This window comes from Galactobacter caseinivorans, assembly GCF_003640665.1.
Classification (GTDB): domain Bacteria; phylum Actinomycetota; class Actinomycetes; order Actinomycetales; family Micrococcaceae; genus Galactobacter; species Galactobacter caseinivorans.
Genome location: NZ_QQXL01000008.1, coordinates 113,184 through 154,027 on the forward strand (window position 1 = coordinate 113,184; position 40,844 = coordinate 154,027).

General features: G+C 67.5%; 37 protein-coding genes, 1 tRNA gene and 1 rRNA gene (1 of these 39 only partly in view). 21 read left to right on the forward strand and 18 right to left on the reverse strand.

The genetic code is table 11. The features are described from left to right. On the forward strand, positions 1 to 534 hold the 3' portion of the coding sequence (locus tag DWQ67_RS12525) for a polysaccharide deacetylase family protein (RefSeq protein WP_121485939.1). It extends 396 nt beyond the left edge of the window; 534 of the gene's 930 nt are visible here — the last part of the coding sequence; its start codon lies off the left edge, out of view; it ends in the stop codon at positions 532 to 534. A 166-nt stretch (positions 535 to 700) separates the two neighbouring features. On the opposite strand, the gene DWQ67_RS12530 is transcribed toward DWQ67_RS12525, so the two are convergent. Continuing rightward, a tRNA-Lys gene (locus tag DWQ67_RS12530) sits at positions 701 to 776 on the reverse strand. A gap of 647 nt (positions 777 to 1,423) precedes the next feature. On the opposite strand from DWQ67_RS12530, the gene DWQ67_RS12535 reads away from it, so the two are divergent. From DWQ67_RS12535 to DWQ67_RS12545, 3 genes are all read left to right on the forward strand, one after another. Continuing rightward, positions 1,424 to 2,062, forward strand: coding sequence for a hypothetical protein (locus tag DWQ67_RS12535; protein ID WP_121485940.1), 639 nt, complete (start codon positions 1,424 to 1,426; stop codon positions 2,060 to 2,062). Positions 2,063 to 2,323: 261 nt separating this feature from the next. After that, complete coding sequence (locus DWQ67_RS12540; protein ID WP_121485941.1) at positions 2,324 to 2,938, forward strand: hypothetical protein; 615 nt, start codon at positions 2,324 to 2,326, stop codon at positions 2,936 to 2,938. A gap of 4 nt (positions 2,939 to 2,942) precedes the next feature. Beyond that, positions 2,943 to 3,959 carry an inorganic phosphate transporter gene (locus tag DWQ67_RS12545; RefSeq protein ID WP_121485942.1) on the forward strand — a complete coding sequence of 339 codons (1,017 nt, stop codon included), beginning with the start codon at positions 2,943 to 2,945 and terminating at the stop codon, positions 3,957 to 3,959. Between the two features lie 225 nt (positions 3,960 to 4,184). On the opposite strand, the gene pstB is transcribed toward DWQ67_RS12545, so the two are convergent. From pstB to DWQ67_RS12565, 4 genes are all read right to left on the reverse strand, one after another. After that, on the reverse strand, positions 4,185 to 4,964 hold the full coding sequence (gene pstB / locus DWQ67_RS12550; RefSeq protein WP_121485943.1) for a phosphate ABC transporter ATP-binding protein PstB: 780 nt from the start codon (positions 4,962 to 4,964) through the stop codon (positions 4,185 to 4,187). A gap of 33 nt (positions 4,965 to 4,997) precedes the next feature. After that, positions 4,998 to 6,212, reverse strand: coding sequence for a phosphate ABC transporter permease PstA (pstA, locus tag DWQ67_RS12555; RefSeq protein WP_121485944.1), 1,215 nt, complete (start codon positions 6,210 to 6,212; stop codon positions 4,998 to 5,000). After that, positions 6,212 to 7,150, reverse strand: a complete 939-nt coding sequence (gene pstC / locus DWQ67_RS12560) for a phosphate ABC transporter permease subunit PstC (protein WP_199712719.1) — start codon at positions 7,148 to 7,150, stop codon at positions 6,212 to 6,214. The genes pstA and pstC overlap by 1 nt, the downstream gene beginning before the upstream one ends. A gap of 107 nt (positions 7,151 to 7,257) precedes the next feature. Continuing rightward, positions 7,258 to 8,382: a phosphate ABC transporter substrate-binding protein PstS gene (locus DWQ67_RS12565; RefSeq protein ID WP_121485945.1), complete on the reverse strand. Its 1,125-nt coding sequence runs from the start codon at positions 8,380 to 8,382 to the stop codon at positions 7,258 to 7,260. 319 nt (positions 8,383 to 8,701) lie between these two features. On the opposite strand from DWQ67_RS12565, the gene DWQ67_RS12570 reads away from it, so the two are divergent. From DWQ67_RS12570 to disA, 4 genes are all read left to right on the forward strand, one after another. Continuing rightward, a complete protein-coding gene (locus DWQ67_RS12570; protein WP_121485946.1) occupies positions 8,702 to 9,826 on the forward strand; it encodes an FUSC family protein in 1,125 nt (374 codons plus the stop codon). A gap of 110 nt (positions 9,827 to 9,936) precedes the next feature. Then, positions 9,937 to 11,022, forward strand: coding sequence for an alpha/beta hydrolase (locus DWQ67_RS12575; protein WP_233556087.1), 1,086 nt, complete (start codon positions 9,937 to 9,939; stop codon positions 11,020 to 11,022). A 15-nt stretch (positions 11,023 to 11,037) separates the two neighbouring features. Further along, positions 11,038 to 12,471, forward strand: coding sequence for a DNA repair protein RadA (gene radA / locus DWQ67_RS12580; protein WP_121485947.1), 1,434 nt, complete (start codon positions 11,038 to 11,040; stop codon positions 12,469 to 12,471). A gap of 129 nt (positions 12,472 to 12,600) precedes the next feature. After that, positions 12,601 to 13,695 (forward strand): DNA integrity scanning diadenylate cyclase DisA, encoded by a 1,095-nt coding sequence (gene disA / locus DWQ67_RS12585; protein ID WP_121485948.1) that lies wholly within the window; start codon positions 12,601 to 12,603, stop codon positions 13,693 to 13,695. Between the two features lie 22 nt (positions 13,696 to 13,717). On the opposite strand, the gene DWQ67_RS12590 is transcribed toward disA, so the two are convergent. Beyond that, the gene (locus DWQ67_RS12590; RefSeq protein WP_121485949.1) at positions 13,718 to 14,341 is read right to left on the reverse strand and encodes a hypothetical protein; all 624 of its coding nucleotides are present in this window, start codon (positions 14,339 to 14,341) and stop codon (positions 13,718 to 13,720) included. 217 nt (positions 14,342 to 14,558) lie between these two features. On the opposite strand from DWQ67_RS12590, the gene DWQ67_RS12595 reads away from it, so the two are divergent. Then, positions 14,559 to 15,572 (forward strand): HhH-GPD family protein, encoded by a 1,014-nt coding sequence (locus tag DWQ67_RS12595; protein ID WP_407645823.1) that lies wholly within the window; start codon positions 14,559 to 14,561, stop codon positions 15,570 to 15,572. Positions 15,573 to 15,594: 22 nt separating this feature from the next. Here the strand turns inward: DWQ67_RS12595 and DWQ67_RS14290 are convergent, their stop codons facing one another. The 3 genes from DWQ67_RS14290 to DWQ67_RS12610 all read right to left on the reverse strand — a co-directional run bounded on the left by DWQ67_RS14290 (position 15,595) and on the right by DWQ67_RS12610 (position 18,182). Beyond that, positions 15,595 to 16,518: an HNH endonuclease family protein gene (locus tag DWQ67_RS14290; protein ID WP_325049634.1), complete on the reverse strand. Its 924-nt coding sequence runs from the start codon at positions 16,516 to 16,518 to the stop codon at positions 15,595 to 15,597. A 61-nt stretch (positions 16,519 to 16,579) separates the two neighbouring features. Further along, the gene (locus DWQ67_RS14155) at positions 16,580 to 17,554 is read right to left on the reverse strand and encodes an excalibur calcium-binding domain-containing protein (protein ID WP_233556088.1); all 975 of its coding nucleotides are present in this window, start codon (positions 17,552 to 17,554) and stop codon (positions 16,580 to 16,582) included. Positions 17,555 to 17,651: 97 nt separating this feature from the next. After that, positions 17,652 to 18,182, reverse strand: a complete 531-nt coding sequence (locus DWQ67_RS12610; RefSeq protein ID WP_121485951.1) for an amino-acid N-acetyltransferase — start codon at positions 18,180 to 18,182, stop codon at positions 17,652 to 17,654. 152 nt (positions 18,183 to 18,334) lie between these two features. Here DWQ67_RS12610 and DWQ67_RS12615 point away from each other — a divergent pair, with 152 nt between their 5' ends. The 10 genes from DWQ67_RS12615 (at position 18,335) to DWQ67_RS12660 (ending at position 27,153) form a co-directional block, all read left to right on the forward strand. Then, on the forward strand, positions 18,335 to 19,549 hold the full coding sequence (locus DWQ67_RS12615; RefSeq protein WP_121485952.1) for a toxic anion resistance protein: 1,215 nt from the start codon (positions 18,335 to 18,337) through the stop codon (positions 19,547 to 19,549). Between the two features lie 114 nt (positions 19,550 to 19,663). Next, positions 19,664 to 20,122: a hypothetical protein gene (locus tag DWQ67_RS12620; protein WP_121485953.1), complete on the forward strand. Its 459-nt coding sequence runs from the start codon at positions 19,664 to 19,666 to the stop codon at positions 20,120 to 20,122. After that, complete coding sequence (locus DWQ67_RS12625) at positions 20,119 to 20,673, forward strand: TerD family protein (protein ID WP_121485954.1); 555 nt, start codon at positions 20,119 to 20,121, stop codon at positions 20,671 to 20,673. The genes DWQ67_RS12620 and DWQ67_RS12625 overlap by 4 nt, the downstream gene beginning before the upstream one ends. Next, positions 20,670 to 22,109, forward strand: a complete 1,440-nt coding sequence (locus DWQ67_RS12630) for a hypothetical protein (protein ID WP_121485955.1) — start codon at positions 20,670 to 20,672, stop codon at positions 22,107 to 22,109. The genes DWQ67_RS12625 and DWQ67_RS12630 overlap by 4 nt, the downstream gene beginning before the upstream one ends. 72 nt (positions 22,110 to 22,181) lie before the next feature. Continuing rightward, positions 22,182 to 22,772: a TerD family protein gene (locus tag DWQ67_RS12635; protein WP_121485956.1), complete on the forward strand. Its 591-nt coding sequence runs from the start codon at positions 22,182 to 22,184 to the stop codon at positions 22,770 to 22,772. A 64-nt stretch (positions 22,773 to 22,836) separates the two neighbouring features. Further along, positions 22,837 to 23,931 (forward strand): DUF475 domain-containing protein, encoded by a 1,095-nt coding sequence (locus DWQ67_RS12640; protein ID WP_121485957.1) that lies wholly within the window; start codon positions 22,837 to 22,839, stop codon positions 23,929 to 23,931. Between the two features lie 25 nt (positions 23,932 to 23,956). After that, entirely contained in the window at positions 23,957 to 24,559 is a 603-nt protein-coding gene (locus tag DWQ67_RS12645) for a TerD family protein (RefSeq protein ID WP_121485958.1), read from the forward strand. A gap of 34 nt (positions 24,560 to 24,593) precedes the next feature. Beyond that, entirely contained in the window at positions 24,594 to 25,385 is a 792-nt protein-coding gene (locus tag DWQ67_RS12650) for an HAD family hydrolase (protein WP_121485959.1), read from the forward strand. Beyond that, complete coding sequence (locus DWQ67_RS12655; protein WP_121485960.1) at positions 25,382 to 26,317, forward strand: phosphoribosyltransferase family protein; 936 nt, start codon at positions 25,382 to 25,384, stop codon at positions 26,315 to 26,317. The genes DWQ67_RS12650 and DWQ67_RS12655 overlap by 4 nt, the downstream gene beginning before the upstream one ends. Beyond that, the gene (locus tag DWQ67_RS12660) at positions 26,314 to 27,153 is read left to right on the forward strand and encodes a phosphoribosyltransferase family protein (RefSeq protein ID WP_158595452.1); all 840 of its coding nucleotides are present in this window, start codon (positions 26,314 to 26,316) and stop codon (positions 27,151 to 27,153) included. Before DWQ67_RS12655 ends, DWQ67_RS12660 begins: the two co-directional genes overlap by 4 nt. Positions 27,154 to 27,196: 43 nt before the next feature. Here DWQ67_RS12660 and DWQ67_RS12665 read toward each other — a convergent pair whose 3' ends face one another. From DWQ67_RS12665 to lysS, 6 genes are all read right to left on the reverse strand, one after another. After that, positions 27,197 to 29,035, reverse strand: a complete 1,839-nt coding sequence (locus DWQ67_RS12665) for an AMP-dependent synthetase/ligase (protein ID WP_121485962.1) — start codon at positions 29,033 to 29,035, stop codon at positions 27,197 to 27,199. Next, positions 29,032 to 29,967: a DUF1295 domain-containing protein gene (locus tag DWQ67_RS12670; RefSeq protein WP_121485963.1), complete on the reverse strand. Its 936-nt coding sequence runs from the start codon at positions 29,965 to 29,967 to the stop codon at positions 29,032 to 29,034. Before DWQ67_RS12670 ends, DWQ67_RS12665 begins: the two co-directional genes overlap by 4 nt. A 244-nt stretch (positions 29,968 to 30,211) precedes the next feature. Beyond that, the gene (locus DWQ67_RS12675) at positions 30,212 to 32,776 is read right to left on the reverse strand and encodes an ATP-dependent Clp protease ATP-binding subunit (RefSeq protein ID WP_121485964.1); all 2,565 of its coding nucleotides are present in this window, start codon (positions 32,774 to 32,776) and stop codon (positions 30,212 to 30,214) included. Between the two features lie 119 nt (positions 32,777 to 32,895). Further along, complete coding sequence (locus DWQ67_RS12680) at positions 32,896 to 33,198, reverse strand: histone-like nucleoid-structuring protein Lsr2 (RefSeq protein ID WP_121485965.1); 303 nt, start codon at positions 33,196 to 33,198, stop codon at positions 32,896 to 32,898. 247 nt (positions 33,199 to 33,445) lie between these two features. Continuing rightward, entirely contained in the window at positions 33,446 to 33,688 is a 243-nt protein-coding gene (locus tag DWQ67_RS12685; RefSeq protein WP_147433699.1) for a hypothetical protein, read from the reverse strand. A 26-nt stretch (positions 33,689 to 33,714) separates the two neighbouring features. Beyond that, positions 33,715 to 35,232, reverse strand: coding sequence for a lysine--tRNA ligase (lysS, locus tag DWQ67_RS12690; RefSeq protein ID WP_407645822.1), 1,518 nt, complete (start codon positions 35,230 to 35,232; stop codon positions 33,715 to 33,717). A 56-nt stretch (positions 35,233 to 35,288) separates the two neighbouring features. On the opposite strand from lysS, the gene DWQ67_RS12695 reads away from it, so the two are divergent. Both DWQ67_RS12695 and DWQ67_RS12700 read left to right on the forward strand, forming a co-directional pair. Next, a complete protein-coding gene (locus DWQ67_RS12695) occupies positions 35,289 to 36,179 on the forward strand; it encodes an alpha/beta fold hydrolase (protein WP_121485967.1) in 891 nt (296 codons plus the stop codon). After that, complete coding sequence (locus DWQ67_RS12700; protein ID WP_121485968.1) at positions 36,176 to 37,102, forward strand: alpha/beta fold hydrolase; 927 nt, start codon at positions 36,176 to 36,178, stop codon at positions 37,100 to 37,102. The genes DWQ67_RS12695 and DWQ67_RS12700 overlap by 4 nt, the downstream gene beginning before the upstream one ends. On the opposite strand, the gene DWQ67_RS12705 is transcribed toward DWQ67_RS12700, so the two are convergent. The 3 genes from DWQ67_RS12705 to rrf form a co-directional block, all read right to left on the reverse strand. Further along, complete coding sequence (locus DWQ67_RS12705) at positions 37,099 to 37,665, reverse strand: S24/S26 family peptidase (protein ID WP_121485969.1); 567 nt, start codon at positions 37,663 to 37,665, stop codon at positions 37,099 to 37,101. The two genes, DWQ67_RS12700 and DWQ67_RS12705, sit on opposite strands and share 4 nt — an antisense overlap. 790 nt (positions 37,666 to 38,455) lie before the next feature. Continuing rightward, a complete protein-coding gene (locus tag DWQ67_RS12710) occupies positions 38,456 to 40,402 on the reverse strand; it encodes a M13 family metallopeptidase (protein ID WP_121485970.1) in 1,947 nt (648 codons plus the stop codon). A 207-nt stretch (positions 40,403 to 40,609) separates the two neighbouring features. Then, a 5S ribosomal RNA gene (gene rrf, locus DWQ67_RS12715) occupies positions 40,610 to 40,726 on the reverse strand. Between the last annotated feature and the right edge of the window lie 118 nt (positions 40,727 to 40,844).

Here is a 40,844-nt window from a genome sequence, read left to right on the forward strand (position 1 = left end):
CTGGAGGCGGGCCAGGCCAAGGCCACGTTCTTCCTCCTTGGCCAGCAGGTGAAGCAGTACCCGGAGCTGGTCAAGGCCCAGGCCACCGCGGGTATGGAGTTGGGCAATCACAGCTGGGATCACCCGCAGCTGAGCCGGTTGAAGAAGAAGGTCGTGGACTCCCAGGTCGGGCGCACCAACCGGGTCATCACCAAGGCCTCGGGCGGGACCAAGGCCGTGTTCCTGCGCCCACCGTACGGGGATCTGCTGCGCTCCCAGCGAGGCCAGGTGAGCATGCCGCTGGCGCTGTGGGACGTGGACACACTGGATTGGAAGACGCGCAGCACCAAGGCCACCATCACGTCCGCCGCCGCGGCCAAGCCCGGCGACATTGTGCTGATGCACGACATCCACGAATCCACGGTCCGCGCGGTGCCGCAGATCGTGAAGAAGCTCAAGGCCAAGGGCATTCACCTGGTCACGCTGAGCACGCTGATGGGCGGCAAGGTCAAGGAGCACATTGAGTACGGGTCGGGGCTGCGGCCACGGAGGTAGGTCCCAGGCGGTAGGCCCGCAGCGGTAGGTCCAGGCGGTTGGCCCCGACGGTAGGTCCCAGGCGGTAGGCCCGGGCGCTCATTCCCGACGCCCTCACACCCTGACGCGAAGCGGGCCAGACAGAGCTACCGCCCCCGCGCAGGTGGCGGGTGCGGCAGCCGTGAAGTGGTGGGCCCAGCGGGGTTCGAACCCGCGACCAGCGGATTAAAAGTCCGATGCTCTACCAGCTGAGCTATAGGCCCTGGTCTGCGATTTTCCCTGCGAGAGCGGGGATCTTCACTGTAAGTCATCCGTACTCGGACTCAGAATCGAGTGCCTGAGCGGCCACATCGTGGCCCACGGCCACCTCTCCCTCGGGGAGGGTGTCCGCACGAACGCCCGCCGACAATTCTTCCACATCCACGCGCCAGCCCCTGCCGCCGCATCACCCCGCCGCTTTATGTAATGAGTTTTATACCTGTATTTCTACGATTCTTTTACCCGCCGCGCTAATAAGATTAGCGCGACTATCCTCCGCCCCGAACCCCCCACGCCGAAAAAAATTCATGCACGGATTACCGCCTCAGATGCCCGCCTCCAGCCTCAGGAATCCGCGGAACGGCAGGGGATTTTTGGCCCATGAATATAAGCCCATGCGAACGAAAAAATAACAATGTATTGAATCTGCGAAAAAAGTCCCCACCCGCCGCCATTTCAAGATATTCTACAAACCGGTGCCGTAGGACCCCCATCTACCGGCACCCTGGCCGTCCAACCCCCAATGTGGCGGCCCACCGTGCCGAAGCTCCTCCCAAGGTCTCGGCACAGGAGGTCCCCGGGGACCTTCCCTTTTCTGGGCCACACCTGCATCACAGCGCCTAGACGCCTGGCAGGAGTACTCTTCGAGACGATGACATCCGGGACCCCGCGCCAGTACCACCGCCCCACCCTCTTCACGAGCGAGATGCTCGATAGCTACGAGGGTGGCACCGACCCTGCCCGCCTCTCCGAGGCAGCACACATGACCGCCGCCGCCCTGGTGCTGCGCGGCCGCGCCAACTCCGACCCCGCCATCTTGGAGCGCCTGGTCCGCCTGGCGGACGCGGACGGGCTGCAGGACATTGCCGAGCTGTGGTCCCACTCCCCCGCCGTGACCCTGCCCGGCAGCCTGTGGCGCATGTATGCGCTGCGACGCACCGTGCTGCAGGCGCCAGAGCAGCTGGCCGCATGGTTCCGCGACGGCCGCGCGCACGCACCGGTCTCCCGCGCCGTGGCGGGCGTTGCCGAGCCGCCCGGCCCGCAGGAGCTGGTGGCCCTCACCACAGACATCCTCACGGGCGCCTTCACTGGGGACTTTGACATTGCGCTGCTGCGCGCGGCCGCCTTCTGCCGCGTGGTGTCCCTGGGAGAGTCCCTGCATGCCGACGCCGCGGACCTCTCAGACGAGCGCCGCGGCACCGCCCTGACCCAGTCAGCGGCCCGCCTGAACCACACGGCCAGGGAGCTTGAGGCCTCCGCTGCGGAGTGGCGCAAGGGCCGCCTGGCCTGATTATTCTCCTGACCGCGAACCAGAATTGACACGGGCAGCCAGACACGCGAACACTGGTGGAGCGACGTCGGGCTGCGGCAGCCCCGGGCTCCACATTTAGCCGCCTTGAGCGGTATACCGCCGTGAGGCGCTCCCGGTCCGGCGTCGCGCTCACCTCTCAGCATCGCCATCGTGGCTCGTGCCGCGAAGACCGCCAGCTGGCCGGTTCACCCGCGGTGCGTACACTGGCCCAGACCCCTCGTCAACGGCCGGAAGGTACCCGTGAGCCTGCGCTTGTTCCCTAGCGAGACCCGCAGCCTTGACCTGCTCACATCCCTCGCGGATGTGTTGCGAGAGACGTTGGCGGCGGACTCCGAGCTGCTCGCGACGGACGAGGACGGCGAACGCTCGCTCCTGACTCAGCTGGAGCACCTCGAGATCAAGGCCTCTGACCTTCACTACGCGCTCCTCACGCACCTGCGCACCTCCTTTGTGAACCCGTTGCCACGCGAGGATCTTTACGCCTTCTCCCGGCTCCTGCATTCCGCCGTCTCCGCCGTGGCCGGCGCCGGCCCGCTGTTGCAGCTCGCCGGCGCCTCCCGCTCGGATCGTGTGCCGGAGTTGCTGGAAATCCTGGGCCGCCAGGCAGACCTGAGCCGCATCGCGCTGGCCGGCCTTGGCAAGCTGGAATCCCTGGAGGACACCTGGCTTGACCTGCTCCGCCTTGCCTCGCGCGCGCGCCGCACCCAGCAGGCCTGGCTCCTGGAGCTCGCAGACATTCAGAAGATCTCCACCGTGGTGCGCCAGGAGGTCCTGGCCAAGGACCTGGACCGCGCCGCCGAGGCCCTGCTCGGCTTTGCCGATCACCTTGGACACGTGCTCGTGAAGGAATCCTGAGGCCGTGGAGACAGTACTCCTCGGCACTACCCTGGTCGTTTTGGCCGGGGTGACATTCCTGAACGGCTTTCACGACGCCTCCAACGCCGTGGCCACAGCGGTCCGCACCCGCGCGCTGACGCCCTACTTGGCCCTGGCCGTCGTCGCCGGCTTTACGGCGCTTGGCGCGCTGATCTTTTCCAGCTTTGCCACCACGCTCGTGGGGCGCTTTGACACGGCCCTGCCCGGACACACCTCCGGGCTCGTGATCCTGCTGGTGGGCTTCCTCGTGGCCGGCGGGTGGGGGCTCTTCACCTGGTGGCAGGGCCAGCCCTCCTCCTCGACCCACGCGGTGCTCGCCGCCATCTCCGGCGCGGCCATGGTGGCGGCCCTCGCCAGCGGCTTCGGGCTGGCGGAGGCGGCCGGCCTGATGCTGCGCCAGGTCCTGCTGCCCATGCTGGTCACGACCCTCCTGGCGCCCGTCTTGGCATATGTCATCGTGGTCCCGCTGGTCTGGGCCGTGCGCCACTCCACCCCCCGCAGGGCCAACGAGGCCGGGCGCTCCGCCCAGGCCATCGGCACCTGCGCCGTGGCCCTGTCCCACGGCCTGCAGGACGGCCAGCGGGCCGTGGCCCTCTCCGTGGTGACGCTGGGGACCGTGGGCGCGCAGCTGCCCTCCGGGTCCGTCATGTGGCTGCAGGTGGGCGCCGCGGTGCTGCTGGCCGCCGGCGTGCTCGGCGGCGGCTGGCGCATCACGCACACGCTCTCCGCGCGGCTGGTCACCCTTGACCCGTTGCGCGCCGGCGCCGCCAACATCACCTCCGCCGGGATGCTCTTCATTGGCGCGTTTGTGCTGCACGCGCCCATCTCCTCCACGCAGGCGGTCACGGCCGGCCTGGTGGGCGCCGGCCTGAATCAGAGCCACTCCACCGTCAACTGGGCCACGGCCATGCGCATCATGAGCTACTGGATCATCACCCCGCTGGTCTGCGGCCTGCTGGCAGCGGTGCTGTACCTCGCGGCGTCGCCCCTTTTGCACTGACGCGCCGCCGGCTGACGCGCCGCCAGCCGCCGTCGTGCCCGGCGTTGCCGCGTTGCCCGCTTCCCGTTGCCCGACGCCGCGGGGCCCGGTCCCTGCCCCGCAGAAACAGGAGCGGCGGTGGGGTCCAAGACCCCACCGCCGCCGATCCCCCTCAGAATCCCCCGCAGACGCATCGCGCCCAGGGGCCCTGCCCCGCTACGCGTGAGCGTGCGGGGAAGCTATTGATCACCCAAAGCGGCCGGAGACGTAATCCTCGGTCGCCTGATCAGACGGGTTGTTGAAGATCGTGGAGGTCTCCGCGTACTCGATGAGCTTGCCCGGCTTGCCGGTGCCCGCGATGTTGAAGAACGCGGTCTTCTCAGACACGCGCGCGGCCTGCTGCATGTTGTGCGTGACGATCACGACCGTGTACTGGTTCTTGAGCTCGTTGATCAGGTCCTCCACGGCCAGCGTGGAGATGGGGTCAAGGGCGGAGCAGGGCTCGTCCATGAGGATCACGGCGGGCTCCACCGCGATGGTGCGGGCGATGCACAGGCGCTGCTGCTGGCCACCGGAGAGGCCGGAACCGGGCTTCTCCAGGCGATCCTTGACCTCATTCCAGAGGTTGGCGCCGCGCAATGACTTCTCCACCACGGCGTCCGAGTCCGACTTGCTCATGCGCTTGCCGTTGAGCTTGAAGCCGGCCAGGACGTTGTCGCGGATGGACATGGTCGGGAACGGGTTGGGGCGCTGGAACACCATGCCCACCTGCGAGCGGATGGTCACCGGGTCCACGCCCGGGGCGTAGATGTCGTCCCCATCCAGGAGCACGTTGCCCTTCACGTGCGAGCCGGGCAGCACCTCGTGCATGCGGTTCAGCGTGCGCAGGAAGGTGGTTTTGCCACAGCCGGACGGGCCAATGAAGGCCGTGACGGACTTGGGCTCAATGTTGATGTTCACGCCCTCTACGGCGAGGAACTTGCCGTAGTAGACATTCAGGTCGACGGCGTCGATGCGCTTAGCCATGAGTTTTTTCCTTGTCTAGAGTCTGTGAGGTGCTCAGCGGCCGGCGGTCTTGGGAGCGAAGATCTTCGCAACCACGCGGGCGAGCAGATTGAGGAGCATGACGATGATGATCAGGACCAGGGCGGCGCCCCAGGCGCGTTCCTCCGAGGCCGTGGGGGCCATGGGTGCGGTCGGGTTCATCAGCTGGCGGTAAATGAACACCGGCAGCGTCATCATCCAATCCTTGAACAGGTTGAAGTTGGTGGACAGCGCCACACCGGCGGTGACCAGGATCGGGGCCGTCTCACCGACCACGCGGGCAATGGCCAGCGTGATACCGGAGGCGATACCGGAGATGGCGGTGGGAAGAACCACCTTCAGCGTGGTGCGCCACTTGCGCACACCCAGGGCGGCGGAGGCCTCTCGCAGCTCGTTCGGAACCACGCGCAGCATCTCCTCGGTGGAGCGAACCACCACGGGGATCATCAGCACGGAGAGACCAACGGCCGCGGAGAAGCCCATGACGTTGGAGCCGGGCGGCATCTGCAGGATCTTCTGGCAGATGAACATCATCAGGCCGCTGGCGAAGAGGCCGGCGACGATGGACGGGATGCCCGTCATGACGTCCACGAAGAAGCGGATGACCTTGGAGAGTGAGTTGTCGTTGCTGTATTCCACCAGGTAGATGGAGGTCAGCAGGCCAATCGGCACCGAGATGATGGTCGCCGCCAGCGTGATCAGCAGCGTGCCCATCAGCGCGTGCTTGATGCCACCGATCAGCGGCAGATCTCCCGCCTCCGTCTTCTGGTCGGTGATGCCCGTGACGCCCTTCATGTCAGAGGCAAAGAAACCGGGAGCGGTCAGGCCGGGAGTGCCGTGGCTGATGACGGTCCACAGCACCGAGATCAGCGGGATCAGCGCAATCAGGAAGGAGCCAACAATCAGGTTGGTCCAGAGGCCATCCGTTGCCTTGCGGCGGTTCTCCATGATGGTGGTGGTCACGTACATGGCCACCACGTAGAGGATCGCGGTGATGATGAGCCAACCGGCAATGTTGAAGCCGATCAGCGCCATGAGAGCGGCGGCGATGATCAGGGCGCCGCCGGCCACGGCCCAGGCGGTCCAGCGCGGCTTCTGGCCAGCGGTCAGGCGGGAGCGGCCATGACGGCGTCCCGGACCCTGCTGGGCGTTTTTCACGTCGGTCACGTCGGCGCTCAACTCTCCGGCTGCTGTCTTGGTGGGATCGCTAGGAGTCTGTTCCTTGATCATCAGTTGGCCCCCGAGAATTCCTTGTGGCGGTTCACGATGAAGCGAGCCACCATGTTGACCAGCAGGGTGATGATGAAGAGGATCAGACCGGCGGCGATCAGCTCGTTCTGACGCATCCCGAAGGCCTCCGGGAAGTTCAGTGCGATCTCCGACGGGATGGTCTGGTTACCGGAACCGATGAGGTTCGCGGTGAGGATGCCGGGAGAGAGGACCAGGGTCACTGCCATGGTCTCTCCCAGTGCGCGGCCCAGGCCAAGCATGATCGCGGAGACCACACCGGAGCGGGCAAAGGGAAGCACGGACATCCGGATCATTTCCCAGCGCGTGGCGCCGAGGGCCAGTGCGGCTTCCTCATGCAGCTTGGGCGTCTGGACAAAGATCTCGCGGGAGAGCGCGGTGATGATCGGCAGGATCATCACGGCCAGGACCACGGAGGCTGTCATGAGCGTGCGGCCCGTGGTGGATGGCTCACCAAAGAGCGGGATCCAGCCCAGGTAGGTGTGCAGCCAGTCATACATGGGGACCATCAGCGGCCCCAAGACGAGCATGCCCCACGCGCCGTAAACGACGGAGGGGATGGCGGCCAGCAGGTCAATGACGTAGCCCACCGGCTTGGCCAGGTTTCGCGGCGCCAGGTGGGAGATGAACAGTGCCACTCCCAGCGCAATAGGGGTGGCGATCAGCAGCGCGATGGCCGCGGTGATCAGCGTCCCGATCATGATCGGGAAGACGTAGGTGAAGAAGCTGGTTCCTGCGGAGATCTGATCTGCCGGGGCAAAGAGTGCCGGGACGGACTCCAGGACCAAGAACCCGGCCACGAAGGCCAGGACGGCGAGGATGACGATGCCCGCGGCCAGGGTGAGGCCGGAGAAGAACTTGTCCCCAGCGCGACCGGATGAGCCGGAGCTCAGTGCCGGAGGTGCGGTGGTGGTGCTCACGTGGACTCCTGGGAAGGGTGAGAGGGAAGGATCGGTGAGGGGGATCCTGGGCGCTGGCGCCCGGCGAACCGGTGGGCGCGGCCGTAGCCGCGCCCACCGGATCTGAACTACTTGGCGACCGTGATGGTCTCGATGGACTTCTTGGCCTGATCGGAGAGCGAGGTGGAGAGCGGTGCGGCTCCGGCGGCCTCCTGGGCGGCCTTCTGGCCGTCCTGCGAGGTGACGTAGGTGCCGAATGCCTTGACCATGTCCACGGTGTTCTGATCCTTGTAGGTGGAGCAGAAGATGTGGTAGCTCACGAGCACGATCGGGTAGGTGCCGGCCGTGGTGGCGGTGCGGTCCAGCTTGACGGCCATGTCGTTGGCGCTGCCGCCCTCGACCTTCTTGGCGGTCTCAACCGTCTTGGCTGCGGCCTCCTCGGTGGGCTCCTGGTAGGAGTCGCCCACCTTCACGGAGACGTGGCCAAGGTTGCCGGTGGCTGCGAGGTCGGCGTAGGTGATGGCGCCGTCAGTGGTGGTGGCCAGCTTCACAACACCGGAGGTGCCCTGAGCGGACTCGGCGTTGATCTCGGACGGCCACTTCTCCACGACGTCGTAGGTCCAGGCCTTGGGCGCTGCGGCCGTGAGGTAATCGGTGAAGTTCTTGGTGGTACCGGACTCATCCGAGCGGTGCACCACGGTGATCTTGGTGTCCGGGAGGCTGACGCCCTCGTTCTGCTTGACGAGTGCCGGGTCATTCCACTTGTTGATCTTGCCGGTGAAGATGGAGGCGATGGTCTCGGCATCCATCTGGACCTTGTCAACACCCTTGAGGTTGTAGGCCACGGAGACGGGGGCGATGTAGGCGGGGATGTTCAGTGCGCCATCCGGGCCACACACCTTCTTTGCCTCGTCCTGCTCTTCCGGCTTCAGCGCGGCATCCGAGCCGGCGAAGGAGGCGGAGCCGGCCAGGAAGGCCTTGCGGCCGGCGCCGGAGCCAACCGGGTTGTACTGGACGGAGACGTTCGGGGCGGTGGCGGCGAGGCCGGTCTGCCACGCGGTGACGGCGGCTTCCTGGGAGGTGGCGCCGGAGCCGGAGAGGGTGCCCTCTACCTGGGAGCCGCCCTCAGCGGCGCTTCCGGAGGCCGCGCCGGAGCTGCTGGCACCCGGGTTGTTCGCCTGACCGCAAGCGGTGAGGCCAAGGGCCGCGATGGAAAGAACGGCGGCCGCCTGGCCGAGTCGCTTGAGCTTCACGAGTATTTCCTCTTTCAACCAAGTGGGGAGTTGATTCCCAGGTTCCACTGCCGCGCACGATCAGTGCCCGGGCCGGCAGACCGATTCGGCCTGCAACAGTGACGCTAAGAGGGCGAGGTGAAGCACGAAGGGGGTCAAGGTGAACGGCAGGTGAACTGTGCTCGCGTTCGCTCCGTGAGCTGGGGCACATGCCCGACGCCGCGTCGTCGGGCAGGTGCCCCTGCGTCACCTGACGCGCCGCGTCAGGGCGCAGAAAAAGCGCGCGAGCCGCGCCGTCTCGTGACGCCCGCGGGGCCGTCGCGGTGCAAGGATGGTGTTCATGGCGCGCGCATCCCTGACCTCGACCCGTTCGGTGATCGCGGCAAGAAGCCGCGCCGGGGTCACCCGCGTGCGCGTCTCGCTGCCCAAGATTGTGCTCGCGACGGTCGGATCCGTGTTCTCTTACTGGTTCGCGGAGGTGGTGCTGCGCCACCCCGGGCCACTGTTTGCGGCGACGAGCGCGCTGATTTCGCTCAACTTTGCCTCCACCTCCTATGTGCGCCGCACGCTGGAGGTCGCGGTCGGTTGCACCCTCGGCATCGCCGTGGGAGACGTGCTGCTCACGCTCTTTGGCACCGGGCTGTGGCAGGCGGCGCTGGTGGTTTTTGTGTCGCTTGCACTCAGCCGCTTCCTGGATTCCGGCGTGGTCTTCAGCATGCAATTTGGCCTGCAGTCCCTGCTCGTGGTGCTGCTCCCCGCGCCGGCGGGCGGGCCCTTTACCCGCTCCCTTGACGCGATCGTGGGCGGAGTGGTGGCGCTCCTGCTCGTGATCCTGTGGCCCAAGGACCCGCGCCGCCAGCCCTCACGGGAGCTGGCCGCCCTGCTGCAGCAAACCGGCGGGGTGCTGCGGGACCTCTCCGCCGCGCTCGTGGCGGATGACTCGGCGAGCGCGTGGCATTGCCTGGTGCAGGCCCGCAACACCCAGCCGCTGGTGGACGCCGCCGCGAGCGAGTTGGCCGCCGCCAGCGAGATGACGAGGCTCTCCCCTGCCGCCCGCCGCCACCGCGGCGACATCGACCGGCTGGCCCTGATGGAGGTCCAGGTGGACCTGGCGGTGCGCAATGTGCGCAGCCTGAGCCGCCGGATTGCCTCCCTCATGAGTCACCACGTGCTCTCCGTGGCTGAGCGCGAAGACCTGGCGGAGACGCTGGATGGCCTGGCAGACGCCGTGGCGACACTGGCCGCGTCGGTGACCACCACGTCATCCAGCGGGCACGATCACCTCACCGCCCAGGCGCGCGACCGCCTCACGGAGGTGGCCGGGTCCTTGGACCCGGCCAAGCTCGGTGGCGGCGACCCCCAGGTGGCTGGGGTGGTCATGATGCTGCGCCCACTCTGCGTTGACCTGTTGGAGGCGGCCGGGGTGCGCCACGACGATGCGGTGGAGTACCTGCCCAGGTTCTAGGAGGTGCACGGGCGCGGGATCCGGGCCGCGGGTTCCGGGGCGCGGGTTCCGGGGCGCGGCCCAGGCGGGGATGAGAGGATCGGCCTACACCCCAGCAGAATTGAGCACCTGTGGCACCCAACGGCACGTGGCACCCAGACATCCTGGGTCCGGACTTCAGCACCCTGACGTTGCCCCTCGGCGTGGATTCAGAGGGCGAGCTGATGGCCACGTTGGTGCGGTGCGAGCTTCCGCCCGCAGGCACCGGGCCGCTGGCTGGCGCCGACGTGCTGTACGTGCACGGCTGGTCTGACTACTTCTTCCAGGCGGACCTGGCCCGGACCCTGACCTCTTGGGGCGCCCGCTTCTTTGCCCTTGACCTGCGCAAGTACGGGCGCAGCCTGCGGCCCTGGCAGACCCCCGGATATGTGGAGGACCTCTCCGCCTATGACGACGAGATTGGCCAGGCCCTGCGCATCATGGGGAGCAGGCCGGCCGGGCGCAAGGTGGTCCTCCTTGGCCACTCCACCGGCGGCCTCACCCTCAGCCTCTGGGCCCATCGGCACCCCGGGCGGGCGGACGCACTGATCCTGAATTCGCCGTGGCTGGAGTTCCAGGCCTCCAAGTCCGGCCGCAACGCCCTGATGCCGCTCGTGGACATGGGGGCACGCATGGATTCCCACGCCCCCATGCTCAACGTGGACCTGGGCTTTTACTCGCGCGCCGTGAATCAGCGCCTCGAGGGCGAGTGGGACTACAACGAGTCCTGGCGCCCGGAGCGCGGCTTTGCCGTGCGGCCGGGGTGGTTGCGCGCCGTGCTGGTGGGGCACGCCCAGGTGGCCACCGGGCTCACGATCGACGCCCCGGTGCTTTCCCTGCTCTCCGCCCGCTCCACCCTGCTGGCCAGGTGGAGCACGGACATGCTCACCACGGATTCGGTGCTGGTCGTGAACGAGATCGCCGAGCGCTCCACCCGGCTTGGCGCCTCCGTGAGCATTCAGCGGGTCGACGGCGCTCTGCACGATGTCTTCCTCTCTCACCTCCCAGCGCGAAACGCTGCGTACGCCGCCCTGCGCCGCTGGGCCGGGGCGTACGTCGGCACCGAACCGGACGGTGGTACCGGGCCAGACGGTGGTGCCGGGCCGGATGCCGACGTGAATGGCGGGGCCCAAACGGGACCCGAGGCTGGGACGTCGGCGCAGAGCGTCGGCCCCTAGCCCTACGCTGAGACCATGCCAGCAAAGACCAAGACTCCCGGGTATCGCTGCTCCGAATGCGGCTGGACCACCGCCAAGTGGGTGGGCCGCTGCGGCGAGTGTCAGGCGTGGGGCACCGTGGATGAGGTGGGGCTCGTGAGCAGCCGCACCACGCCGGCCGCGAGCGTGGCCAACCCCGCCCAGCCCATCGGCCAGGTGGATGCCGCAACGGCCGGCTATCGCCCCACCGGCGTGACGGAGCTGGATCGCGTCCTTGGCGGCGGGTTGGTCCCCGGCGCCGTGATCCTCCTGGCCGGGGAGCCTGGGGTCGGCAAGTCCACCCTCCTCCTTGACGTGGCCGCCAGGACCGCGCGGGCCGGCTCCCGCGTCCTCTACATCACTGGCGAGGAATCCGCGGCGCAGGTCAAGATGCGCGCGGACCGGATCGGCGCGCTGGCGGACACGTTGTTCCTGACCGCGGAGGGTGACCTTGGCCTGGCGCTGGGCCAGATCCAGGCCATTGGCCCTGATCTCCTCATCGTCGACTCAGTCCAAACCCTGTCCTCCTCGGAGTTGGACGGCACCGCCGGTGGCGTCTCCCAGGTGCGAGAGGTCGCTGCAAGCATCATCAACGTGGCCAAGAGCAACAACATCTCCACCCTTCTGGTGGGCCACGTGACCAAGGATGGCTCGGTGGCTGGCCCGCGCCTCCTGGAGCACCTGGTGGACGTGGTCTGTCAGTTCGACGGCGAGCGCCATTCGCGCCTGCGTCTGCTGCGGGCCACCAAGAACCGCTTTGGCTCCACCGATGAGGTGGGCTGTTTTGACCTCACGGAGACCGGGATTGAGGGCCTTGATGATCCGTCCCGCCTCTTTGTGACCCGCACCAAGCAGCCCGTGGCCGGCACCTGCATCACCGTCGCGATGGAGGGCAGGCGCCCCCTGGTTGCGGAGGTGCAGTCACTCGTCACCCCCATGGCCGCCGGGCAGCCGCGGCGCTCCACCTCCGGGCTGGATTCCTCCCGCGTGGCCATGCTGGTGGCCGTGCTGCAAGCCCGGCTTGGGCTGCGCCTGGGGACCCTGGATAGCTACGTCGCCACGGTCGGGGGCGTGAAACTCAGCGAGCCGGCGGTGGACCTTGCCACTGCCCTTGCCCTGGCAAGCTCCTGCCTTGAACAGCCCATCCCGCCCGGGGTGGTGGCGTTCGGCGAGGTGGGCCTCGCCGGGGAAATCCGCCCCGTCCAGGACATCAACCAGCGCGTCACTGAAGCCGAGCGCCTGGGGTTCGGCGGCGCCGTCGTGCCCCTCTCACCCCAAGGCGCCGGCAAGGTGCCAGCCAATTTTAGGGTGGCGCAGGTGACCACCCTGCAAGAGGCCATGGAGGCGGTCTTCCCGTCCGGCACGGTCGCCGGGATCATGGTGAGGGCGCCGCGATTGGAACAGTCCCACCTGGACAGCCCACCGCGCTGAGCGCGCCGGCCGTCCTCAGCGCATGACCCCCAGTGAGGGCCAGGCCGGGGCCTCTGCATCGAGTGACCCGGCCTGGCCCGCCCCACTAGGATGAGGGGAGCACTCCCCCTAGGAAGGTCACCCCACCCCATGGCACGCACTCCCGAGGAGACGCTGCGCCTCACACTGGCGCTCGTAGCCCCCGGCACCGAACTGCGCGACGGCCTCGAGCGGATCCTGCGCGGGCGCACCGGCGCCTTGCTGGTGCTCGGGATGGATCGCTTGGTGGAGTCGCTGAGCACCGGTGGCTTTGACATCGGGATCGATTTTTCTCCCACGCGTTTGCGTGAGCTGGCCAAGATGGACGGGGCCATCGTGGTGGATAAGGACGTGACCCAGATCCACAAGGCCGGGGTGCAATTGGTCCCGGACTCTGCCATCCCCACGTCCGAGTCCGGCACCCGTCACCGCACCGCGGAGCGCGTCGCGGTGCAGACCGGTCACCCCGTCATCACCGTCTCCGCCTCCATGCAGATCATCGCGATCTACGTGGGCGGGATCCGGCACCAGCTGGAGGGTTCCGAGTCCATCCTGGCCCGCGCCACCCAGGCCCTGGCGACCCTGGAACGCTACCGCCAACGCCTGGATCAGGTCACCATCACGCTCTCCAATCAGGAGATCGAGGACACCGCCACCGTGCGGGACGTGGTTCAGGTGCTCCAGCGCCAGGAAATGGTGCGGCGCATCTCCGAGGAGATCTCCCAGTACGTCCTGGAGCTGGGCACGGACGGCCGCTTGGTGGCCCTGCAGCTGGAAGAGCTGGCCATCAAGTCCGGCAACGAACCCGAGGTGGTGCTGCGAGATTACGCGGAGGCCGCCTACACCGCCGGCTCCTCGGAGACGCCGCTGGACGTGGAGGCCGCCCTGGCCGTCTTCTCCGAGCTCTCCGCCGCGGAGCTGGTTGACCTGACCCGGCTGGCCAGGTTGCTTGGCTTCAACGGTGGGCCAGAGGTCCTGGACCGAGCGGTGCAGCCGCAGGGGTTCCGGCTCCTGGCCGGGCTCACCAACCTGCCCCGCGCGGTGGTGGAGCGCGTGGTCTCCCAGTTTGGTGGCCTGCAACAGCTCATGGCCGCATCCATCGAGGACCTGCGCGCGGTGGAGGGCATTGGCGATCAGCGCGCCCGCACGGTCCGCGAGGGCCTGGGGCGCTTTGCCGAGGACAGCCTGTTGGAGCGCTACCGCTAAACGCGCCGCCGCCGGCCGGCTCCTACTTCAGGACGAACTGCACCGGCTCCGATTCGGTCTTTCCGAGGTTGACCTGCAGCGTGTACGTGCCGCCGCGGGGCGTGGAGTCAATCGCCGCGCACTTGGCCAGCGAGCGTGCCCGGTTCCAGGTGAACTTGGCCTGCTCGTCCTTGCCAGGCTCCAGCGTGAACTCGGTATCCACCGCATCCTTCTGGCAGTCCTTGGTGGAGAAGATCCGGTCCTTGCCGGACGTCACCAAGAATTCCTGCTCCTTGGTGCCCACGTTGGTGGTGCAGGGCTCTGACAGGGTGTTGCGCAGCGTCATGATCAGCACCGGCTTGGCCCCGCTGGCGTAGCTGGGCTTGTCCGTTGACGCGGTCACCTTGACGGCGCCCGCCGGGCAGCTTCCGTCCGGATTCACCCCGGCCGGGGAGGCGGAGGACGCGGCCGCGCTGGTGGCTGGGCTGCTCTGCGTAGCGGCCGCGGGCGGCTGCTCTTTGCCCGGGCCTTTGGTGATGGCCCCGATGATGGAGCTGACGCCCCAGATCAGCAGGGCAAGCACCAGCAGCGCGCCGACGCCCACCACCAGTCGACGGCGGCGGTACACGGCCGCGCTGGGGCGGGGGGAACCCTGTCCGGTGCTCATGAGCGTCAGAATAAATGGCGCAGCGCGTCCGCCGCGAGTGCCGCGCCGCAGGCATGGCAGGTGGACTCACTCGGCGAGCTCTGCGGACTAGGATCGATGCGTCCGCGGGCGCGGCTGGGTTCGCGCCCATCCCGCCCTTCCAGCCCGTCAGTTAAGGAATCCCGTGTCGCCTTCTCCGAGTAGCGCCGGGACTCCTGCTGTGCCCGACGCCGCCGGGTTGGGTTCCACGGGCGGGGCCGCCGGGGCGCTGGCCCAGACCGACGCCGCCGGGTTACGTTCAGCGGTCAACGCTTGGTTCCTCGATCACGGCCGGGACCTGCCGTGGCGGCGGCCCGAGTGCTCCCCGTGGGGCGTGCTGGTGTCAGAGGTGATGCTGCAGCAGACCCCGGTGGTGCGCGTACTGCCGGTCTGGGAGCGCTGGATGGCCCGCTGGCCCACCCCCGCAGACCTGGCCGCGGAGCCCGCCGGTGAGGCCGTCCGGGCGTGGGAAAAGCTGGGCTACCCGCGCCGGGCCCTGCGACTGCACGCGTGCGCGCGGGAACTGGAGGAGGTGCACGGCGGGCGGGTTCCCTCGGACCTGGCGGAGCTGCTGGCGCTGCCCGGGGTGGGCGAGTACACCGCGGCGGCCGTCTCCAGCTTTGCGTTTGGCATCCCGGCCACGGTGGTGGATACCAATGTTCGGCGGGTTCAGGCGCGCGCCGTGACCGGCCAAGCGCTCCCGGAGCCCTCATACACCCGGGCGGAGGCGCGGCTGGCGGATGCGCTCATGCCCCAGCGCGAGACCCAGGACGGCATCCGCGAGGCCAATCTGTGGAACGCGGCGGCCATGGAGTTGGGCGCGCTCATCTGCACGGCGCGCTCCCCCTCCTGCGATGTGTGCCCGGTGCGCCAGCGCTGCGCGTGGATCGCCGCCGGGCAACCCGCACCGCATTACCAGCCCAAGGGGCAGGCGTGGGAGGGCACCGACCGCCAGGTGCGTGGCGCCATGATGACGGTGCTGCGCGCGGCGGAATCCTCCGTACCGGAGGCGCTGCTCACGGCAGTGGGCCCCCTACCGCAGGCGCGGGATCTCGACGCACAGCGCGGGACGCCGGAACAAACGTCGGAGCAGTGGCGCGCCCTGCGCCGTCTCGCCGCGGGCGCCGAGCAACGCCAGCGCTGCCTCACCGGCCTCATCGCGGACGGCCTTGCCGTCCAGGACGGCGCCGGCGGCGTCACCCTGCCGGCCTAGGAAGCGCGGCCGGCAGCTCCCGCTACACCGCGGGGATGGCCTGCGCCGGGCAGGAGGCCACCACCCGCGAGATGGCCGCCTTCTCCGCCGGTGTCATCCACAGCCCGTATTTCAGTTTCACGGCGCTCTGGCGGGCCACGTACTCGCAGCGATACGCCTTGCGTGGCGGCAACCAGGTGGCCGCGTCCCCGTCAGACTTGCGGGAGTTGGTGGGACCGTCCACGGCCAGCAGGTTCAGCGGATCGTTGGCCAGGCGCAGGCGGGTGTCCGCGTCCAGTTTCTGCGCGCCCTTTTGCCAGGCGTCGGAGAGAGCCACCACGTGGTCAATCTGCACGGCCATGGAGGTGGAGGATCCGCGCCGAAAGCTGATGCTCCCACCGGTGTATGGGTCCGCCAAGGTGCCGGTCAACACCACACACTCGCGGGTTCGTGGCTTGTACGTCTTGCCGCTCAGGTCGCGGCCAAGGATGTCGTTGCGGGAATCGCACCCATTGCGATCCGGGTCCTTCCACCCCCGCCCAAACTCGTCGCGCGCGTAACCGGTCTTGGGCGCCCGGCCCTTGGTCGGGATCTGCTCCAGCGCCTGCGCTACCGTCACGGCCCCGGGCGCCGGCGCCGGACCCGGACCCCGCGTGGCGGAGGAACCAGGCCGTTGGGCTGCACCCGATTCGTCCGTGCTGCCAGGTTCGCCTGTGTCGCCCGGTTCGCCAGCTCCCGGCTCCTGGGGCTCAAGCCAGGTGCTGGGGGCCGCGGGTTCCGTCCAGGTGCGCGGCGCGGCCTGGGGCAGGGAGCCGGACGGAGTGACGGCGCCACCCGGTGTAGCGTCGCTGCTCTGCGTGGAGTCGCTGTTCTGTGTGGAGTCACTGTTCTGCGTGGCGTCGCCGTCCCACGCCCCCGTCGCAGCGCAGGAGCTGAGGCCAAGCCCCACCACGAGCGCGAACGCCACGGCCCCCACACGGGCACCGCGTCGCGTCGCCGCCCCGTTCCCACCGGCCGCCTTGACCGCGCTATTCACAGGCAATGCCGTCCCCATCCCGGTCCAACTTGCGGCTGTACCCGGGGTCCCCGGAGCGGATCGGGTCCGCCCCAGCGTCACGCACCGCGGTGCAGTTCTGGTAATACACGGAGGCGTTCTCCTCCGTGCTGGGCAGGTTCGCGGCCCGCTCCTCCTCGGCCTTCTTCTCCTCGGCCTTCGCGGCCGCCGCCTTTTTCCGGGCGGTGGCTTTCTTCCGCTCGGCCCTCACCGTGGCGGCCCGCTCGGCCTGAGACTTCTTGGCGGCCGCCTGCTTGGCCGCAGCCTGGTGATCAGCACGCTGTTGATCCGCGCTCTTCTGCGCGGTGATCTTCTTGTCTGCGGCCGCCTTGTCAGCCGCCCGCTTGGCCTCGGCTGCCTTCTTGGTGGCGCTGGCGTGATCCGCCGCGCTCACCCAGGCAAGCGCCCCGGCCTGATCGGGGTCGCAGTAGATGGTCTCCTGCCCCAGGGTGACCGCCTCGCGGTCGTTGCCACAGGACTGCCCCAGCCGCCCCGCGAGCGTCTCCTGAGCGGGAGCGGCGGCCTCTGCGCCGGAGGATGCCGCGCCGGAGGGAGACTGGGCCGCCTTCTGGCCCGAACGCGCGTCGGGCACTGTGTTTGCCACCAGGCCCGCCACCGGCGGGGACTCCTGCGGATTCTGGGCGCCCGTGATGCCACTGGCCACAACAAGCAGCACCGCGCTCGCGGCGGTGAGCGTGATGGCCGGGCCGCGCAGCGGGCGCGGTGACCCGGGACGCTGGGCCTTGCCGGAGCGCACCCACTTGACGATGCCCACGATCAGCAGAACCAGGGCAAGCAACACCACGAGCGGCGCCGCAAAGATCAGCAAGAGCACCGCCACAACGGCCGCGAGGGCCCACCAGAACCACCGCTGGCGCCCAGGCCGGTTGCCCCGGCTCACCCGCGTGGACCGCGTGGGCGCAGAAGAGTGCGGAGGATATGCAGGCACGGTGGCTCCTAGGACAGCAGGCAATAAACCGTCACGCTATCCGCATAAGCCATCTACAACAGTGTTCTTTCTTCGTTTCGCGTCAGCGAAAAATCTCTTACCGCGACGCACCATCAAGCGAAGCGATCATGCGCGTATTGCCAAGGGTGTTCTGCTTGACGCGCGCCAGGTCAAGGAACTCCGCCACGCCGTCATCCGCGGAACGCAGCAGCTCCGCAAACACCTCGGGCGCCACCGCGGACTGCTCCGCCATCACGGTGAAGCCGTGCTGCTCAAAAAAGGGCACCTCAAAGGTCAGGCAAAAGACGCGGTGGATCCCCAGCTCGCGGGCATCCTCCAGCAGCGCCGCCAGGATGCGGTGGCCGGTCCCGGTCCCGCGCGCCTGCGGGGAAACGGCCAGGGTGCGCACCTCCGCGATGTCCTCCCACATGCAGTGCACGGCGCCGCAACCCAAGACCGTGCCGTCCGCGGCCTCTGCCACGCGGAACTCCTGGATTGACTCGTAGTAGGCCACGGCCTCCTTCTCCAGAAGGATGCGTTCGGCGGCGTACGGCTTGACCAGGTCCCTGATGTGGGGCACGTCCTGCGAGCGTGCCTTGCGGATCGTGATCTGATCGGTGTTCACCATGGGCACAGCCTACGTCGCCACGCCCCAGGATTCCGCGACCGTGCGCGGCATCACCGGCTTCTCTTGACCCCAGATGCCCGGCAAATATTCAGGGTCCCCGTGTTAGCCTGACAACGATTTAGCCCGGCATTTTTGCGCCTTTGGAGTGACACGTGGACCTTAATCTGGACAACCTCGACAAGCCCGCCTCCGCGAACGAGTTTGCGCTCGCGGTGCCGGAGCCCATCAAGCCCATGAGCTCAGAGGTCGTGGTGCAGCAGAGCCGCGCCGAGCTCGCGGAGCGCCCGCAGGTGAATGAGGCGCTGCAGCAGAAGGCCTCCATGTTTGTGGATGACCTGCTCTCCGTGAACGTGCAGTCCCCTGACTTTGAGCGCAAGGCGGACACGATTGCGCAGATGGGCGGCAAGGAGATTGAGCAGTCCGTCTCCGCGAGCAACTCCCTGCTTGATCGCCGCGCCAGCTCCGGAACCTCTGGGGCAGGCGACCGCGTGGGCAACACCCTGGTGGACCTGCGCAACATGGTCACGGACCTTGACCCCAACCGCGCGGACATCACCGGGCCCAAGAAGTTCCTGAAGTTCCTGCCCGGCGGCAAGAAGCTCACCAATTACCTGGCCCGCTTTGAGTCCTCTCGTGACCAGCTCAACGCCATTGTGCGTTCGCTTGAATCCGGTCAGGATGAGCTGCGCAAGGACAATGCGACGCTGGACGCCGAGCGCCAGAAGCTTTGGGACCTGCAGCAGAAGCTCAAGGACTACGGCTCCCTCGCGGACGCCCTTGACCAGGCCCTGGTCAACAAGGTGGAGGAGCTCAACGCCCAGGGCAACGTGGAAGACGCGCAGACCATGGAGAAGGACGCCCTCTTTGCCGTGCGTCAGCGCCACCAGGACCTCATGACCCAGCTGGTGGTGGCCCAGCAGGGCTACCTGGCCTACGGCCTGATTCGCGACAACAACCGCGAGCTCATCAAGGGCGTTGACCGCACCAAGAACACCACGCTCATGGCGCTGACGGTCGCCGTCACCATGGACCAGGCGCTGAAGCAGCAGGAGCGCGTGCTGGAGCAGACCACGGCCATCAACCAGACCACCTCTGACATGATCGCCAAGAACGCGGAGCGCCTGAATCAGCAGGGCGCCCGCATCCAGCAGCAGGCGGCCTCCAGCAGCATCGACATCGAGAAGCTGAAGATCGCCTTCCAGAACACCTTTGCCGCGATGGACGCCGTGGATCGCTTCCGCCTGGAGGCCAACAAGTCCATGGCCCAGACGGTGCAGGTGCTCAAGCAGCAGGCGGACGAGTCCCAGTCCTACCTGGAGCGCTCACGCCGCCGCGACGGCGGCGACGCCAGCCGCGCGCTGTACTAAACCGGCACACGTCCGGGTGTGTGGCGGCGGCTCCCCTGCCGCCGCCTTCACCCGTTTTGCGCCGTCCGCCCACCTTTCATCCGTCTTCCATCCGCGCAGAGTGAGTAGGGATCAGTGGTTTTCTCCTTCTTCCGCTCCAGCAGGCCAGCGGCCGGAGCGTCCAGTTCGCCGCAGGCGCGCTCGGATTCCCTGGCGGATCGCGCCTGGACGGTGCACCGGCGGGTGGATGAGGCCTACGAGGAGCTGGGGCCCTTCGCCACGGTGATGGCCAGGCGCATCCTGGACGGGGTTGCAGCGGTGCTGAAGCAGGCCGGCTCCGAGGAACGGCTGGACATCCGCGCCACGGTCACCCTGGAGCGAATCCTGGATGACTACCTGCCCACCACGCTGCGCACCTACGCTCGGGCGCGCCACGACCCGGCGTCCATGCCGCAGGTGGAGCGCCAGCTGGTGCACCTCGCCAGTGCGGTCGAGGAGACCCTCGTGGCCGTGCGGGATAACAACGTCCAGGACCTGCAGGTGCAGGGCGATTTCCTGGATACCAAGTACAACGGAAGTGACCTGAGGCTATGAGCCCCCTGCCCCGCGGCGCCAACGTGTCGCTCTCCCGCGAGAATCCGCAGTTGCAGACGGCGGATGTGACGATCGAATGGGGCCAGGTGGACCCGGCCTTTGACTCCGTCCTGGCCATGGCCGCGATCCTGGTCGGCGCGAATGGCAAGGCCGCCTCCCAGGAGGACCTGGTCTTCTTCAACCAGCTCCAGGCCCCGGACGACGCCGCGCAGTGGGCTGAAATGCAGGGCGGCGAGAAGGTGCGGGTGCAGCTCAGCCGCGTCCCGGACTCGGTGGAGCGACTGGCGATGGTGCTCTACATCGACGCGCTGCCCGCCTCGGTGCCGCGCACCCTCCAGAACCTGCAGACGTGCGTCGTGAAGGTCTCGGACGCCTCCACCGGCTCCACTATGGTCACCTCGGAAAATATGGCGCTCGGCTTCCACAGCGAAACCGCGTCCATCGTCGCAGAGCTATATAAGCGCAAGGGCGAGTGGAAGTTCCGCCTGGTGGGCCAGGGCTACGCCGCCGGCCTGCGCGGCGTCCTAGAGGAATACGGGGTGCCGCGTTGAGCGGCGCGGACGCGTTCCTGCAGCGCTTCCCGCGGGCCATGCCCTCCCTGCCCGACGCCGCAGGGCCGGCTTCCAGCGCCAGCGGCACCCCCGCGCGTGGCGCGACTTCCGCGACGGGCGCTGCGTCCGGCTCGGCGGCCCGCACCAGCGGTGGTACTGGTGGCGGCCTGTCAGACCTCCTGGGAAAGCCACGGGCCGGGCGCAGCGCGCCATCCTCGGCGGAACCGGTGCGTCCCGGCGGGCATGGTGCGGCCACCTCCGCGGAACCCGTGCGCCCCGGCGGACACGGCGCAGCGCCGTCCGCGGGATCGGTGCGTCCCGGCGGCCATGCCCCCGCCCAGCAGCGGGGTACCAGCCCCGATTTTGGGCGCAGTGACCGCGCGCGCGACCGCACAGAGTCGTCCACGCCCTCGGCGCCCGCCACGCCGTCCATGCCCGCAGCGGCATCTACACCTGCGCCCCCCAGCGGCGGCGGACTCCTGGACCTCTCCTCGGATCAGCCGGCCACCCGCTCCGGGCCCGCGGCCCCGTCCACCCCCTCGCCTTCGGCCGGTCCCGGCACACCCCCAGCTGCGACCTCCGCGGGCAATTCCGGCACGAGCAATCCCGGTGGGGGCGCATCCAGCGGCGGACTGCTGGACCTGTTCGGCGATGAAGAGCCGGCCACCGCCGGGGCAGCGCCAGCCAGCCCCACGCCGTCGGCCCCTTCCGCCCCGCCCGCCGGGGCGCCGGGAAACCTCCTTGACCTCAGCCCGGAGCCGCCGGCCGCCGCGCCGGCACCCCAGCACACGCAAACCCAGCAGACCCAGTCCCAGCCGGCCGCGCACGCGGCACCGGCCGGGGACGCCGGCGCAACAGATCAGGACGCTCCAAGGCGCTGGACCGATCACTTCCCGCACGTGCGCGACACCTGGAAGCAGGACGACCTGCGCCAGGGGCCGCGCGTGGTGCAGTTTGACCGCGTGCAGTCTGGCACCGGCCACCTGACCTTCAGCCAGCCGGAGGGCCTTGGCACGCCCGGCCTGGTTCAAGCGGTGGCGCAACTGGCCGATGGGCGGATCATCGGTGCCCCCCAGGGCGTGCGCAACCGGGACCCCTTGGTGGATTATTCGGCACGCTCGCTCAAGATCCACCTGCGCCTGCTCTCTCAGCTGCAGCGCTTCTTAGTGGTGTTCACGCCCCCGCAGGGCCTCACGGCCGACGCCGCTGCTGTGGTGCGCATGGAGGATGATTACTCACAAGGTAGCTATGAGGCCCATGTGAAGAAACTGGGAAGTGTCCGGCACGTTGCGGCCTTCTCAGGCTTTGTTGTGGACGGACATTTGGTGGTTCGCGCGGAAAACCGGCCATTTACTGGCGGGATTATGGAGCCCTTTGCCGCCTTCGGCTACGCCCTTGGCGCACCGCAAGCATTGGGACTTATGGAGCACCCCTGACACTGTGACGGCCTATTTTGGCCGACTATAGTGGGCAGGAAACGTTGGTCAATGAAATCCGGGAGGATTCGCATGGTTGTCAACCTCAGCAAGGGCGGAAACATTTCTTTGGCCAAGGCCGCGCCCGCGCTCACGCACGCGCGCATCGGCCTGGGCTGGGACGCCCGCTCCACCGACGGGCAGCCCTTTGACCTGGACGCCTCCGCCTTCTTGTGCGGCGCCGACGGCCGGGCCATCTCCGATCAGCACTTTGTCTTCTACAACCAGCTCTCGGACCCCAGCGGCTCCGTGGCTCACGTGGGAGACAACCGCACCGGTGAGGGAGATGGCGATGACGAGGCCATCGACGTGTTCCTAGACAAGGTGCCCGCAGAGGTAGAGACCGTTTCCATCGTGGTTTCCATTGATCAAGCAGTTCAGCGCCGCCAAAACTTCGGCATGGTCTCCAACGCCTACGTCCGCCTCTTTGATGCGGACAACCAGGCTGATGACACCACCATCATGTTCGAGCTCAACGAGGACGCCTCCACCGAGGCGGCCGTCCACTTCGCCGACCTCTACCGCCGCGGAGGCGAGTGGAAGTTCCGCGCAGTGGGTCAGGGCTGGGCCGACGCCACCGATCTGGCGAGCGTTGTGGCCAAGTTTGGTCTTCAGGCCGGCTAACACCCCGCCTTCCCTTTAATTCCATCCTGCCGCCCGCCACCCCAGCGGTCGACGAAAGGCCCCCGTGCAACTCCTTAAGTTCTTCCGCGTCGACCTAGCCATCACGTTCGCGTGTTTGGTCGTGGCGTACTTCTACGGCTCCTGGGAAGTCGTCATCATCACCTTGATGCTGATCCTGTTGGAGATCGTCTTCTCCTTCGATAACGCGGCGGTCAACGCCAAGTATCTGATGAAGATGAGCCCCTTCTGGCGCAAGATGTTCCTGACCGTCGGCATCCTGATCGCCGTGTTCGGCATGCGCCTGGTGTTCCCGTTCGTGATTGTGAGCGTGGCGGGGTCCATCAACCCCGTCGAGGCGTGGAACCTGGCCATGGCCAGGGGCGACGTCAACACCCCCGGCACCTACGGGTACATCCTCAATAGCGCGCACTCCACCATCGCCGCCTTTGGCGGCATGTTCCTGCTCATGCTCTTCCTTGACTTCGTCTTTGATACCAAGCGCGAGGTTGCCTGGCTGACCTGGATTGAGCGTCCGCTGCAGAAGATCGGTCGCATCTCCGCGATCGCCGTGGCGTTTGCCCTGCTTGCTCTGATCGCCGTCGGCGAACTCTTCGCAGATGACGCCCACCGTCACGACGTCTACCTTGCCGGCATCTTCGGCATCGTGGTCTTCCTTGCCGTCAACGGCCTGGCCACCTTCATGGAAGAGGCCCAGGAGCGCCGCGAGGAAGAGATGGAGGCCAAGTCCGCGGAGGCACTGGCCACCGGCCGCACCATGCTGCTGACCGGCCAGGCCGCGTTCTCCATGTTCATGTTCCTTGAGGTGCTGGATGCCAGCTTCTCCTTCGACGGTGTTCTGGGTGCCTTCGCTGTCACCACGGACCCCATCATCATCGCCATGGGCTTGGGCGTCGGCGCCCTGTTCGTGCGTTCCATGACCGTGTACCTGGTGGATCACAACGCCTTGAGCAACTTCCGCTACATGGAGCACGGCGCGCACTGGGCCATCGGCGTCCTGGCCGTCATGCTCCTGGTGACCGTCAAGTTCGAGATCCCAGAGATCGTCATCGGCATGGCAGGCATCGTGCTGATTACGGCTTCCATTATGTGGTCCATCCGGGCCAACAAGCGCGAGGCCGCTCACGCGGCCATCGCCTGACCCAGTACTGCGAAAGGAACACCGCATGGCTATCAATCTTGGTAAGGGCCAGTCGATTAACCTGACAAAGGCCGATGGTGCAGCGCTGCAGCGTGTGCGCATGGGCTTGGGCTGGGACGCAAAGATCGTTGAGAAGCGCGGCATGTTTGGCGGCGTGAAGCAGATCCAGAAGGACATTGACCTGGACGCCTCGGCGTTGCTCTGCGACGCCAATGGCCCGCAGGAGATCGTGTTCTTTGGCCAGCTGCGCTCCCGCGACGGTTCCGTGGTTCACACGGGAGATAACCGCTCGGGTGCAGGCGATGGCGACGACGAGTCCATCATGGTGGACCTTCCGGCCCTGCCGGCGTGGGTTCAGCACGTGTACTTCGTGGTCAACTCCTACACCGGTGAGACCTTCTCGGAAATCGACAACGCGTTTGTGCGCGTGGTGGATTCCCTCTCCGGGGACCAGGAGCTGGCCCGTTACGCCCTCTCCGCGAACGGCCCGTTCACGGCCATGCTGATGGCCCGCGTGTCCCGCGGACCGCAGGGCTGGGTCTTCACCGCACTCGGCGAGCCGGGCCAGGGCCGCGTGGCCAACGAGCTGGCTGCCATGGTTGCGCAGTCCGTCGCAAATCACCGCTGATCCGCGGGCGAACCTAGGGGGACGGTTCACCACCATGCAGTCCCAGGATCTGCTCCCAGAGGTCAAGGCGCTCAGCCTTGACCTCTGGGGTACCCTCATCCGGAGCCATCCGGACTTCAAGCCGGCCCGCACTCGCATGCTTGGCCAGGCCTTTGGCATCGACTCTGCGCGCGACGCGCAGGCAGATGCCGCCTTCCGTAGCGCTGATCGTCAAGCGGACGACGACGCGGAGCGGCTGGGTGCCGACGTCGGCTTTGTGCCGCGCGTCCTCGCCATGCACGCCTCCGCCGTGGCGGCCGGGCTCAGTTCTGCCCCCGCGCCGGACGCAGCGTCCTTAGCCGCACTCGAGGCCGTGCAGTCTGAGCACGTGACCCGTTTCCCGCCGCAGCCCTTCAGCGACGCCGTCCCCGGTCTTTTGCTTGCCCTCGGTGACCTGCTCCCGTTGGCCGTCACCAGCAACACCGGCATGCTCGGTGGCGCAACCATGCGCCGCGCCCTCGCGGCCAATGGGCTCCTGCCAGCTTTCCGCGTGCTGGTGTTCTCCAACGAGTGTGGGGCGGCCAAGCCCTCCCCCGCTATCTTCTCCGCGACGGTTGGCGCCCTCGCCGCCGTTGCCCCGCAGCAGCTGGGCAACCCCGCGGCTGATCACCCCCTGACGCCCGCCCAGATTCTGCACGTGGGGGATAACCCGCTGGCGGACATCGCCGGTGCCAAGACCTCCGGCCTGGCCGCGGCGCACGTCAACGTGGAGGGTGCCACGCACATAGACCAGCTCCTCAGCGCAGTCCTGACCCAGGCACGCGCCCGGCTCGGGGCACGCGCATGAGCCGGCGCATCGTCAGCCACACCCTCTCCAGCCTGGGCACCGGTGGGCTGACAGTCCCGGAGGGGCAGCCGGTATCGACCGCCCAGGAGGGGCTCGATGGGCTGGACCTGAGCGCCTACTCCCTCATGAAGCACGGTCACGTTCCCAGCATCAATCTGCTGGCCGATCACCTGGCCCAGGACCTCCTGGACGCCGAGCCACGCCTGCTTGACCCTCAACTGCGCATCACCCTGCCCGTGGCGTATCTGGCCGTGCTTCCGGCGTGTGGCCACCTGGCGCACAGGATGGCGCAGCGCCTCACCGAGGCACGGACCTCTGCGGCCAAGAACTCCGTGACCCGCACAGATGCCGCCGCCCAGGTGCGCGTGGTGCGCATCGCCAAGAGCGCGGTCGCGAGCATCGACTACGCCTCCGCCACGGCCCAGGAGCGCCGCGACCAGATGAGCGCGCTCTCCTTCACCCTGGACCCAGGACTGGACCTGGACGGTGATGTGGTGGTGTTGGTAGACGACGTCCGGATCACCGGGCTCGCCGAGCAGGCGGCGGTGCGTGCCTTGGCACAGGCCTCGCACCCGGCGGAGATCATCACCGCCTACGTCGCCGCTGCCACCCCAGCACTGGCCACGGACCCGTCCGTGGAACGCGCCCTGAACCACGCGGTCGTGACGGAACCCTCCCAGCTGCTGCCCGCCATGCATGCCGGGGAATTTGCCCTCACCATCCGCTACCTCAAGTGGGCGCTCAGCACCCAGCCGGTTGCGCCGCTGCTGGAGGCGCTCCCGCCAGAACTGGCCGCTCAGATGGCCCGCGGCGCCGCAGACTCCGGCCTCTGGGGCCGCCCCGAGTACGCCGAGGCCCACGCCTGGTTCGAGGCCTCGGCATACCAGGCCTCCACCGTCCCGGCCGCCACCTCCTTGGGGGCCAGCGCGTGAGTACCGAACGCCACGCCGTGGCCCAGCTGGCCTCCCATGGCAGGGGCTGGAAGCTCCAGGGCCCCTCCCGCGCCCACCCGGTGACGCTGCCGCGGTATGCCCGTTTTAAGTACGGCGACTCCACGCATGTGGACCGCTTTGCCCAGGCGCTGGTCGGCATCAGCCTTCCCGCGCTGCAGGGAACGCAGGGCCCGCTGTACGTGACCTCCTCCGGCTATGGCTTCACACCGCCGGCTGCCGCGGCGTTGCTTGAACCGGCCGTTGCCGCGCTGCGACGAGCCGGACTGGACGCACGCCCCTTCCACACTCACCGCGACTCGGTCACCCCGGCGGACTACGCGACGCTTGGGCCGGATGAGCGCAGCCTGGCGCTCTGCGCCGATCAGCTCCACCCCGCCCTCCCCCCCGACGCGCTTCGCGGCGCCACAGTGCTTGGACTCGACGACGTGGTGGTCACGGGCGTGCACGAGCGCGCCCTGGAGTTGGCCTTGCGTCGCGACGGCGCGGCCCGCGTGCTGCACGCCTACCTCGTGGACGCCTCAGAGGCCGCCTGCTCCCCGCAGGTGGAGTCCTGGCTCAACGGCCCAGCCGGCACCGACCCGGCGGCTCTGCTCGCGGCAGCGCATTCGGGTAGCTTCACGCCCAATTCGCGCTTCCTCAAGGCGGTGTTGCGCCTACCCGCGGCGCAGCGTGCCCGCGTGCTCGCTTCCCTGCCGCCCGGACTCGTGGCCTGGATGCTTGAGGGCGCGCAGCGGGACCGGATGGACCTGGTCCCGGACCTGGCGGACGGGATGGACGCGCTGTTGGCCAGCGCGCCCACCACGGCGACGGCGTAGCGCCGCCAGTGTTATCCCGGCGGCGTGAGCCGCCTCAGCGGCCTTAGCCGCGCCGCAGCTTGTTGTACTCGGCCTCTATCAGCGCGCCGATTTCTTGCAACAGTGGACCGCGGCGCACCTTGCCCGTGGGTGTGACGAAGCGCGGATCCTCGTCAATCCCCCCGCGTAGCAGCACCAGCGCTCGCGGGCGCTCGGGCCGGGAGAAGCCCTCGTTGACGCGCTCCATGAGCGTGGAGATCCGGGTGCGCAGCGCGCCCTCGTGTTCCCCGACGGCGTCGATGGCCCCACTGAAGCCCTCCTCCAGCTGCTCGCTGAAGACCACACCAAGCAGGAACGGCTTGTCCTCTCCCACCAGGATCGCGTGGGATACGGCGGGGTCAGCCTCCATGGCCTCCTCCCAGCGCGTGGGAGAAACGTTCTTGCCGTAGGCGGTGATGATCAGGTCCTTCTTGCGGCCGGTGATGATCAGATGCCCATCCTCCAGCCTGCCCAGGTCCCCGGTGTGCAGGAACCCGTCCGCGTCCACCGCTGGGAGGGGATGCTCCGCGTCCGCCCCGTACCCGGCGCACACGCCGGGCCCGGAGATGAGCACCTCACCATCCTCCGCAATGCGCACTGTGGTGCCCGGCTCCGGCGGTCCCACGGTCCCTGCCCGCAGGTCCCCGGGGCGCTGCCCTGTGGCCGGGGCGGTGGTCTCCGTGAGCCCGTACCCCTGGATCACCGGAAGTCCGGCACCCTGGAAGAACAGCCCCACCTCGGAGCGCAGGCCGGCGGCGCCGGAGAGGAGGTAGGTGATGCGGCCGCCAAAGATTTTGCGCACGCGGGAGTACAGCAGCCGGTCCCACAGCGCGAACTCGGCTCGCTGCGCCCGGGTGCCGCGATCCTGGGCATCCACTGGTCGACGCGCGTTGGCTTGGTCCCTGCGCGCAGCCACCATGGCCACGCGCTCGGCTCGCTGGATGGCGCCGCCAAGGTGGACCTTGTCCGCCACGGTGCGCAGGCGCTCCATGACCTTGTCCAGCACGCGCGGGACCACCACCAAGAACGTGGGCCGCACGCGCCCCATCACGTCGATCACCTTGGACGGGTCATCCAGGTGCGTGATCGTCATGCCCGCATGCAGGCAGACCAGCTGCAGGCCGCGCGCCAGCACGTGGGAGAGCGGCAGCAGGATGAGGGTGGATGCGCTCTCATGGAGCACGCCGGAGTAGGACGCCTGGATATTCTGCACCAACACGGAAAAGTTGGCGTGGGTGATCTGCACCGGCTTGGGCTCGCCGGAGGTGCCGGAGGTGAAGGCGATGGACGCGATGTCCTGCGGCGTGCGCTGCTTCCAGCGCGCACTCACCTGTTCCAGTTCCTCCCGGGTGGCCTCTGGTGCGTCAGTGAGCACGCTCAGGTCAACACCGCGCACCCCCGGGGTGGCGGAGAGGAGCTTCTGCGCGTCCACCCCGCGGCCGTCCACGAGTGCCAGCTCGGCGCCGGCGGCGCCGGCCATCTCCGCGGCCTGTTGCGGGGAGGAGCTGGGATAGACAGGCACCACTACGGCGCCGGCGTACCAACAAGCAAAGTCCGCCAGGGCCCACTCGTAGGTGGTGGGTCCAGCCAGCAGCACCCGGTCCCCCACCTTGATGCCCTCACGGATCAGGTACGCCGCCGCGCGTTCAGCCGCCCGGGCAAACGCGTCGGTGGTGACCGGGCGCAGCCCGTCCGCGTCGAGACCGGCCGCGTCCGCACCCGGCTGATCCACCAATACCCTGAACGCGGTCTTCTCAGGTGACACACGGCGTCGGGCCTCTAGAAGGTGCACCGTGGTGAGTAGCGCTGGGTCGTTGACCAACAGCGGGCTGCTGGCCTCCGGGAGCGGTGTTGCTTGGCTCATGCTGCGCTCTCCTTCTTTTCCCACAGGCCGCGGCGCCCCACCCACGGAAGCAGGATGGGCGTGCGGTCAACGTAGGCGCGGTACTCCGGGTCCTGGCCCCAGCGCTTTTCTGCGCGGCGCTCCAGCAGGGGCACGCCGCTGAGCTTGGTGAGCAGCAGCGTAACGAAAATCGGGGAAATCAGCACCACCCAGCGCCAGCCGTGCAGGCTGGGCACTGCGGCGATGGCCAGCCCAAGCCACAGGATGATCTCGCCCAGGTAGTTGGGGTGGCGGGAGATGGCCCACAGGCCTGTGGAGATGAACCCGCCGTTGCGGCCAGCTCCGGAGCGGAAGGCGCGCTTTTGCTGATCAGCCACTGCCTCCACGCTCATGCCCACCAGCCACACCAGGGAGCCGATGATGAGCCAGACGTCCACGCCGCGCCCGCTCGGATCCGTGATGATGGCCCAGGCAGCGGCCGCGGTGGCCACCACCCACAGGCCCTGCAGCGTCCAGGTCTGCAGCAGGCGGAAGGGCTGCGTCTTGATCTCGTCAAAGCGCCCATCCCCGCCCGTGCTGAGCACCCGGGCAAAGAGGAATCCGGCCAGTCGGATGGACCAGACACCCACCATGATCGCGGCGGCCCAGGCTGCGGCGCCGCGCGCGCCGCTGGCGATCAGGAGGAAGGCGGTGACCCCCACATAGGTGAGGCCGCCGGTCAGGTCGTAGAAGCGCTCCGTGCCCGCCAGCCAGGACGGCACAAAGGCGATCCACTGGATCACGAAGGCCAGAATGGCGCCGATCAGGAACAGCGAGACACCGCCAAGCATGGCCGAGCCGGTGGAGGCCGCCAGGGCGATCAGGAGGCCAATCACCACGGCAATGAGGGCCACGATGAGTGGCTTGGCCGAGGCCCGATCAGGGGCGGGACTCTGCTGGGGCGCTGACGCCATGGGTGTTCCTCCGGGATCGCGAGACCCATGCCTGAAGGAAGCCGGCATCGCGAGTGACCGGCTGGTGCGGAGCAACTACGGCGGAAGCGCAAAATACTTCCATCAGTGAACAGTATATCGGATCAACCCCCTTCCGCCTACGCCGGAAGGGGACTCATGCGGACACGAAAGCGGGCCGCCGCGCTCTCACGCGACGACCCACCGTCGGCCATCTCTTCCGGCCTAGCGGCCGGGGTGGAACAGGCTAGCTCGTGGCTTCCTGATCCTTGTCCAGATTCAGCTTCTCCACCGGGGCACCGGCAAGGATCGCGGCCTGGCTTGGGTCGGTCTCCAGCTCCGGGCTGCCGCCGGTAGCGGTGAAGGTGAACTTGCGATCATCGCCCTCACCCTCAACACCCACCAGCACGTCCTGACCGGCCAGAATCTCGCCGAAGAGGATCTTCTCAGAGAGTGGATCCTCGATCTCGCGCTGGATGGTCCGTCGCAGCGGCCGGGCACCCATGGACGGGTCGTAGCCCTTGTCCGCGAGCAGATCGCGAGCACCGTCGGTGACCTTGATGGTCATCTGACGATCCACCAGTCGCTTGGCCAGGCGGCCAATGAACAGGTCCACGATCTCCACGATTTCCTCGTGGGTCAGCTGCGGGAAGACCACCACGTCGTCAACGCGGTTCAGGAACTCGGGGCGGAAGTGCTGACGCAGTTCCTCTTGCACCTTGGCCTGAATGCGCTCGTACCCCGTGCGGGTGTCCGAGGCCGACTGGAAGCCGGTCATCACACCCTTGGAGATATCGCGGGTACCGAGGTTGGTGGTCATGATGATGATGGTGTTCTTGAAGTCCACCACGCGGCCCTGCGAATCGGTCAGGCGACCATCCTCAAGGATCTGCAGCAGCGAGTTGAAGAGATCGGCGTGAGCCTTCTCCACCTCATCAAAGAGCACCACGGAGAACGGGCGGCGACGCACCTTCTCCGTCAGCTGGCCACCCTCCTCATAACCCACGTATCCGGGAGGGGCACCGAAGAGTCGCGAGACCGTGTGCTTCTCCGAGTACTCGGACATGTCCAGGGTGATGAGGGCTTCCTCGTCACCAAAGAGGAACTCCGAGAGGGCCTTGGCCAGCTCGGTCTTACCAACGCCGGTGGGGCCGGCGAAGATGAACGAGCCACCCGGACGGTTGGGGTCCTTGAGGCCAGCGCGGGTGCGGCGGATGGAGCGGGCAATCGACTTGATCGCGTCGTTCTGTCCAATGACTCGCTTGTGCAGCTCGTCCTCCATATTCAGCAGACGTGCGGATTCCTCCTCCGTCAGCTGCACCACGGGGATGCCGGTGGAGGACGCGAGGACCTCTGCGATCATCTCCGCGTTCACCTCTGCGACGTCGTCAAGGTCGCCGTTCTTCCAGGCGCGCTCCTTGTCGGCACGCTCTGCGGTGAGCTTCTGCTCCTTGTCGCGAAGTTCGGCTGCACCCTCAAAGTCCTGGGCGTCAATGGCGGCTTCCTTCTCACGGCGTACCGTGGCGATCTGCTCGTCCATCTCCTTCAGCGCAGGCGGGGCGGTCATCCGCTGGATGCGCAGGCGCGCGCCGGCCTCGTCAATGAGGTCAACGGCCTTGTCAGGCAGGAAGCGATCCGAGATGTAGCGGTGCGCCAGCGTGGCGGCGGACTGCAGCGCATCATCCGTGATGGACACGCGGTGGTGCGCCTCGTAGCGATCACGCAGGCCGCGCAGGATCTCCACGGTGAGTTCCACCGAGGGCTCCGGGACCTGAATGGGCTGGAAGCGACGCTCAAGCGCGGCGTCCTTCTCGATGTGCTTGCGGTACTCATCCAGCGTCGTGGCACCAATGGTCTGGAGCTCACCGCGCGCCAGCATGGGCTTGAGAATGCTGGCGGCATCAATCGCGCCCTCGGCTGCACCCGCACCCACCAGGGTGTGGATCTCGTCGATGAACAAGATGATGTCACCGCGCGTGCGGATCTCCTTGAGGACCTTCTTCAGGCGCTCCTCAAAGTCACCGCGGTAGCGCGAGCCGGCCACGAGTGAACCAAGGTCAAGCGTGTAGAGCTGCTTGTCCTTCAGCGTCTCCGGAACGTCTCCGCGCACGATGGACTGGGCCAGGCCCTCCACCACGGCGGTCTTACCGACGCCGGGCTCACCGATGAGCACCGGGTTGTTCTTGGTGCGGCGGGAGAGGACCTGCATGACGCGTTCCATCTCATGCTCGCGACCGATTACCGGGTCAAGCTTGCCCTCGCGGGCGGCTGCGGTGAGGTTGCGGCCAAACTGATCCAGCACCACAGAGCCAGCGGGCGTGCCCTCTGCCTGTCCGCCGGATGAGACGCCTGCGCCTGCGGTCTCCTTGCCACCCTGGTAACCAGAGATGAGCTGGATGACCTGCTGGCGCACGGCCTGCGAGTCTGCTCCGAGCTTGGTCAGCACCTGTGCCGCCACGCCCTCGCCCTCGCGGATCAGACCGAGCAGGATGTGCTCGGTCCCAATGTAGTTATGCCCCAACTGCAGTGCCTCGCGCAGCGAGAGCTCCAGTACCTTCTTGGCGCGCGGGGTGAAGGGGATGTGACCGGTCGGGGCCTGCTGGCCCTGGCCGATGATCTCTTGCACCTGCTCACGGACGGCACCGAGGGAGACGTTCAGGGCCTCCAGCGCCTTGGCTGCAACCCCCTCCCCCTCGTGGATCAGGCCGAGCAAGATGTGCTCGGTCCCGATGTAGTTGTGGTTGAGCATGCGGGCCTCTTCCTGGGCGAGCACGACAACGCGACGGGCACGGTCGGTGAATCTCTCGAACATGCGCACACTCCTTATGACGAATTGATTCGATGCTACGCAGTTCCACACACACGTGGGGCCCTGTTCGCCACGGGGCGAACAGGGCCCCACGCGGGCCAAGCTCAAGAACTACCTGCGCATTACTTGCTGCCGTGCGCCTTGCGGTAGGCAGAGATGATGTCCTGATTCAGGCGGCCGCGATCGGACACCTCAAAACCCTTCTTCTGCGCCCAAGAACGGATTTCTGCCGCATCCTCAGCAGAGAAGGGCGTGGCCCGACGCCCGGCCTTGATGTAGGCGGTCAGCGAGGAGCGCAGCTCCTTCGCATGCTCCGAGGACAGATCCACCTCGTAGTGCAGCCCGTCGACTCCGAACTTCACAGTCTCGGCGGCAACGGAGCCATCCATGTCATCGATGAGCGAAACTTCAACCTTGCGTGCCATGTCGTTCTCCTTTCACAGGGCGGCCGCCTGCGGACAGGAAAAGTGGGGTGAGGCGGCCGGAAACGTACATGTGTCGTTTCCAAACACTATCCGCTTTCAAACTCAGTGTCATAAGAATCGAAGCCGACAACCGGACAAAAACCCTGTATTTATCGAGGAATGCCACGATTCTGGGGCCCTAAAAAACTCAGAAACCGCCAGAACTTCCTAGTTTTATGTTCTCCGCAAGGTGAATATAAGCGTTTCTTCAGGATTCCTGTGAGTTTTGCGGCGCGCTTTTCTGAGCGGTCTCATCCGCCTTAGTGGGCTCCCCTGAACCCAAAGTCCCACGCAATTCTTGCGCCCGCGCCGCGACTCGGTCGTCATACTCCTGCGCCACCTTGGCCTCCGCCTCGCGCTCGCTGCGATCCGCTCCAAGCACGGCCCTCATGACGAACCAGAAGATCAGCGCCACCACAATGGTGGGAAGCAGGACCTGAACATAAGGCATGACCGTATCCCAGAAACCCATAGCGATCAGGCCTCAGGCTTCAAAAGCGGGAACAGAATGGTCTCGCGGATACCCACATCCGTAAACAGCATCACCAGGCGGTCAATGCCCAGTCCAATGCCACCCATGGGTGGTGCGCCGTATTCCAGCGCGCGCAGGAAGTCCTCGTCCAACTGCATGGCCTCCGGGTCTCCATCCGCCGCCAGCAGGGATTGTTCCGTGAGCCGCTCGCGCTGCACCACCGGGTCAATCAGCTCAGAGAAGGCCGTGCCGCGCTCCATGCCGCCAATGATCAGGTCCCAGGCCTCAATGACGCCGGGCTTGGAGCGGTGCGGGCGGGCCAGCGGCTGCGCGGCCGGTGGGAAGTCATACACGAAGGTGGGGTTCAGCAGCGTGGGCTCCACGATCTCGCCGAAGAGCTCCATGACGATCTTCTCCGCACCCCACTTGGGATCCAGCTTCACCTCATGCTTCTGGGCCAGCTCCCGCAGCGTCTCCGCCGGGGTCTGCGGGGTGAGCTCCTGGCCCACCGCCTCTGACAGGCCGGGGTACACGGAGACCCAGGCCCAGTCGCCGGAAAGGTCAATGGTCCCCGCGGCCGTCTCGATCTGGCGACCGGCACCCACCGCATCAGCCGCGGCAAGGATGATCTCCTTCAGGCGCGCGGCCATGACGAACTGATCCGCGTACGCCTCGTAGCACTCCAGCGTGGTGAACTCCGGGGAATGCGTGGAATCCACGCCCTCGTTGCGGAAAATGCGCCCCATCTCGTAGACGCGGTCCACGCCGCCCACCACCGTGCGCTTCAGGTAGAGCTCCGTGGCGATGCGCAGCGTCATGTCCTGATCAAAGGCATTCAGGTGCGTGCCAAAGGGGCGTGCGGAGGCGCCGCCGTGCACCAGCTGCAGCACGGGGGTTTCCACCTCCACATAGTCGTACTTCTCCAGGGTGGTGCGCACCGCGCGCATGATCGCCGCGCGCTGATAAATCATCTGCCGGGCCTCGTCACGCACAATGAGGTCCGCGTAGCGCTGGCGCACACGAGTCTCCTCGTTGAGCTCTGCGTGCAGCACAGGCAACGGGCGCAGCGCCTTGGAGGCCATGGACCAGGAGGTGGCCATGATGGAGAGCTCGCCGCGGCGGGAAGAGATGACGCGACCGGTCACGAAGAGGTGATCGCCCAGGTCCACCAGGTGCTTCAACGCCTCAAGCGACTCCGCTCCCACCTCAGCGAGGGAGAGCATGACCTGCAGGCGCACGGCTTTTCCGTCCACGCCGCCCTCCTGAAGGGTGGCGAAGCACAGCTTGCCGGTGTTGCGCTGGAAGACCACGCGGCCCACCACGCCCACCACGTCCTGGGACTCCTCACCAGGGGCCAGGTGGGACCACAGATTGCGCACCTGCAAGAGGGAATGCGTGCGCGGCACGCCCACCGGGTAGGCCTCCTGGCCGTCCGCGATGATCTGGGCCCGCTTGGCCATGCGCACCGCGCGCTGGTCGTTGTTGTCCACTGCCTGGGTCTCGGGAATCGTCGCGTCGCTCACGAGAGTCAAGTCTACCGGGGTCGGCGGGGGCACGGTTGGCCGGGTAGGGTGCCGACATGGTCCAGCAGCTTTGGGGAGCGCGGCGCCTCGCGTCCCGCTACGTGATGCCCGACGGCGTTCGCCTCCCTGCCGATGTCTACGTCCCCCGCCGCCAGGCCGGGAGGGCGCCGCTGGTGATGGTGCATGGCACCTTAGTCTCGCGGCGCGATTACCGCAGTTTTGCGCCCTTTCTTGCCGCCGCCTGGGGCGGCGAGGTCATCGTGTATGACCGCCGCGGGCGCGATGAGCGCCTGCCCCAGCCGGCCGAGTTCTCGCTGGCAACGGAGGCTAACGACCTCGATGAGGTGACGTTGCGCGCGGGGGCCGCCGGCGTCGTCGGGCATTCCTTCGGTGGAACCGTGACGCTCGTCGCGGCAGGGCGCCGCCCCGGTGCCTGGAGCTGGGTCACCTACGACGCCGCGCTGAACCCTGACGGCGTGCTGGCTGGCATGTGGAAGCCGGAGTTTAGGGAGCAGATTGACGCCGGGCACCTGGATGCAGGGTGGGCGTTGCTGGTCAACGGCCTTGGCACCGCAGGGCTGGTCTCGCGGCTGCCGTTGCCTGCGCTGCAGTTGGCGGGCCGCGCGCTCTCTGACACGCTGCCGATTGGGCGGCGCATGTACCAGGCCCTGCCCGGGTCGCTCAAGGAGATGGAGTCCATCCTGGCGCAGCCCGGCCCCTTCCCGCTGCCCACCAGGGGGCTCATGCTCAACGGCGGATTCTCTCCCGCATACTTCAAGGCCGCCACGCGCTTTGTCACCTCCACCCAACCGGGCGTGCACCGACGCACCGCGCCGTGGCTCATGCACAACGGGCCCATGCTGCCGCTGCCGCACCTGGCCCGCACCATGGCGCACTGGCTCGTTGAACATCCGGCAGTGCCGACACCCGATATCCTTGGGCAGTGAGCGATTCCACCACGAGAACCATTCCCACCTCCGAGGGTGGGCAGCTGCATCTGGTGACCCATGGGCCAGCCGACGCCGCGGGAAAGAATCGCATCGTGATTGTGTGCGGGGCTTTCTTGCCCGCCGTGATCTACGCACCGTTTGCGCACGGCATCATGAAGGACCTGGGGGATGAGTGGGCGGTGGATGTGTATGACCGCCGCGGCAAGGGCAAGTCCAGCGACATCCCGGATAACTACTCCATGGACACGGAGATCGCGGACGTCGCCGCGGTCCTCAAGGCCACCGGTGCCCGCCACCTGCTTGGCCATTCCCTTGGCGGCTCAGTGACCCTGAACGCCGTGCAGGCCTTTGCGGGACTGGACATCAACGACCGCCACTTCCACGACCCGGCGCTGGTGCCGGAGCGCACCGCCGTGTATGACCCGGCCATCAACGTGGAGGGCAGCAACGACGCCACCTGGCTGCCGGAGTTTGAACGCCTGGTCAACGAGGGCAAGTTGGCGCGCGCGCTGGCCCTGGCCAACAGCAAGTTTGGCAACACCCCCACCCTGTCCAAGGCACCCAACTTCATGGTCGCTGGTGTGCTGGCGCTGAGCCTGCGCACCGGGCTTGGCGCGGTGGGCAAGGGCGTGTTCCCCGCCGCGGTGGCGGAGCTGAAGGCGGCGCTCGGCGAGGAGGCCGCGGCCAAGGACTTTGCGGATCTGCCCACCAAGACGCTGTTCATGACCGGCGAGAACAGTTCCACCTACTTCCAGACGACCACCCGCAGGCTGGCCAAGGCTGTGCCCGGCTCCACCCTGGAGATTGCGCCCAAGGGCATGCACGGCTCCGTTCCCGCCGTGCGCCACGACGTGGTCAGCGGGCTGGCCGCGTGGTTCTCCGGGGAAGAAGCGCCCGACGACGTCCGGGTGGAGTCCTAGGCGACGTCCGGGTTGTGGCGGGGCCGGGTCTGCGGGGCCAAGCATGCCAGCGCCAGGACCAGCCCCAGCAGTATCCAGCCAAGCACCCCACCCAGCGGGCTGGAGAAGAACGCGACGGGAGCCCCGAGCAGCGGCACCGCCAGTTGGTATTTTGCCCCGTCCTGGATCAAGAGTGTCCTGGTGGGCGTGGCGCCTGAATCCGCCCGCAGCTGCACCTCATAGCTGCCCTGCCCGGCATCGCGGATGCTCTGCACTCGCGCGGTGAACCAACCGGGTTCCCTGACCTGCGCAACGCTGATGATGTCTCCCGTGCGCAGCTCCGAGGCCGATTGGGGCCGAGCCATGACCAGGGCGCCCTTCCCGATGGTGGGGGCCATCTCCCCACTCGTCACGGGCACGGGGCGCACGCCGGCCGCGAGCGCGATCAGCAGGCCAAGCACCGCGGCGCCGACCACAGCGGCGCTGACGATCAACGCCACCAAGCGAACGCGAGCGTAGACCCGCAGCCACCGAGGAGTCAGCGCCGGTGAGGCGCTCTGCGCCAGGCCAAAGCGGTCCGCCACCCGGGCCTGCGGTGCCTGCAGAAGCTGCTGCGGTGCCTGCAGAAGCTGCTGCGGTTGGCTCAGCTGCTGCAGAAGCGATGCGGGGGCGCTCTGGACCGGGGCGGCCGGGAGAGTCGTCGGCGCGGGCAGTGACGGGGGCGCGGGCAGCGACGGAGGCGCGGGTGGTAACGGAGGCGCGGGTGGTAACGGAGGCGCGGGCGCCGCGGACTCCCCCCACCCCGCGGGTGGTTGCCCGTAGGCCTGATCCTGCAGCTGCGCGGCAGCCGCCGGAGCCCGGACGGAACGCCGGGCCACCTGGGATGTTTTGGTGCTCGAGGCTCCCCGCACCACGGTCGCATGCCGAACCACCGGCACGTGCGGCGGCGGCGCTTGCCCCGGCGCTACCTGACCCGGCTGTCCTTGCGGCGCCGGCGAAACCCAGGCCGAGCCCCGGGGCGGGGCCACGCCGGGCGGCGTCGACCGCTCTGTTTCCGGTTCTTGGGCTGCGCTCCGCGCTGCGTGGCCGTCGTCGATGCGACGGTAGCCCTCGGCTGCGCGTCGCTCGCGGCGCGAGGCAAAGGTGCGAGCCTCCAGCCGCGGGCTGTGGTCGTGATTCATGACTTCAACGACCCCCCGATCGCTTTCTCCCCCCACGCCACGCCGCCGTGAGGGCCCCAGCGTCACCTTAGTACAGCCCGCCCGTGGCCCACTGAATCCGCACATCACGGCGCAGGCCCGGCACCCCGCGGTGAGCGGGATACCGGGCCTGCGGGGTGCCGCGCGTGTGGGCATCATGCGCCCTGCGCGGGCCTTACCAAATGCTGACGCGCGCCTCCGGAGCCAGCCACATGCCGTCGCCCTCCTTGGTGCCGTAGACGGCGTGGAAGGCGTCCAGGTTGCGGGGCACCTGGTTGGCGCGGAACTCGCCCGGAGAGTGCGGGTCCGTGGTGACGCGAGTGATCATGGTCTCTGGGCGGGTGAGCACGGCCCACGCGCCGGCCCAGGCCTCGAAGAAACGCTGGTCTCCGGAGACGCCGTCCACCATGTCCTCGGGGTCGCCTCCGCCCGCGGCGACGGCCGCCCTGTACGCCTTGTAGGCAATGCCAAGCCCGCCCAGGTCGCCGATGTTCTCACCGAGCGTGAGCTTGCCGTTCACGTGATGCTCCGGCGCCTCCGGGGGAACCAGGGTCTCGTACTGGGCCACGAGTGCCACAGTGCGCTCCTCGTAGGCCGCCCGGTCCTCATCACTCCACCAGTTATTCAGTGCCCCGTCCCCATCAAACTGGCTGCCCTGATCGTCAAAGCCGTGGCCGATCTCGTGACCAATGACTGCGCCGATGCCACCAAAGTTGGCGGCAGCATCGCGATCCGCATCAAAGAACGGCGGGCGCAGGATCGCGGCGGGGAACGCAATCTCGTTCAGGAGTGGGTGGTAGTAGGCATTCACGGTCTGCGGGAACATGAACCACAGATCCTTGTCCACGCCATCATCAATCTTCTTCAGCTCGCGCTTGAATTCAAACTCAGCCACCGCGGCCGCGTTCGCAAGAACGTCCTGCGCGGAAAGCTCCAGCGGCGAGTAATCAATCCACTTCACCGGGTAGCCAATCTTGGGGCGGAACTTGGCGAGCTTATCCAGAGCCTTCTCGCGGGTCTCCGGGCTCATCCATCCCAGCTCGGTGATGGAGACGCGGTACGCCTCCAGGAGCTGCGCCACCAACTCATCCATGAGCTCCTTGCTGCGCGGCGGGAAGTGGCGGTCCACAAAGAGCTGGCCCACGTCCTCTCCCACCCCGCCCTCAACAAACGCCACGCCGCGCTTCCAGCGCGGGCGCTGCTCCGTGGCACCGCCCAGCGTCTTGGAATAGAAGGACCAGTTCTCCGTCACGAAGTCACTGGAGAGGAACGGGGAGCGGGAGCGCACGTACTGCACGCTCAGCCACGCCACCCACGCCTGCAGCGGCTGGGCGTCCAGTTCTGCCTGCAGGCCCTGCAGGAAGTCCGGCTGCCACACATCCACCGTGTCCCAATAGCGACGCTCAATCCCGGCGCCCTCAAACCAGGTGGACAGCGCCGGCATCAGAGCCAGCAGCTCCTCTGCGCTCATCCGGTTGTAGCGCGCCACGGCGTCGCGGCACTTCACGGCGTCCCAATGATGGGAGGCAATGGCGGTCTCCACCTGCACGACGGCGTTGGCCGCAGTTTCGGGGGACTCCTCACCGATGAGGGTCAAGAGGCGGACCAGGTGGGCCTGGTAGTCCTCGCGGGTCTTGGCGAAGGACTCCTCGCGGTAGTAGGACTCATCCGGCAGCCCAATGCCGCCCTGGAGCAGGGTGAAGAGATTGACGTTGGGGTCACCGGCGTCACTTGATGCCCCTGCATCAACAAAGGAGGACACGCCTGCGCGGAACAGCTCGCCGCTGCTGCGCACCAGCTCTTCCTTGGACGCGATGCTCCGCAGGCCGGCCAGGACCTCCTGCAACGGCTGGGCGCCGGCCGCCTCGATCCGCTCCTGGTCCATGAAAGAGGACCAGAGAGCGGCGATGCGCGCCTGGAGCGGGTTTGCCTGGTCCGCCGGGAGGGCGGCCGCCTCTTCGATGAGCTGAAGGACGTCCGTCTCAGACTGGTCCCGCAGAATCTCGAATGCACCGTAACTTCCTCGGTCGCCCGGGATGCTCGCGGTGCTCAACCACTCGTGATTGACGGACCGGTACAGGTCATCCTGCGGGCGTGCGGCGGCGCTGACTGCCTCGCTCATGGGGGGACTCCTTCCGAGGCGCCGTCCGTCGGCGCACTCACATCTCCGACGAGGCTACCGTTTCAGGGGTGCCGCGGCCCATGCACAGGTGCGCGTGTGCCGCTGAAAGGATGCTGAGATCTAGCGGACGTGGGCATGAGAAAGGCCCCGCGCCTCTCCGAACCCTGTTAGGGATTTGGGGGCTGCGGGGCCTTCCTGTGTGGTTGTGTCCGGCGGCGTCCTACTCTCCCACAACCTCCCGGTTGCAGTACCATCGGCGCTGTAGGGCTTAGCTTCCGGGTTCGGGATGGGACCGGGCGTTTCCCCTACGCTATGACCGCCGTAACTCTTTCACTCCGCCACAACCCTTCACATTGCTGCTGTTCGGGGGTGTGGTGGTGGTCTGTGTGTTACTTGCGTGTGCGTGGTGACACAATATTTAGTTGTGGTGATGCTGTATGAA

Bases quoted from the DNA above. Each gene is read 5' to 3' on its own strand.
- DWQ67_RS12535 (WP_121485940.1), top strand. From the start codon at position 1,424: ATGACATCCGGGACCCCGCGCCAGTACCACCGCCCCACCCTCTTCACG.
- pstB (WP_121485943.1), bottom strand. From the start codon at position 4,964: ATGGCTAAGCGCATCGACGCCGTCGACCTGAATGTCTACTACGGCAAG.
- pstA (WP_121485944.1), bottom strand. From the start codon at position 6,212: ATGATCAAGGAACAGACTCCTAGCGATCCCACCAAGACAGCAGCCGGA.
- DWQ67_RS12570 (WP_121485946.1), top strand. From the start codon at position 8,702: ATGGCGCGCGCATCCCTGACCTCGACCCGTTCGGTGATCGCGGCAAGA.
- radA (WP_121485947.1), top strand. From the start codon at position 11,038: ATGCCAGCAAAGACCAAGACTCCCGGGTATCGCTGCTCCGAATGCGGC.
- disA (WP_121485948.1), top strand. From the start codon at position 12,601: ATGGCACGCACTCCCGAGGAGACGCTGCGCCTCACACTGGCGCTCGTA.
- DWQ67_RS12590 (WP_121485949.1), bottom strand. From the start codon at position 14,341: ATGAGCACCGGACAGGGTTCCCCCCGCCCCAGCGCGGCCGTGTACCGC.
- DWQ67_RS12610 (WP_121485951.1), bottom strand. From the start codon at position 18,182: ATGGTGAACACCGATCAGATCACGATCCGCAAGGCACGCTCGCAGGAC.
- DWQ67_RS12625 (WP_121485954.1), top strand. From the start codon at position 20,119: ATGAGCCCCCTGCCCCGCGGCGCCAACGTGTCGCTCTCCCGCGAGAAT.
- DWQ67_RS12635 (WP_121485956.1), top strand. From the start codon at position 22,182: ATGGTTGTCAACCTCAGCAAGGGCGGAAACATTTCTTTGGCCAAGGCC.
- DWQ67_RS12645 (WP_121485958.1), top strand. From the start codon at position 23,957: ATGGCTATCAATCTTGGTAAGGGCCAGTCGATTAACCTGACAAAGGCC.
- DWQ67_RS12650 (WP_121485959.1), top strand. From the start codon at position 24,594: ATGCAGTCCCAGGATCTGCTCCCAGAGGTCAAGGCGCTCAGCCTTGAC.
- DWQ67_RS12655 (WP_121485960.1), top strand. From the start codon at position 25,382: ATGAGCCGGCGCATCGTCAGCCACACCCTCTCCAGCCTGGGCACCGGT.
- DWQ67_RS12665 (WP_121485962.1), bottom strand. From the start codon at position 29,035: ATGAGCCAAGCAACACCGCTCCCGGAGGCCAGCAGCCCGCTGTTGGTC.
- DWQ67_RS12670 (WP_121485963.1), bottom strand. From the start codon at position 29,967: ATGGCGTCAGCGCCCCAGCAGAGTCCCGCCCCTGATCGGGCCTCGGCC.
- DWQ67_RS12675 (WP_121485964.1), bottom strand. From the start codon at position 32,776: ATGTTCGAGAGATTCACCGACCGTGCCCGTCGCGTTGTCGTGCTCGCC.
- DWQ67_RS12680 (WP_121485965.1), bottom strand. From the start codon at position 33,198: ATGGCACGCAAGGTTGAAGTTTCGCTCATCGATGACATGGATGGCTCC.
- DWQ67_RS12685 (WP_147433699.1), bottom strand. From the start codon at position 33,688: ATGCCTTATGTTCAGGTCCTGCTTCCCACCATTGTGGTGGCGCTGATC.
- DWQ67_RS12695 (WP_121485967.1), top strand. From the start codon at position 35,289: ATGGTCCAGCAGCTTTGGGGAGCGCGGCGCCTCGCGTCCCGCTACGTG.
- DWQ67_RS12710 (WP_121485970.1), bottom strand. From the start codon at position 40,402: ATGAGCGAGGCAGTCAGCGCCGCCGCACGCCCGCAGGATGACCTGTAC.